The following is a 56022-nucleotide window of genomic DNA, read 5'->3' as shown; positions in this document are numbered from 1 at the left end:
GCCTCGAATCTGAAGGAACGGAACATGGCGCTGATCGAATGTTATGAATGCAAAAAGAGCATCAGCTCCGAAGCCTCGGCCTGCATTCATTGTGGAGCTCCGATGGCGGAGCAAACCGCTCACGCCCAAGCGCAGGCAGCCGCGGCCCCGGCTCAGCCTTCGACGATTTCTTTTGGCAGTCTGCCGCGTAACAAGGCTGTGCCCGAAGTCACTGCTCCAGCGCCTGAACCGCAACCTTTACCGAAAGTCATGCCGGCCGCCGCGCGGCGTCGGCGCCAGCAGCCAACCGAGCAACCGGCCACAGAGGCCAATGCTGACGGCAGTCGTCCGGTGGAAGGCTGGCTGAAGATCATGATCTTCCTGCTGCCGATGTTTTTCGTCTGGTTCCTGCTGCGCTACGGCCACTCGATGAAACAGCGCTTTTTTGGTTTCGGCTGGCTGGCGCTGCTGATTCTGGCGTCTTCGCTTTCACCGAAATAAGCGCAAAAAATCTCAGCCCTCGACCTGGTTCTGTGGCGTTCCCGCCGCCCAGGTCGCGATGTTGTACAGGGTGGTTGCGGCAATGGCGCCCAGTGCTTCGCGTGTCAGAAAGGCCTGATGCGCGGTGATGATCACGTTGGGAAAGGTCAGCAATCGCGCCAGCACATCGTCCTGCAAAGGCAGGTCGGAGCGATCCTCGAAAAACAGTTGTGCCTCTTCCTCATAGACATCCAGCCCCAGATAGCCGAGTTGGCCGTCCTTCAATGCATCGATCAGTGCCGGTGTGTCGACCAGCCCACCGCGGCCGGTATTGATAAGCATGGCGCCGGCCTGCATGTGTGCCAGTGAGTCGCGGTTGATCAGGTGTTTGCTCTGCTCGTTGAGCGGGCAGTGCAGGCTGATGATCCGCGACTGCGCGAGCAGTTCCGGCAGGCTCAGGTAACGCGCACCCAACGCCACAACATCGGGGTTGGGGAAGGGATCGTAAGCCAGTAGCTCACAACCGAAACCGTGCATGATTTTCGCGAATGTGGCGCCGATCTGGCCGGTGCCGACAATCCCCACGGTTTTGCCGACCAGATCGAAACCGGTCAGGCCATGCAGGCTGAAATCGCCTTCACGGGTGCGGTTATAGGCACGGTGCAGGCGACGGTTGAGGGCGAGGATCAGCGCCACGGCGTGTTCCGCCACCGCATGCGGCGAGTAGGCCGGCACGCGCACCACGGCCAGTCCGAGACGTTTCGCTGCGGCCAGGTCGACATGGTTGTAGCCCGCCGAGCGCAGGGCAACCAGACGCGTGCCGCCCGCAGCCAGGCGCTCCAGCACGGAAGCGCTGAGGTCATCATTGATGAACGCACAGACCACTTCATGTTGGTCGGCCAGCGCTGCCGTATCGAGGCTGAGCCGGGCCGCTTGAAAGTGCAGCTCGATACCTGCCGGGCAAGCGGCGGCGAGAAAGCTGTCGCGGTCATAGGTCTGGCTACTGAAAACGAGCGCGCGCATGAAATCCTCCTGGAACATCGACACGGATTGAATCACCCAAACCCACTTTAGCGCTGCCGGCGCTGACCGGCATTGCCGTGGATCAGGCGCTGATCTTCGCTTGCGCCGCGAGCCGGTTGATCGCGCGCTCCAGTTCTTCCAGCGCTGCCACGGCCTTGGGGTCGTCCTGCTTGAGCAGGGTTTCGCTGCGCTGGCAGGCCGCGCGCAATTGCGGTACGCCGCAATAACGGGTGGCACCGTGCAGGCGATGGACGCGTTCGATCAATGCATTCTGGTCGCGGTTTTCGCACGCCGTGCGGATGGCTTCGCGGTCGGCTTCCAGTGAGGCGAGCAACATGGCCAGCATGTCTGCGGCCAGATCAGCCTTGCCGGCGGCCAGGCGCAAACCTTCCTCGTGGTCGAGCACCGGCAGTTCATTATTGCCCGCCGCGCTGTCGCTGATCCGCTCCGGCCCTTGATTGCGCAAGGCCAGTCCGGTCCACTTCAGCACCACCTGCGCCAGTTGCCGCTCACTGATCGGTTTGGTCAGGTAGTCATCCATGCCGCTTTGCAGCAATGCGCGTTTTTCGTTGGCCATGGCGTGGGCGGTGAGGGCGACGATCGGCAGCGGCGTGCAATGCCGCTCGCTTTCCCACTGGCGAATGGTTTCGGTGCTCTGGCGGCCGTCCATGCCCGGCATCTGCACGTCCATCAACACCAGATCGAAGGACTCGCTTTGTACGGCTTTGACCGCCGCGTAGCCGCTTTCCACCGCGAGCACCTTGGCGCCCATGTCTTCGAGCAGGGTTTGCACCAGCAGCAGGTTGGCCGGGTTGTCGTCGACACAGAGCACTTTCGGCGCGCGGCTCGACAGCGGTTCCCCCGGCTCATTGCGCGGCTGGCGCGGGTTGACCAGATCGGCCAGCGCGCGGCGCAATTTGCGTGTGCAGGCCGGCTTGGCTTGCAACTGACTGTGCGGGTTCGGCACCGACAGATGGAACAGCGTCTGTTCGGTGGTCGGGCACAGCACCAGCACTTTGCAGCCCAGATGTTCGAGGTCCCAGATGTGCTGATTCAAACGCTCGGGCAGCATGTCGTTGCTGGTGATGCCGATGACCGCCAGATCAATCGCCTGATCGGTCTGGTGCGCGCCGGTGACGCCGTTGGTCAAGGTTTCCAGCGTATTGAACGGCGTGACATCGAGGCCGCAATCTTCCAGTTGATGTTGCAAGGCCTGACGCGCCAGTTCATGACTTTCCAGTACCGCCACACGGCGCCCGAGCAACGGCGCGGCTGGCAAGTCTTCGGCGTCATCGCGGGTTTTTGGCAGGCTCAGGCTGATCCAGAATTCCGAGCCTTCGCCCGGTGTGCTGTCGACGCCGATTTCGCCGCCCATCTGCTCAATCAGACGCTTGGAAATCACCAGCCCCAGGCCGGTGCCGCCCGGTTGCCGCGACAGCGAGTTGTCGGCCTGACTGAAGGCCTGGAACAACGCGCGCACGTCCTGATTCGACAGGCCGATGCCGGTGTCCTGAATGCTGATGCGCAACTGCACGCTGTCCTCGTGTTCATCTTCAAGCATCGCGCGGGCAACGATGGTGCCTTCGCGGGTGAACTTGATCGCGTTGCTGACCAGGTTAGTGAGGATCTGTTTGAGGCGTAGCGGGTCACCAACCAGTGACAGCGGTGTGTCGCGATAGACCAGGCTGACCAGCTCCAATTGCTTGGCGTGCGCGGCAGGGGCGAGGATGGTCAGGGTGTCCTGCAACAGGTCGCGCAGGTTGAACGGAATATGGTCGAGCACCAGTTTGCCGGCCTCGATTTTCGAGAAGTCGAGGATCTCGTTGATGATCCCCAGCAGGCTGTCGGCAGATTTTTCGATGGTGCCCAGATAATCGAGCTGGCGCGGGGTCAGTTCGCTTTTCTGCAACAGATGCGTGAAGCCGAGAATGCCGTTGAGCGGCGTGCGGATCTCGTGGCTCATGTTGGCGAGGAATTCGGATTTGATCCGGCTCGCCTCCAGCGCTTCTTTGCGCGCCAGGTCCAGTTCGATGTTCTGGATCTCGATGGTTTCCAGGTTCTGGCGCACGTCTTCGGTGGCCTGATCGACACTGTGTTGCAGTTCTTCGCGGGCGTTCTGCAGGGTGCCGGCCATGCGATTGATCCCGGAGGCCAGTTCATCCAGCTCTTGGCTGCCCAGTGGCGGCAAACGCGTTTCCAGATGGCCATCCTTGAGTTGCGCGACGGCTTGCTTGATCTGGCTCAGCGGACGGTTGATGGTGCGGCCCATGCGCAATGCCAGCAGTGCGGCCCCCGCCAGACCCGCGGCAATCAGCAGCAGACTGGCAAACAGGCTGCGATAACCGCGCAGCAACATGCCGTTATGCGACAGCTCCAATTCGACCCAGCCAAGCAGTCGCTCGGATTCTTCCGGGATCAGTTCGCCGGCGAGGTTGCGATGTTTGCCGAACACCGGCATCAGGTAACGCGTCGCGTCATTGCCACTGCGCCGTTGCAAATGCGCGCTGTCGCCGCTCGGTGCCTGATTGAGCATGGTCGGGCCGGCATGCGCCAGCGGTGAGCGGTCCGGGGCGAGGAAGGTCACCGCGCGCACGTCCGGCTGTTCAAGGGATTGCGTGGCGATGCGCTCCAGCAATTCGCTGTTGCCATGGCCCATGGCGGGTGCCACCAGCGGCGCCAGTTGCTCGGCAATCATTTCGCCGCGCTGCATCAATTGGGTCTGCAAGTCGGCCTGCTGCGTCCAGGTGAAATAACCACCCAGCACCAGCGCCATCAGGCTGGTCGGCAACAAGGTCAGCAATAACACGCGACCTTTGATTCCCAGTTTCTTGAGCACGCCTATCTCCTGCATCCCGCTGATCTGTTGACTCATGCGTGCATCCGGCACGCGACATTGGCGCAGTGTAGCGATTTGCTCGCGGGCAATCTCCGGAAAAATGCGCTCGCGTCGGGGCAGGGCGTCGCTGCTCGTTGGTCAGCTCGGTCAACCTTGAGTTGCCCGATGCTCGGCAATCTTGAATAATCAGTCTCAACTGAGAATTACTTGCAGATACTCATGACTCCTGTTTCCGCTGGCCAGCCACGCATTCTCTCCATCGAAGACGATCCGGTACTCGGCGCCTATGTTCACGAACATCTGGGCCGCAGCGGCTTTCAGGTGACGTGGTGCCAGAACGGCCAGGAGGGCCTGAGCATCGCCACGCGCCAGCCGTTCGACGTGGTGCTGATGGATATTCTCTTGCCGGGCCTGGACGGTTTGCAGGTGTTGACGCAGTTGCGCCAGAGCCATTCGACGCCGGTGCTGCTGATGTCGGCCCTCGGCGCCGAGGCGGACCGCATCAGCGGTTTCCGTCTCGGTGCCGACGATTATTTGCCCAAGCCGTTCAGCATGGCCGAGTTGCATGTGCGCATCGAAGCGATTCTGCGCCGGGTTGCGCTGGATCGGCGCCCGGCACCGTTGGCGACGCCAGTGGCGGTCGGTACGCTGCGATTCGATGACCAACAGTGCGATGTGTTTTTCCGCGAACAACCCGCCGGGCTGACCCGCAGCGAATTCCGTTTGCTCGAAACCCTCAATCGCAACGAAGAGGAAGTGCTGAGCAAAGCCTTCCTTTACCAGCACGTTTTGCAGCGCGGCTACGCGGCCCACGACCGCAGTCTCGACATGCACATCAGCCAGATCCGCCGCAAACTCAAAGCCATCGGTTACACCGAGCGTGAAGTGCGTACGGTCTGGGGCAAGGGTTACGTTCTGAGCGCCGCCGATGAAACGCTCTGAACTGCCGGGGCGGCATTCGCTGTTCTGGAAACTGGCGTTTCTGCTGGTCGCATTTTGTCTGCTGATGATCTGGCTGAGCTGGTCGTGGGGACGTTATATGGAGGAGCGCAACCAGTTCCTCTCCGACGACGCGCGCGGCACTCTGACGCGTTACGCCGCGCAAGCGGAACAGGCCTGGCAGCACGGCGGCCGCAGCGGGGTCGATGACTGGTTGCAGAGCATGGAGTTGCGCGAAGCCAGTTGGGTCGGTGTGATCGGTGGCAACTTACAGTCGTTGAGCAATGATCCGCTGAATGATCAGGAGATTCAGCACCTGACCTTCTTGCGCGGGCTCGACTGGCCGATCCACAAGAAAGGCCGGCCGTGGTTGCGCATTCCTTTTCCCAAAGAGCCGTCTGCCGGCAGCCTGGTGATCGAATTGCCCGAACGATTTGTTCCGGGCAAGTACCGGGTGTTCTGGCGCGTCATCACCAACGGCGTGATTCCGGGGTTGTTCACGTTATTGCTGTGTGTCGGTCTGTACCGCTTGCTGGTCGTGCCCCTGAACAACCTGCGCGAACAGGCCAACGCCTGGCGCGCCGATCAATTGAATGTGCGGCTGTCGAGCGGCATTACCCAACGGCCGGATGAACTCGGTGAACTGGCGCGGGCATTCGATTCGATGTCCGAGCGCCTGCAATCCACCGTCGCTCTGCAACAGCAATTGCTGCGCGATCTGTCCCACGAATTGCGCACGCCGCTGAGCCGGCTGCGCGTGGCCAGCGAAAGCGAGCAAGATTTGGTGCAGCTACGCGAACGTATCGGTCGCGAAGTCGACGGTATGCAAAGACTGGTCGAAGACACCCTGCAACTGGCCTGGCTCGATACCGAGCGCTCGCCATTGCCCGACGAGGCGATTCAGATTCAGGCCCTGTGGGAAATGCTCACCGATAACGCCTGTTATGAAAGCGGCTGGCCGAGTCTGCAATTGCAGTGCGCGGTCGAGTCCTCATGTTGGGTGCGTGGCAACTTGAATACCCTGGCGCAGGCGCTGGAGAACATTTTGCGCAACGCGATTCGGCATTCGCCTGCGGGCGGGATTGTGCGCCTCGATGGCCGGCGCGATGGCGATTACTGGCGCCTGTGGCTGGAGGATCAGGGCGGTGGCGTAGCGGAAGGGGATCTGGAGCGGATCTTTTCGCCGTTCACCCGCCTCGACGGCTCGCGGCCCGGTGATGGTGGATTTGGCTTAGGGCTGAGCATCGCGCGCAATGCCGTGCAGCGTCAGGGCGGCAGTATTTGGGCGGAGAACAGCGGGGCGGGGTTGCGGCTGAATTTGCGCTTGCTGGCGGATGACGGTGTTGCGCCGACTGACGCTATCGCTGGCAAGCCAGCTCCCACAGGGAGTGTGTTTCACGCGCAGATTGTTTGAGTAATACAAGACAGTCTCAGCACTGCTGACACTATTAATAGAGCGACACGGGTCACTGTGAGAGCTGGCTTGCCAGCGATGAGGCCATTCGCATCGCCGCAAACAAAGATGACCCAGCGTAAAAGTCTCACCAGCGGTGAGACTATTGCTGCTTATTCCCATAAACCATAAGCACCGCACTTTGCGTGATATGGCCTGCGCGGGTTTGCCGGTATGATAGGCGCCCCCGCACGTCTGGATTGCGAATACGCCATGACCCTGCAGTACCCAACCATCGCCGATTGCGTCGGCAACACGCCGCTGGTGCGTTTGCAGCGCCTGCCCGGTGCTACCAGCAACACCCTATTGCTCAAGCTCGAAGGGAATAACCCGGCGGGTTCGGTCAAGGACCGTCCGGCGTTGTCGATGATCACCCGCGCCGAGTTGCGCGGGCAGATCCACGCCGGCGATACGCTGATCGAAGCGACCTCGGGCAACACCGGGATCGCGCTGGCCATGGCCGCTGCGATCAAGGGTTACAAGATGATCCTGATCATGCCGGACAACTCCAGCGCCGAGCGTAAAGCGGCGATGACCGCGTACGGTGCCGAGCTGATCCTGGTCAGCCAGGAAGAAGGCATGGAAGGCGCCCGCGACCTCGCCCAGCGTATGGAAGCCGAAGGCCGTGGCAAGGTGCTCGATCAGTTCGCCAACGGTGACAACCCCGAGGCGCACTACACCACCACCGGCCCGGAAATCTGGCGTCAGACCCAGGGCACCATCACCCATTTCGTCAGTTCGATGGGCACCACCGGCACCATCATGGGCGTGTCGCGCTACTTGAAAGAGCAGAGCGACAGCGTGCAGATCGTCGGTCTGCAACCTATGGAAGGCTCGGCCATTCCCGGCATCCGCCGCTGGCCGCAGGAATACCTGCCGAAAATTTATCAGGCCGATCGCGTCGACCGTATCGTCGACATGGCGCAAAGCGAGGCCGAGGACGTGACCCGTCGTCTGGCCCGCGAAGAAGGTATCTTCTGCGGTGTGTCCTCGGGCGGTGCGGTGGCAGCGATGTTGCGCCTGTCCAAAGAAGTTGAAAACGCGGTGATCGTCGCGATCATCTGCGACCGTGGCGACCGTTACCTGTCGACCGGCATTTTCGACGCGCCTAACTGATGGCCAAGCACGAGAGAGGCCTGCGCTTCCAGCCCACGGGCGGGAGCAAGGCCGCGCAAATTCCGACCGGCAAAAAGCAGCGCTTGAGCATTGAGCGCCTGGCGAATGACGGTCGCGGTATCGCGTTTTTCGAAGGTAAAACCTGGTTCGTCCTCGGCGCCCTCGCCGGTGAAGAGGTCGAAGCGCGAGTACTCGGCGCCCACGGCAAAGTGGTCGAGGCGCGCACCGAACGCGTGTTCAAGGCCAGCGAACTGCGTCGCCCGGCACCGTGTCAGCACGCCGGTCGTTGCGGCGGTTGCAGCGTCCAGCATTTGCCCCACAGCGAACAGCTTGCCCTGAAACAGCGCATGCTCGCCGAGCAATTGTCGCGTGTCGCCGGTGTCGAACCCGAAGCGTGGGCAGCGCCGCTGACCGGTCCCGAATTCGGCTATCGCCGTCGTGCCCGCATCGCGGTGCGCTGGGACATGAAGGCGAAGAAACTCGAAGTCGGTTTCCGTGCCGCCGGCAGCCAGGACATCGTCGCGATCAACGAATGCCCGGTGCTGGTACAGCCCTTGCAACCGATCATGACCCGTTTGCCGGAGATGCTTCGTCGTTTGAGCAAACCGCAGGCGCTGGGGCATGTCGAGTTGTTCAGCGGCTCGTCTCTTGCGGTGTTGCTGCGGCACATGGCGCCGTTGTCCGAAGCGGATCTGACCATCCTCAAGGACTTCTGCCAGTTCCATGAAGCGCAGCTGTGGCTGCATGGCGAAGGCGAGCCGCAACCGGTCGATGCGACCCAGGCGCTGGGCTATCGCCTGGAGCAGTGGGATCTGAATTTGGCGTACCGGCCCGGCGACTTCATCCAGGTCAACGCCGGCGTCAACGAAGCCATGGTTGCGCAAGCGCTGGACTGGCTGAAACCCGGTAGCGACGAGCGCGTGCTGGATCTGTTCTGCGGCCTGGGCAACTTTGCCTTGCCGCTGGCCAAAACCGTGCGGGAAGTGGTGGCGGTCGAAGGCGTGCAGACCATGGTTGATCGCGCTGAAGCCAACGCCGCTAGTAACAATTTGCATAACACAAAGTTTTTTCAAGCCGATTTATCCCAGCCTTTGACCGATGCCCAGTGGATCGGAAACGGCTTTTCTGCGGTACTCTTGGACCCACCGCGTGACGGTGCTTTCGAGGTGGTTCGCAAGCTGGCGACCCTGGGTGCCAAACGGTTGGTGTATGTGTCGTGCAACCCTGCAACTCTGGCGCGCGATACGGTCGAATTGATCAAGCAGGGCTACCGGTTAAAACGTGCCGGGATTCTCGATATGTTTCCTCAGACGGCACATGTCGAGGCCATGGCGTTATTTGAAGCGAGCCAGGATGGCTCGTCTGAATCCGCCTGATCTGTCCGTGCAGCGCTCGCTTTAGCCCCGCGAGCGCAAACGGGCAACAAGGGTCAGCGATTTGACGCATTGAATCTGCGTCGTAGGGAAGGTAAAGCAAGATGGTACAGGTGAGAGCACACCAGCCGATCAACACTGACGGCAGTATCAATCTCGAGGCTTGGCTCGATCACGCGGTCAGTGTCGATCTGGCACTGGATCGCGAAGCCTTGAAAGAAGCCTGCGAGTTCGCTCGCGAGGCCGAACAACAGTCCAATGCCAGGAAGAATCTGTGGGCCGAAGGCTCCGGCAGCTTCAGTACGGGCCTGGAAATCGCCGAGATTCTCGCCGACCTCAAGCTCGATCAGGATTCGCTGGTCGCAGCGGTTTTGTATCGCGGCGTGCGCGAAGGCCAGATCGAACTCGCGGCCGTCGGCCAGCGCTTCGGTCCGGTGGTGGCCAAGCTGATCGACGGCGTGCAGCGCATGGCCGCCATCAGTGCCAGCCTCAGCCCGCGTCAGTCGATGGTCATGGGCACGCAAGGGCAGGTGGAAAACCTGCGCAAGATGCTCGTGGCGATGGTCGATGATGTTCGCGTTGCCCTGATCAAACTCGCCGAACGTACCTGCGCCATTCGTGCGGTGAAAACCGCCGACGACGAAAAGCGTAACCGCGTCGCTCGCGAAGTGTTCGATATCTATGCGCCGCTCGCGCACCGCCTCGGCATCGGTCATATCAAATGGGAACTGGAGGACTTGTCCTTCCGTTACCTCGAGCCGGATCAATACAAACAGATCGCCAAGTTGCTCCACGAGCGACGGCTTGATCGCGAGCGTTTCATCGCCGACGTGATGACCCAGCTCAAGGACGAATTGCAGGCCACCGGCGTCGACGCCGACATCAGCGGCCGAGCCAAACACATCTATTCGATCTGGCGCAAAATGCAGCGCAAGGGTCTGGAATTCAGCCAGATCTACGACGTGCGTGCGGTGCGCGTGCTGGTGCCGGAGATGCGCGACTGCTACACCGCGCTCGGCATCGTCCACACCTTGTGGCGGCACATCCCGAAAGAATTCGACGACTACATCGCCAACCCTAAAGAGAACGGCTACCGCTCGCTGCACACGGCGGTGATCGGCCCTGAGGGTAAAGTGCTCGAGGTGCAGATCCGTACGCACTCGATGCACGAAGAGGCCGAGCTCGGTGTCTGCGCGCACTGGCGCTACAAGGGCACCGACGTCAAATCCGGCTCGAACCACTACGAAGAGAAAATCTCCTGGCTGCGACAGGTCCTCGAGTGGCACGAAGAGCTGGGCGATATCGGTGGTCTGGCCGAACAGCTGCGCGTCGATATCGAGCCGGATCGGGTCTACATCTTCACCCCCGACGGCCACGCCATCGACTTGCCGAAAGGCGCGACGCCACTGGACTTCGCCTACCGCGTGCACACCGAGATCGGTCACAACTGCCGTGGCGCGAAGATCAACGGGCGCATCGTGCCGCTCAACTACAGCCTGCAGACCGGTGAGCAGGTCGAGATCATCACCAGCAAGCACGGTACGCCGAGCCGCGACTGGCTGAACTCCAACCTCGGTTACGTCACCACCTCGCGGGCGCGGGCGAAGATCGTTCACTGGTTCAAATTGCAGGCGCGCGACCAGAACGTCGCCGCCGGTAAAACCCTGATCGAGCGCGAACTGACGCGCCTCGGTCTGCCTGCGGTGGACTTCGACAAGCTGGCCGACAAGGCCAACATGAAAACCGCCGAAGACATGTTCGCCGCCCTCGGTGCCGGCGACCTGCGTCTGGCGCAACTGGTCAACCTCGCGCAGCAACTGGTCGAACCGGAACGCGGCAACGAGCAGCTGGAACTGATTCCGCGCAAAGCCACCGGTTACAAACCGGGCAAGCGCGGCGACATTCAGATCCAGGGCGTCGGCAACCTGATGACGCAGATGGCCGGCTGCTGCCAGCCGCTGCCGGGCGATGCGATCGTGGGTTACATCACTCAGGGGCGTGGCGTGAGCATTCACCGTCAGGACTGCGCCTCGGTGCTGCAACTGGGTGGGCGCGAGCCGGAGCGGATCATCCAGGTCAGTTGGGGCCCGGTGCCGGTGCTCACCTATCCGGTCGACATCGTCATCCGCGCCTACGACCGTTCCGGTCTGCTGCGTGACGTCTCGCAGGTGCTGCTCAACGAGCGCATCAACGTGTTGGCGGTCAACACCCGCTCGAACAAGGAAGACAACACCGCGCTGATGTCCCTGACGATCGAGATTCCGGGGCTGGATGCGCTGGGGCGCTTGCTCGGGCGGATTTCGCAGTTGCCGAACATCATCGAAACGCGGCGTAACCGCACGCCCTGAAGATGACCAATGTAGGAGTGAGCCTGCTCGCGATGAGGGAGTGTCAGTCAACATTAATGGTGGCTGATACACCGCGATCGCGAGCAGGCTCACTCCTACAGGATTTTGTGGTGAGACAGCTAAATGATTTACAGCCTTGAAGACCTGCTCCACCTGATGAACCGTCTGCGCGATCCACAGTACGGTTGCCCGTGGGACATCAAGCAAACCTACGCGACCATCGTTCCGCACACCCTCGAAGAAGCCTACGAAGTGGCCGACGCCATCGAACGCGGCGACTTCGATCACTTGCAGGGTGAGCTGGGCGATCTGCTGTTCCAGGTGGTGTATTACAGCCAGTTGGCCAAGGAAGAAGGACGCTTTGAATTCGCCGGGGTGATCGACAGCATTACCCGCAAGCTGATCCGTCGTCATCCCCACGTGTTTCCCACCGGCGATCTCTACGCGCCGCTGGATGTGCCGCGCTTGAGCGAAGAACAGGTCAAGCAGCGCTGGGAAGAGATCAAGGCTGAAGAGCGCGCGGAGAAATCTGCCGCGCCCGAGCAACTGTCACTGCTCGATGACGTGCCGGCGACGTTGCCGGCATTGTCGCGCTCGGCCAAGTTGCAGAAGCGCGCAGGCCAGGTCGGTTTCGACTGGCCGGATGCCTTGCCGGTGCTGGACAAGGTGCGCGAAGAACTCGATGAAGTCCTCGAAGCCATGTCCGAAAACGATCCCGTCGCCGTGGCTGACGAGATCGGCGATCTGCTGTTTTCCGTGGTCAACCTGGCCCGGCATCTGAAGGTCGACCCGGAAACTGCGCTGCGTGGCGCCAACGGCAAGTTCGAAAGACGTTTCCGATTTATCGAACAGGCATTGCGCGACACCCACCGTCCCATAGAAGATTGCACCCTCGAAGAGTTGGACGCCCTGTGGGGTGAAGCCAAACGTCAGGAAAAGAATTTGCCCGGCTGCGGCTGAGCCACTGCCCAAGTGAGTAAGCACCATGAGTATTTCCCTTCGCGACCAGTTGCTCAAAGCAGGCCTGGTCAACCAAAAGCAGGCCAAGCAGGTCAGCAAGGACAAGCAAAAGCAGCAACGTCTGGCGCACAAAGGTCAGATCGAACTGGATGACTCGCAGCAGCGTGCCGCCCAGGAAGCCATGGCCGAGAAGGTCAAACGCGATCAGGAGCTGAACCGCCAGCAGAAAGAGAAAGCCGAAGCCAAGGCGCGTGCAGCACAGGTCAAGCAACTGATCGAAGTCTCGCGTCTGCCAAAGCTGACCACCGAGGACTACTACAACTTCGTCGACGACAAGAAGGTCAAGCGCATCTCGGTCAACACGCTGATGCGCAACAAGCTCAGCAGCGGTTCGCTGGCGATCGTGCACCATGCCGGCGGCTACGAAGTGATCCCGCGTGAAGCGGCCCTGAAGATCCAGGAGCGCGATCCACAGCGCATCGTCCAGCTCAACGTGCAGACCGAAGAGGTCAGCACCGAGGACGATCCGTACGCGGCGTATCAGATCCCTGATGACCTGATGTGGTAAACCGATAAAGCTGTAACAACGACAAACCCCGCTCATGGCGGGGTTTGTCGTTTTCAATGCTGTGGTTGAATCAGGAGGAACGGGTTTCGCGTTGTTGCTCTTGCACTTCGAGTTCGGCCTTGTAGTTGTGGGCATCGATCTCGTTGTGGAACATGCCGACCAGCAAGTCTTGTTGATGCACGTCCCAGATGCGGATACCGGCGGCTACGCCTTCGTGGGACATGTGTGAATCGTCGCGTTCAGTTACTTTTACAGTCATCTGCTAGCTCCAAATCTCAAGTTATCTGCAGCAAGGCGTGTGCAGGACTCTTTTATATGATTTGTTAGCTTGCTAAGTAAACGCTTGATTTGCGCAAGGTGTTATTGCGTTTTTTGCAACAGTGCTGCAGCCCGCGTAATCCGCGACATTCGGTCGCAGGGGGCAAAGTTTCATGACAGAAGTTTCATTTTTAGACCCATGCGAACCCTTGTGTAGGAGCTGCCGAAGGCTGCGATTTTTTGATCTTGTCTTTTAAAAGTCAAAGTCAAAAGATCGCAGCCTTCGGCAGCTCCTACACAGGGGGTTTGTGTCGGCCATGAGTTTTGCGCAGGCAAAAAAAACGCCCCGAACCAGTCGGGGCGTTTTTGTGTGTGGCTCAAGCGGGGGGAATTACTTGCCTTCCCAGCGCTTCAGTACCAGCGTGGCGTTGGTGCCGCCGAAGCCGAAGCTGTTGCTCATCACAGTGTTGATGGTGGCGTTTTCGCGGGTCTTGGTCAGCACCGGCAGGTCGGCCACTTCTGGGTCCAGCTCGTCGATGTTGGCGGAGCCGGCAATGAAGTTGCCTTCCATCATGAGCATGCAGTAGATCGCTTCGTGAACGCCGGCGGCGCCCAGGGAGTGACCGGACAGGCTCTTGGTCGAACTGATCGCCGGTGCCTTGTCGCCGAACACTTCACGCACACCTTTCATTTCCGCGACGTCGCCGACCGGAGTCGAGGTGCCGTGGGTGTTCAGGTAGTCGATCGGGGTATCAACGGTGGACATCGCCATCTGCATGCAGCGGATCGCGCCTTCGCCACTTGGGGCAACCATGTCGTAGCCGTCGGAGGTCGCGCCGTAGCCAACGATTTCCGCGTAGATTTTTGCGCCACGGGCCAGAGCGTGTTCCAGTTCTTCAACCACGACCATACCGCCACCGCCGGCAATGACGAAACCGTCACGGTCAGCGTCGTAGGCACGGGAAGCTTGTTCCGGGGTGTCGTTACGCTTGCTGGACAGAGCGCCCATTGCGTCGAACAGGAACGACTGGCTCCAGTGCTCTTCTTCACCGCCACCGGCGAAGACGATGTCCTGCTTGCCCATCTGGATCTGTTCCATGGCGGTACCGATGCAGTGAGCACTGGTGGCGCAGGCAGATGCGATGGAGTAGTTCAGGCCTTTGATCTTGAATGGCGTGGCCAGGCAAGCGGAAACGGTGCTGCTCATGGTCCGCGTTACGCGGTACGGGCCAACACGTTTCACACCTTTCTCGCGCAGGATGTCCAGCGCTTCCATCTGGTTCAGCGTGGAAGCACCACCGGAACCAGCGATCAGGCCGGTACGCGGGTTGGACACTTGCTCTTCGGTCAGGCCGGAGTCAGTGATGGCGTCTTTCATGGCCAGGTAGGCGTACGCGGCTGCGTGGCCGACGAAGCGATAGATCTTGCGATCGATCAGTTCTTCAAGGTTGAGGTCGATGGAGCCGGAAACCTGGCTACGCAGACCCATTTCAGCATATTCCGGGTTGAACCGGATGCCAGGGCGGCTTGCACGCAGGTTAGCGGAGACGGTCTCTTTGTCATTGCCCAGGCACGAAACAATGCCCAGACCAGTGATAACGACGCGGCGCATGCGAATAACCCTTAGAAGTTGTCAGTGGAGGTGAACACGCCGACGCGAAGGCCTTCGGCGGTGTAGATTTCGCGACCGTCGACAGTCACCGAACCATCGGCGATGGCCAGGTTCAGCTTGCCCTTGAGGACGCGTTTGATATGAATGTTGTAGGTGACTTTCTTGGCGGTCGGCAGCACCTGACCGAAGAACTTCACTTCGCCTGAACCCAGCGCACGGCCGCGGCCCGGCAGGCCTTGCCAGCCCAGGAAGAAACCGACCAGTTGCCACATGGCATCCAGACCCAGGCAGCCCGGCATCACCGGATCGCCTTCGAAGTGGCACGCGAAGAACCACAGGTCAGGGTTGATATCCAGCTCGGCGACCAATTCACCTTTGCCGTACTTGCCGCCTTCTTCGCTGATCAGGGTGATGCGATCGACCATCAGCATGTTCGGGGCGGGCAGTTGCGCGTTACCTGGGCCGAACAGCTCACCGCGACTGCAGCGCAGCAGATCTTCCCGAGTAAAGGCGTTTTGTTTGGTCATGCGAGCTCCTCAATAATCCCATGCGGCAGGTGGGGCAAATCTTCCCGACCGTTCGAAGCGTTCATGCCTCGAACCGGCAGCCTACTCATAGACTATTGCGTTGTGGTGAAAGTCACAGCACCAAGGACATGAATGTACACTTGTGCACTGAAATTTTTATTCAAGCCCCTTTTGAGGCTCGTTCGGGTGCCTAAGACTGCCGCACTTTCGCTTTTCACGCCAGTCGCAGATGGTCGAAAGGCCCACACTACGACACCCAGCGCTGCAGAATCTGCTGCAGATCATTACGTTTGAACGGCTTCGCCAGATAATCGTTCATGCCCGCCGACAGGCAGGTTTCGCGGTCACCCTGCAAGGCGTTGGCGGTCAGCGCGATGATCGGCACTTCGCTGCGTCCGGGTAGCAGCCGGATCTGCCGGGTAGCCTCGTAGCCATCGATGATCGGCAAACGGCAATCCATCAGAATCACTTCAAAGTCGCTGCCCTCGGCACTGCGCACGGCCTGTGCGCCATCGGTGGCGACACTGACAGTAAAGCCCAGACTGCGCAGCATCGCTTCAATAACGGTCTGGTTCACTGGATTGTCTTCGACCAGCAAGACATTGCGTCCTTCACCATGCTCGTTGCCGTTCAGTGCACGTGGCGCAGCCAGGGGCGGCAGCGCCTGCTTATAGAGTGCCAGGGGAATTTCCAGGGTGAACACCGAACCGCGACCTTCCTCGCTCTGCGCGCGCAAGGTGCCGCCCATGCGTTCGGCCAATGTACGTGCGATCGGCAGACCGAGGCCGGTGCCGCCATAACGTCGTGAAATCGAACTGTCGGCCTGCTGGAAGGCGTTGAACATCAGCTCCAGACTTTCAGAAGAAATACCGATGCCGCTGTCACGCACCGAACAGGTGAACCAGAGCAATTCGTGATCCAGCGATTGCCACTGCGCCTCGATGCTGACCCGACCCTGTTCGGTGAACTTCAGTGCATTGCCGACGAGGTTGACCAGAATCTGTCGGATCCGCGTCGGATCGCCCTGCACCTGCAAACCGCGCATGTCGTCCGGGATCCGCAGATTCAGCGCCAGACCGCGTTGTACCGCGCTGTGCTGGAACGACTGCGCACAGGCGCTGATCAGTTCGGCGAGGTTGAACGGGATGTGCTCCAGTTCCAGCTCCGAGCGTTCGATGCGCGAGAAGTCGAGAATGTCGTTGATGACTTTCAAAAGGTGTTCGGTGGACTCCGAGGCGAGGGCGGCATATTCGACCTGCTCCTCGGTCATCTCAGTGGTTTCCAGCAGTTGCAGCATGCCCAGCACGCCATTCATGGGCGTGCGCAGTTCGTGGCTCATCATCGCCAGAAAGTCCGACTTGGCGTTGTTGGCCTTTTCCGCCTCTTCGCGGGTCTGAATCAGTTGCGCCATGGCTTGATGCTGCTCACGGCTGGCTTGTTCCAGCGCTTGGGCGAGGTTGTTGATGTGCTGCGACAGCGCGCCCAGTTCGGTGTCATCGACAATCGGCAGCGGCGTTTTGTAATCGCCGTCCTGAATCGCCTTGACCGCATCGCCGATGTCGCGAATCGGCTGCGACAGGCTGCCGGCCAGGCGTCGTGCCAATACAAAAGTGAAGAGCAGGGCGAACAGCGCGAGAATCCCGGCCTTGAACAGAATCTCCTGCTGGCGCTGGCTGAAGGCATCGTTGGACAAGCCGACGATCACTCGACCCAGATAGTCCTCGCTGGCCCCGCCGTTGCTGACCTTACCGTCCTGGAAGAAATCATTGTGCAGGGCGATGCGTTGCAGGCGCACCGGTGCCTGAAACACTTCAACCTGATGCGGGCGACTGTGCGCGGCGGCGGGCTGTTCGACGTACACCAGAATCCGGTTGGCGCTGTCCTGTATTTCGAGAAAACGCACGTTGGGCGTGGCCAGTGTCGCTTTGAGCAGGCTTTCCAGCACTTCGTTATTGCCGGAAATCACCCCGTATTCAGTGGCGGGTGCCAGTTGGTTGGCGATCAGTTGGCCGGTGTGGTTCAGCTCCTGGCGCAGATCCTGAATGCGCACAAAGGTAAAGAAGCTGATCAGCAACAAGGTCAACAACAGCGCCGGGCCCAGACTGATCAACTGGGTGCGGGTATTGATGTCCCAACGGCGACGAAAACTCATGGGCGGCGTTCTCCTTCAGCCAGCGCTTGGGCGACAGACGCTTCATTTAGCGGCTCGATCCCTAGGGAACGAGCGACCTGCGCATTACTTGAGACTTTAAAACGTGCGGGGTAGAGCGTTCGCGGCCAACTGGCCGGTGATTGGTCGAGCAAATGATCGAGTACGGCCAGCCAGTCGTTCTGATCGCTGTAGGTACTCGCCAGGCTGCCGGCGCGGACGAACGCCACGTTGGGACCGACCAGCGCGACTTGCCGTGAATAGCTGCTGAGCAGCAGGTTTTTTGCGGTTTTCGGGTTGTACAGGTCGGGGTCGTCGAGGCCGAGTAACACGTCGCTGTTCTTCAGTACGGTTTGCAGGGGGCGGCTGTCGTGGATGTTGTCCCAGCGCTGGCTGACGATTTGCAGGTTCAGTGGTTCGGCGGCGAGATTGAGTTCCTTGAGGAGGAATTCGCTGTGTTGATCGAAGAGCACGCCGATGCGCTGGGCCTGGGGCAGAATGCGTCGAATCAACTGCAACTGGCGGCTCAGTGGTGGATCACTCCACAGCAAACTCAGGTGCGCCGGTTGCGCGCTGCCGAGGCGCTGGCGCGCTTGCAGACGACTGATGCGCAGGACCAGCGTTGCCGGGCCTTGGGGGTCTTGCAGGCGCCAGTCGAGGCTCGGCAGGTCGAGCAGAATCAGACGCAGACTGGCGGGCAGTTTTCCCGGTGCCGGCAGACTGGCCAACGGCTGGAAACGTACGTTGTCAGTCGGGCGCAATTCGCTGAGTGCCTGGACGAATGCTTGCACGCCGGGACTTTCCTCGGCACCGGTCAACAGAATATCGGCGGCCTGCACCGCCACGCCATGCAGCCATGCGGTCAGAAACAGGCAGACCCCGGCCAGCCAGTGGCCAAGGGTTGGCAGCTTCCGTGACGGCCCGTAGCGCATCCTAGAACTCCAGCTCAGCGCTGAAATACATCACCCGACGCTCGTCGTAATTGTTGTCGACGAAGGTGGTCGGCTCATGGTCGAGGCGCTGTTGCAGCACGCCGGCCAGTTGCAGCTGGGCTTTGCCCAGCGGGATGCGTTTGGCGATGCGCGTGTCGACCCGCTCGAAACGGTAGCCATTGAGCGCGTTATCGCCGTAATAGAAGAGGGCGCTGTTCCAGCCATGGCCCCAATCGCGCAGCCAACCGGCCGAACCACTGTTACGCGAAGTGAATTGCTGATCCAGCGGATTGCTCGCTTCGGCATCGACGAAGGCGTAGGTGAACCGCAAGCGGTCGGCCAGGCTCACGCGCCAGTCGAGCTGGGTTTCGGTGCCACGAAACCGCGAGCTGTTGGCGTTGCTGGCGATGTATTGGTTGTTACGCAGCGGTTCACTGATCATTCCGGTGATCTCGTCGTAGAACAGCTTCACATCCAGGGCCAGGCCCAGCTCAGCGAAGTAGCCGTTGTAGCCCAGCTCCCGCGAGCGCATGTGCTCCTGATCGAGATCGCCCGGGCCGCGCGTCTTGACGAAGTACCGCGCCGACGACTGGCCGTAAGCCGAAGGCCGCAGGTTGCTGACCTGATAGCTCCAGTTGACGTTGTTCTCGAACATGTCCGGCGAGCGGATCGCTTCCGAGTAAACCGCGCGCAGGCCGTGGCGCGGGTTGATCAGGTAATTGACGGCAAATCGCGGGGTCAGCGAGCTGCCGATCAGTTGCGTGTCTTCAAACATCGCTCCGCCCTGCAACAGCCAGTGTTCCGTGGCGCGCCATTCCAGTTGGCCGAACGCGCGCCACGTGGTGTCGTCCAGTGTGCCGTTGAAGTAGGTTTCGGAGTCGGCGCGGTCGTAACGATAGTTCATGCCGCTAACCAGACGCAGGCTGTCGGACAGGCTGAGGGTGTCCTGCAATTCGAGGTCGTAACGCGATTCCCGCGCGCTCTGGTCGATGTCGCCGCACAGGGTTCGACTGGCGCCGTTACGCCATTGCTCAAGCACCTGATTGGCCAGGGCCATTTCCAGCGGGGTGCCGGGCGCAGCGCCGGGGCCGGTGAAACGGGTGATGTTGCGCGCCAGGCGTTCGGTGTAATTCGGGTTGAGTTGCCACAGTTGCGTCAGTTCGGGGCTGAACGACACCTCGGCATCGCAGGCGCGCCAGGTTTGCTGACGATCCCAGTGTTGCGCCGAGCCTTGTATATAGAGGCTGTGTTCGGGATTGATGTCGAGGTTCCAGCGCACCGAGCCGGCGTAATCCTTGGCGACCACGTCGGAGTTGTTCCCGGCGGCAGTAATCCCGGAAAACACCGGACGATAGGTGTAGGGCCGCTGGTTGCTGCCGTCCTTTGCATTAACCTGCCAGTCGAGGCTCTGGTTATCGCTGAGGGTGTGGCTGACCGCGAGACTGAAACGGTTCAAGCGGCGACTGTCACGATAATCGGCGCCGCTGCGATCGCTGTCGAAGCCGTCGTCTTCCTGCCCGGACAACGACAGGCGCAAGTCGCCGCCATTCCAGCCGGTGCCCTGGCTGGCGTAGAAATCGTTGATGCCGCGCTGACCACGGGTGTACTTCAGCCGCGTACCGTGGCTGTCCGCTGGGTTTCGCGTGATGATATTGACCACCGCCATCAGCGCGTTGGCACCGTAGCTGACAGTGTTCGGGCCGCGAAAAACTTCGATGCGCTCGATGTCTTCCATGGCCACCGGGATATCGCTCCAGTCCACCGTGGACAAACCGGCGCGGTACACCGAGCGACCGTCGATCAGCACCTGCATGCGCCGCGCTTCGCTGGCGTTGGTGCCGTGGTAATTGACCGCCGCCTGATTGCCGCTGATGTTGCCGACCATCATCCCCGGCACCAGTCGCAGCAGTTCACTGATATCGCGGGCACCGCTGGCGTGGATCAGTTCGTTGTCAATTACGGTCATGCTTCCCGGCACTTCCGCCGGTGTCTGCTTCAGGCGCGTGGCGGTCAGCACCTGGGGCAGTGCTTCGTTGTCCATGAACAGGTCGTCCGCCATTAATACCGGGCTGAACAGCAGCGCCAGTAACACGGACGAACGCGGGGACGCAGAGCCAAAAGACACGACACAACCTTGATAGCGATGAATTGGCGCGCATGTTAACCGAGGGCAGCGACATTTCCAGTCACGTTGCAGGCATTTTCCTAGGTTTTATTGGTCTTCTTCCTACAAGTGTCGGTAATTGACGCAGGGGCTGGCCGCGACCGGGTCGCCCCGTATAATGCCGGCATCGCCACTGGTATGGATTAACGGATTGCATATGACTGAACAGCGCCCGATTGCGGTCCTGGGAGGCGGAAGTTTTGGTACCGCCGTGGCCAATCTTTTGGCCGAGAATGGCCATCAAGTCCGGCAGTGGATGCGTGACCCCGAGCAGGCCGAGGCCATCCGGGTCAATCGCGAAAACCCACGTTACCTCAAAGGCATCAAGATTCTGCCAGGTGTGACCGCCGTCACCGACCTGCAGGAAACCCTCGACGCCTGCGATTTGTGTTTTGTCGCGCTGCCATCCAGCGCGCTGCGCACGGTACTCGCCGCCCACGCCGAGCGGTTGAGCGGCAAGATGCTGGTCAGCCTGACCAAGGGCATCGAAGCGCAGACCTTCAAGCTGATGAGCCAGATTCTCGAAGAGATCGCCCCGCAGGCGCGCATCGGCGTGCTGTCCGGGCCGAACCTGGCGCGCGAGATCGCCGAGCACGCACTGACCGCCACCGTGGTCGCCAGCGAAGACGAAGAACTGTGTAAAGCCGTGCAAGCCGCGCTGCACGGTCGTACCTTCCGCGTTTACGCCAGTGCTGACCGTTTCGGTGTCGAGTTGGGCGGAGCGTTGAAAAACGTTTACGCGATCATCGCCGGCATGGCGGTGGCGCTGGAAATGGGCGAGAACACCAAGAGCATGCTGATCACCCGGGCACTGGCGGAAATGACCCGTTTTGCCGTGAATCAGGGCGCTAATCCCATGACCTTCCTCGGTCTGGCCGGTGTCGGCGATCTGATCGTGACCTGTTCGTCGCCGAAGAGTCGCAACTATCAAGTCGGTTTTGCGCTGGGTCAGGGCTTGAGTCTCGACGAAGCGGTGTCACGTCTCGGTGAAGTCGCTGAAGGGGTCAACACCTTGAAGGTGCTCAAGGCCAAGTCTCAGGAAGTCGGCGTGTACATGCCGCTGGTCGCCGGGCTGCACGCAATCCTGTTCGAAGGACGCACGCTGGAACAGGTGATCGGTCTACTGATGCGAGCCGAACCGAAAACCGACGTCGATTTTATTTCCACCAGTGGTTTCAACTGATTCAGCACGGAGCAAGTCATGAACGATCCGAAAACCGAAGCCAAGTACGAATCCATCCTTCTGCGTGTGTTGTGGATGATCGTCTACGTGCTGGTCTGGCAAGTGGCGCAGTTCATCCTCGGCGCGGTGGTGCTGGTGCAATTGATCTATCGTTTGATCTATGGCGCCCCGAGCGCCAGCCTGATGAATTTCGGCGACAGCCTGAGCCAGTTTCTGGCGCAGATCGGCCGTTTCGGCAGTTTCCACAGCGACCAGAAACCGTGGCCGTTCGCCGACTGGCCAACCCCGCGTACTCCGGAAGGTGAAGCGCCGCACGCCGTCGCACCGGCACCGCATCCGGTTCGAGATGAGGAACCCAAGCTATGAAACTCTGGGTATTGCGTCACGGTGAGGCCGTGCGTTACGGCTCATGCCCTGACTCCGAACGGGAGCTGACCGAGCACGGTCGTAAAGAAGTCTTGAACAGCGCGGCCCATTTGATCGGCCAGCCGCTGACGGCGATCTACGCCAGCCCTTATCTGCGCGCGCAACAGACTGCGCAGATTGTCCGTGAGGCGCTGGGTTTCGAGCCGGAAATTCGCACGGTCGAGTGGCTGACGCCGGAGGTTGACCCGGACAAAGTCACCGATCAATTGGTCTCGGTGAGCAACGTCCTGCTGGTCAGCCACAACCCGTTGGTGGGCAATTTGCTCAGCTATTTGCAGCATGGCGCCGGGTATCCGCCGGAGAAGGTCAGTACCGCCGGGTTGGCTGAGCTTGAAAGCGCAGAGCTGCTGATCGGCTCCATGACCCTCAACAGCCTCAAACATCCCTGAAGTTGTAAACACCGACCCCTGTAGGAGTGAGCCTGCTCGCGATGAGGCCGTTTCATTCGGCATTAATGCTGACTGATACACCGCTATCGCGAGCAGGCTCACTCCTACAGGTACCGCGTACACCCTGAAATTATTTGTGTGAATTTTCCAACCAAGCACTTGCTTGGTTGACTACGCTTGCTCCAGACCCAAAAAACAGGAGCGAGTCGCATGTCTGCCGCCTTCCGTTTGCCGCTGGACGTGTTCTACGAACGTGAAGCCCGGCACCCGCGCCAGCGCTTCCTCGTGCAGCCCATTGGCGGCGGCCAGGTCGAGACGCTGAGCTGGGCGGATGTCGGCCATCAGGCCCGCTGCGCCGCGCATTGGTTGCGTGCGCGGGAATTGCCGCAGGGCAGCCATATCGCCCTGATCTCGAAAAACTGTGCGCACTGGATCATCGCCGATCTGGCGATCTGGATGGCCGGGCACGTTTCTGTTCCGCTGTATCCCAATCTCACCGCCGACTCCGTAGCGCAGGTGCTCAATCACTCGGAAAGCGTTCTCGCGTTCATTGGCAAACTCGACGACTGGCCGGGCATGTCCAAAGGCGTGCCGGCGGATCTGCCGACCATCAGCCTGCCGCTGCACCCGCCCGGGGATTTCAATTTCAGTTGGGCGGACTTGCAGCGCAGCTCGCCAATTCAGGACGATCCACGTCCGGCGGCCGAGCAATTGGCGACGATCATTTACACCTCCGGCACCACCGGCCTGCCCAAAGGCGTGATGCACAGTTTTGCCAATCTCGGTTTCGCCACGACACGCGGCACGCAACTGTTCGGGCTTAACGAGAACGATCGATTGCTCTCGTACTTGCCGCTGTGCCACGTCGCCGAGCGCATGTTCGTAGAACTGGCGTCGATCTACACCGGGCAGACGGTTTTCTTCGCCGAGAGCCTTGAGACCTTCATCACTGACCTGCAGCGAGCGCGGCCGACCGCGATGTTCGGCGTGCCACGCATCTGGACCAAATTCCAGATGGGCGTGTACAGCAAGATCCCGGCGAAACGTCTGGATTTTCTTCTCGGTCTGCCCTTCATTGGCAAGCGCGTTGGACACAAGGTACTGGCAGGCCTGGGGCTGGATGCTTTGCGCGTGGCGCTGTCCGGTGCCGCGCCGGTGCCGCAGACCTTGCTCGCCTGGTATCAGAAACTAGGCCTGGATGTGCTGGAGGTCTACGGCATGACCGAGAGTTGCGGCTACTCGCACATCTGCCTGCCGGGGCAATACAAGCAGGGCTGGATCGGCAAGCCGTGCCCGGATGTCGAAGTACGTATCGATGCGTCGGGCGAGGTGCAGGTGCGCAGTCAGGCGAACATGCTCGGCTATTTCAAGGAACCGCAGAAAACCTCTGAAACGTTGACCGAGGACGGTTTTCTGCGCACCGGTGACAAGGGCGAACAGGATGCTGAAGGGCGCCTGCGCCTGACTGGCCGACTCAAGGAGATCTTCAAGACCAGCAAGGGCAAATATGTTGCCCCGGCACCGATCGAAAATCGTCTGGCGGTGCATTCACGGATCGAACAGGTGTGCGTGGTCGGTGACGGTTTGAGTGCCCCGTTGGGTTTGTGCGTGTTGTCGACGGTCAATCAAGACGAGGGCCGGGCGAGCCTGCATTCGAGCCTTGAGAAACTGCTGGAAGAGGTCAACGCCGTACTCGACAAGCATGAACGCCTGCGTCGGTTGGTGGTGGTCAAGGACAGTTGGGCGGTGGAAAACGGCTTCCTGACGCCGACCCTGAAGATCAAACGCAACGTCATCGAAGACACCTATGGCGCGCGTTTCGAGGAATGGAGCGAGCGCAGCGAGGCGGTGCTGTGGCAGGATTGAGCGACCACTACAACAACAAAGGAAGTCTGCGATGAGCTTGTGGCGTACCACTCCGAACATCGAGCAGTTGAACGCAATCCAGAAGAACACGATCGGCGAAGTGCTGGACATCCGCTTCGAAGCGTTCGACGAAGAATCGCTGACCGCGAGCATGGTCATCGACCATCGTACCCATCAGCCCTACGGTTTGCTGCACGGCGGCGCCTCGGTGGTGCTGGCGGAAACCGTTGGTTCGATGGCCAGTTACCTTTGCATCGATGCCAGCAAGTTTTATTGCGTGGGGCTTGAGATCAACGCCAACCATTTGCGCGGTTTGCGCAGTGGACGGGTGACGGCGGTGGCGAAGCCGATTCATATCGGTCGCACCACCCATGTGTGGGACATTCGCTTGACCAGTGATGAAGGCAAGGCCAGTTGTGTGTCGCGGCTGACTATGGCTGTGGTGCCGCTGGGTGAGCAGCCGCCTGCGCGTTGATTACCGATTTGCCCATAGCTTTGACCTGACTGTCATCATTCCTGGCAGTTACGGTCATTGCTGTAAGGCGCGGTCTTACGGACAATCAACGCCACGTTTCCCGCTCATGGATTTACCCGCATGTCGCAACCGATCTTTTTCGCCCACGCCAACGGTTTCCCTTCGGGCACCTATGGCAAATTGTTCGCGGCGCTGGCGCCCGAGTACCGGGTCGCGCATCTGGAGCAGCATGCCCATGACCCGCGTTTTCCGGCGGATGACAACTGGTACAACCTCGTCGACGAGTTGATCCACCATTTGCAGCAGCAGGATCAGCCGGTGTGGGGCGTCGGCCATTCGTTCGGCGGCGTACTGCACTTGCACGCGGCGCTGCGTTGCCCTGAGCTGTATCGCGGCGTGGTGATGCTCGATTCGCCGGTGCTGACCCGCACCGATCAATGGGTGATTCGCGCGGCCAAGCGCTTTGGCTTCATCGACAGACTGACCCCGGCCGGCCGCACGTTGGGCCGGCGCGAGGAGTTCGCCGACCTCGACAGTGCGCGCAGCTATTTTGCTGGCAAGACACTGTTCCGTGGTTTCGATCCGGAATGCTTCGATGCCTACCTGCAACATGGTTTGCACCAGGTCGGTGACAAACTGCGCCTGCGCTTCGATCCGGCCACCGAGATCAGCATCTATCGCGGCGTGCCGCACACCAGCCCCGGACGCACCCGGCAATTACAGGTCCCGCTGGCGGTGGTGCGCGGGCACAAGAGCCGCGTGGTCATGCGTCATCACACCCGTTTCGTTTCGCGTCTGGCCCAGGGCGAGGCGCTGAGCATGCCTGGCGGCCACATGTTCCCGCTTGAGCGGCCACAGGACACCGCACGGTTGTTGAAGAATCTGTTTAGCCGTTGGGAAAACCGTCAGGACAAGGATTGCGCATGAGTCCGACCTTCGAAGAAGTGCGCCTGAGCCTGCCGCATATCGAGCTGGCCGCGCATTTGTTCGGCCCCGAGGACGGTCTGCCGGTGATTGCACTGCATGGCTGGCTCGACAATGCCAACAGCTTTGCCCGATTGGCGCCCAAACTCAAAGGCTTGCGCATCATTGCGTTGGACATGGCCGGGCACGGGCACTCCGGGCATCGGCCGAACGGCGCCGGCTATGCGCTGTGGGATTACGCCCATGACGTGCTGCAAGTCGCCGAACAACTGGGCTGGAAGCGTTTCGGCCTGCTCGGGCATTCGATGGGCGCTATCGTTTCCATGGTGCTGGCGGGTTCGCTGCCGGAACGCATCAGCCATCTGGCGCTGATCGACGGCGTCATTCCTCCTACAGACAAAGGCGAAAACGCCGCCGAGCGCATGGGCATGGCCCTGCAAGCGCAACTGGATCTGCGCGAGAAGCGCAAACCGGTTTACAACACCCTCGACCGTGCCATCGAAGCGCGCATGAAAGGTCTGGTGGCGGTCAGCCGTGAGGCGGCTGAATTGTTGGCCCAGCGCGGTCTGATGCCGGTGCCCGGCGGTTACACCTGGCGCACCGACAATCGCCTGACCCTGCCATCGCCGCTGCGTCTGACCCAGGAACAGGCAATGGCTTTCGCGCTGCGGGTCAGTTGTCCGGCGCAGCTGGTGGTCGCGGCTGACGGCATGCTCGCCAAACATCCGGAGCTGCTGGAGCGTCTACCCTTTAGCCGGGAACAGTTGGCGGGCGGGCACCATTTGCACCTGAACGATGAGGCCGGGGCGATCCTTGTCGCAGACTGTTTCAATCGGTTCTTCGCCATTCCTTGACTTGCTGCGGGCAACTGTCGAGGCTGGGCGGGTTGAAATGGGAGACAACCACGATGGATTTCTACACCGCTGCGACCTCGAATCATCCAGCATTGCCGATCCGATGAGCCTGACTATGCGGTCACTCAGTCTGTTGGCACTGTGCTGTTTCAGTACCGTTTCGTTCGCCGCCGATGTGCCGGGCAGTCAGGATCTGCAGATCGTGCCGCGTCTGGCTGATGCACAGATCGTCGACTACCGCCCGCCTGTGGCGCTTGAGCGGATCTATCCGCTGGGCTCGATCCGCAAGATCAGCGGGCAGCTGCGTTTCGACGGCCAGGTCACCGCCCGTGGCCAGACCACTTCGGTGACCTACGAGTTGCCCCCCGAACACTCCGCCACCGAAGCCTTTACTGCCGCTCGTGAAGCCCTGCAAAAGCTGGACGCCGAATTGCTGTTCTGGTGTCAGGCGCGTGATTGCGGTGAAAGCAGCCTGTGGGCCAACGAGGTGTTCGGCAACGCCAAGTTGTACGGTGCTGACGAACAGCAGGCGTATCTGTTGTTGAGGCTGGCCGCACCGCGTGACAACACGCTGGTGGCGCTTTACAGCATCACGCGCGGCAACCGCAAAGCCTATCTGCATGTCGAACAGTTCGAGGCGGCTGCACCGTTGGGTGAGCTGCTGCCGACCTCGGCGACCCTGTTACGGCAGTTGAAAAGCACCGGTGAACTGGATTTCCCTGATCGCGTGAATGATCCGGACGATACATGGCTACGCCTGATTTCCCGTGGCCTTAATCTCGATACGACGTTGCGTGTAACGGTGTCCGGGCCAAAAGCCGAGGCCTGGCGGCAGGCCCTGATCAATCAGGGCGTGCGGGCGGCACGCATGGAGACCGGCAGTGTCGAAGGCTCTGGCCTGCGCATCGATCTGTTGCGTTAAGCTGTTTCGGGCGAGCACGAACTGCGTGTTCGCCTACTCTTTGCCTGACTGACTTTTTCGAGACCTTACATGCTCAATAACGATCGCCTGCTGGTGCAGATCCTGCTGCTGGTGTTGTTTGGTGCCAGCCTGTGGGTGATGGCGCCGTTCTGGTCGGCCCTGTTCTGGGGCGCGGTGCTGGCGTTTGCCAGTTGGCCGCTGATGCGCCTGTTGACCCGCTGGCTCAATGGCCGGGAATCGCTGGCTGCGGCGATTCTGACGTTGGGCTGGATGTTGCTCGTGGCAGCGCCGCTGGTGTGGCTGGGGTTCAACCTGGCGGATCATGTGCGCGATGCCACGGCATTTATCAAGGATGTGCAGGTCGACGGTCTACCGGAGGCACCGGTGTGGCTGGGGACTCTGCCGTTTGTGGGCGAGCGTCTGGTCGGGCTTTGGAACAGCATTGATCAGCAGGGCGCCGCACTGATGGTGTCGATCAAGCCGTATCTGGGGCAGGTCGGTAACTGGCTGCTGGCGCGCAGTGCGCAGATTGGCGGCGGGATTCTCGAGCTGACGTTGAGCATTGTCTTTGTGTTCTTTTTCTATCGTGACGGGCCACGGTTGGCGGCTTTTGTGCACAGTTTGCTGGAGCGCTTGATCGGTGATCGCGCGGGCTATTACATCGAGCTGGTCGCCGGGACTGTGCAGCGCGTGGTCAACGGGGTGATCGGGACGGCAGCGGCGCAGGCGGTTCTGGCGTTGATCGGGTTTTTGATTGCCGGGGTGCCGGGGGCGTTGGTGCTCGGGATTGTCACCTTCCTGTTGAGTCTGATTCCGATGGGGCCGCCGTTGGTGTGGGTGCCGGCGACGGCTTGGCTGGCGTGGAAGGGTGAGTACGGGATGGCGGTGTTTCTCGGGATCTGGGGGACGTTTGTCATCAGTGGGGTGGATAACGTTCTCAAGCCGTATCTGATCAGTCGCGGGGGGAATTTGCCGTTGGTGATTGTGTTGCTTGGGGTGTTTGGCGGGTTGATTGCGTTTGGGTTTATCGGGTTGTTTATCGGGCCTACGTTGTTGGCGGTGGCTTATAGTTTGTTGACGGATTGGAGTAAGAGTCAGTCTCGGGTTGAAGAGCGGCGCTAGCAGTTTGGGTTTTGGGTTTGGGTGAATATCCGTTGCTGCGGTAACGGCTGCTTAGGGTTCCGCCCTTACGGCGGGTCACCTTTTCCAGACGCCGAAAAGGTAACCCAAAAGGCTTGCTCCTACGTGCGGCCCGCTCGCTGGGGCTCGGGGTTCCTTCGCTGCGGGATCGATCCGGGCGCAGCGCCTACGGTTTGCTTCGCTGCACCTCCTCTCGCTGTGTTTGGCTGCGCCAAACGGTCGCTGCGCTCCCACGCCCGGATCAATCCCTCCACTCAGCCTTCCGACGTCGCCTTACAGATCAAGAGCTGCAGCCGAGCTAACGCTCATCCTGTTGAGTGGTGAAGAGCATGCGGTCGGCTTTTGTTCGGTGTTGGATTCGCCCCTCACCCCAGCCCTCTCCCGAGGGAGAGGGAGCCGATTTTCGGGCTTTTCAAAATCTGAGTTCAACGCGGTAGCGCACGTCGGTGTAGCTCGTCCAAACACCTCAGATCAGTCCCCTCTCCCTCGGGGAGAGGGTTAGGGTGAGGGGCTTTTGATCTGTTTCAGAATCTGAGTTCGACTCGGTATTTCACGTCGGCGTAACTCGTCCAAACACCTCGATCAGTCCCCTCTCCCTACGGGCGGTCCGACGTTTCGGGAGGGCTAGGGTGAGGGGCTTTTGATTTTCCGCGGCAAATAATGTCGTCGACTCAAGTCGCCACATTCAAATACTTGCCAACCGACGCCGTTTTCTCCAGCGAATACTGCTTGCTCAAATTGGCAATCATGCGATTCAGGGCTTCTGTCGTGCTCTGGGTCGAGGCGGTCTGCTCTTCCTCTGGTCGTTCTCTCCCAGCCTGTAACGCCGCTTTCAGCTCGTCGCTGCTTACACCGCCGCTGCTGTCGCTATCGAGCACCTTGAGCAGCGCGGCACTGGTGTCAGTGCTGGTGGTTGAAGTCGCGCTGTCGCTGGCTTGCAGTGCGCTGCCGAGTTCTGTCGCGGTCACGCTGCCGTCGCCATCCGCATCAAGTTGGCTGAACAGTTCGTCGCTGTTGATGTGTGGCGGCGGTGGAGGTGGCGGGGTCAGGCTGGCGGTGAGTTCGTCCTGGCTGACGGTGCCGTCCTTGTTCTTGTCGAGGGCGGAGAAGATTTCGTTGCTGTCGGCAGTGCTGCCGGCACTGGTGAGGCCGCTGCTCAGTTCGTCGCTGCTGATGGCGCCGTCACCGTCGCTGTCGAGGGCGCTGATCAGGGCGTCGGCGAGGTCGGTGTCTGGGGCTTGATCGTGTGGCGGTGGCGGAGGGGGCGCCATGGCGGTCATTTCTTCGGCGCTGAGGCTGCCGCTGGCGTCGCTGTCCAGATCGCCGAACTGTTTGCTCAGGTTGACCAGCAGGCCGTCGTCGGATTTCTGTGACAGGGCGCTTTTCAGTTCGTCCTGATCCACCGCGCCGTCGCCGTTGCTGTCGAGTTTGGCGAACAGTTCTTTTTGCAGTTGCTGGCTGCGGGCGTTTTGCGTGGAGGTACTGCTGGTGCTGGTATAGCTCGTGTAGTTGCTGACGCTACCGATCATCGGGCTCACTCCCTGGAATGGAAAACCGGTGGGTGTACCGGCTTATGCAGCGTCGGGGCGCAAGTTGTCGGGAGTATGTGGGATTTGTACCGGTGGGTACACAGACTGAAATTTCACCTCCACCCCCCTGTAGGAGTGAGCCTGCTCGCGATAGCGGTGTGTCAGTCAAAGCAACTCTCACAGATAAACCGCTATCGCGAGCAGGCTCACTCCTACAAGGGGATGTGTGTTTCTCAGGTGCGCGGCAGGCGAATGATGGCGGTGAGGCCGCCGCCCGGTGTTTCGTCAAGATTGAGTTGGCCACCCAAACGCTGTGCCGCTTCGCGGGCAATCGTCATACCCAGCCCGACGCCGCCGGAGTTGCGATTGCGCGAGCCTTCCAAGCGATAAAACGGTTCAAACACCGCTTCACGCTTGTCCTCGGCAATCCCCGGACCGTGATCGATTACGCGGATCAGCAGTTGCTCGCGTTGATCCTGCAATTCGATGCGTGCCTGGCCGGCATAACGCAGCGCATTGTCCATGAGGTTGTTGAGGCACGAACGCAGCGCCATCGGCTGTACCGGCAACGGTGCGCAATGGCCGCTGACCTGTACGTCGGCGCCTTGATCCTGCGCGTTTTCGCACAGTGATTCGACCAGCGCCTGCACGTCCATCAACTGCAACGCTTCGCTGGTGCGCTGTTCGTGCAGGTAGGTGAGGGTGGCGTCGAGCATGCCGATCATGTCGTCGAGGTCCTGACGCATCTGGCCTTGCAGCTTTTCATCGCTGATGTTTTCCAGGCGCAGTTTCAGGCGTGACAACGGTGTGCGCAGATCATGGGAAACCGCGCCCAGCATCCGCGCGCGCTGCTGCACCTGTTCGCGAATGCGTTGCTGCATCAGGTTGAAGGTGTAGGCGGCTTGTCGCGATTCCCGCGGGCCGGACTCGTCGAGCGGCGGACTGTCGAGGTCTTCGCTGAGGCGTTCGGCGGCGTCGCTCAGGCGCTGGATCGGGCGACTGAGCAGTTTGGCGCCGTACCAGGCCGCGATCATCAGCGTGATGAATTGAAAGGTCAGCGGCACCACCGGGCCACCGAACCACGGACGCGGTGGCCGTGGCGGGTAGCGCGGATCATGTGCCATCGGTTGCCCTTCGGCGCCTTGAGAGAACTCCGGTGGCGGCGGGGGCGGCGGTGGCCCGTAGTGGTGGAACCAGGCGAACGCCAGCAGGTGCGCCAGGACAATCGCCACGAACAGCACGCCAAACAGGCGCCCGAACAGCGTGTCGAAGCGCGCCCGCATCAGCCGATGTCCCGCGCGTCGAACAGGTAACCCTCACCGCGCACGGTTTTGATCAACTGCGGGGCTTTCGGGTCGTCGCCGAGTTTCTGCCGCAGACGCGAGACCAGCAGGTCGATGCTGCGGTCGAAGGCTTCGATCGAGCGGCCACGGGCAGCATCGAGCAGTTGCTCGCGGCTGAGTACCCGACGCGGACGTTCGATAAACACCCACAGCAGGCGGAATTCGGCGTTGGACAGCGGCACCACCAGACCATCGTCGGCGATCAACTGGCGCAGGACGCTGTTCAGACGCCAGTTGTCGAAACGAATGTTCGCCCGCTGTTCGGTTCGATCGTCGCGCACCCGGCGCAGAATGGTCTGAATGCGCGCGACCAGTTCGCGTGGCTCGAACGGTTTGGCCATATAGTCGTCGGCGCCCAGTTCCAGGCCGATGATGCGGTCGGTCGGTTCGCAACGGGCGGTGAGCATCAGGATCGGGATGTCCGATTCGGCGCGCAGCCAGCGGCACAGCGACAAGCCGTCTTCGCCGGGCAGCATCAGGTCCAGCACGACAACATCGAAATGCTCGGCGAGCAGCGCCTGACGCATCGCCGCGCCGTCGGTGACGCCGCTGGCGTGGATATTGAAGCGGGCGAGGTAGTCAATCATCAGCTCGCGGATCGGCACGTCATCGTCGACGATCAGCGCGCGAATGCTCCAGCGTTTGTCGTCTTTAGGCTCGTCCGTCGCGGTCATTTGGGTGTTGTGCATGAGGCTGTTCATCTGCCAGTAGGCCGCCAACCACAAAAAATGGGCTGCGAGGTGGTGGTTTCAGCATAGGCGTCCGGCGGTGAGGCGGGAAGTGCTGATGTAAGGACGTGTTGCGGCTGGCGAGGCTAGCGTGGGCGCTTGTTGCTGGCGTGTCGGCTGTGTATCGGAGTCGACACAATAGCAGCGAGCGCTATGCTGATCACGGCCGAGGCGACGATTTACCGATCATCGGGTGCCGCGCCGCCGCCGGTTCCGCTACAATGCGCGCCGATTTCGACCTGCCTGAGAGCCCATTCATGTCCGCCTGCCAGACTCCTATCATCGTCGCCCTGGATTTCCCTACCCGTGACGCCGCACTGAAGCTGGCCGACCAGTTGGACCCGAAACTGTGCCGGGTCAAAGTGGGCAAGGAACTGTTCACCAGTTGCGCCGCAGAAATTGTCGGCACCCTGCGTGACAAGGGTTTCGAAGTATTTCTCGACCTGAAATTCCACGACATTCCCAACACCACCGCGATGGCCGTGAAAGCCGCTGCCGAGATGGGCGTGTGGATGGTCAACGTGCATTGCTCCGGTGGCATGCGCATGATGGCCGCTTGCCGTGAAGAGCTGGATAAACGCAGCGGCCCGCAGCCGTTGCTGATTGGCGTGACTGTGCTGACCTCGATGGAGCGTGAAGACCTGGCCGGTATCGGTCTGGATATCGAGCCACAAGAGCAAGTGCTGCGTCTGGCCGCGCTGGCCGAAAAGGCTGGCATGGACGGTCTGGTGTGCTCGGCGCTGGAAGCCTCGGCACTGAAAACTGCGCACCCTTCGCTGCAACTGGTGACCCCGGGAATTCGTCCGGCGGGCAGCGCGCAGGACGATCAGCGCCGCATTCTGACTCCGCGTCAGGCGCTGGATGCCGGTTCCGATTATCTGGTGATTGGCCGTCCGATCAGCCAGGCGGCGGATCCGGCCAAGGCATTGGCTTCGGTCGTAGCCGAAATCGCCTGATCAGGCACCGCATAACCCCGTAGGAGTGAGCCTGCTCGCGATAGCGGTGTGTCAAACAAAGTTAATGTTGACTGACACACCGCTATCGCGAGCAGGCTCACTCCTACATTTGTTTTGAAGTGGTTTTAGATTTTCAACACCAACTTGCCGAAGTTCTCACCGCTGAACAATTTCATCAGCGTTTCCGGAAAGGTCTCCAGCCCTTCGACGATATCTTCCTTGCTCTTGAGCTGCCCCTTGGCCATCCAGCCGGCCATTTCCTGCGCAGCGCTGGCGTATTGCGCCGCGTAATCCATCACCACAAAACCTTCCATCCGCGCACGGTTGACCAGCAGCGACAGGTAGTTGGCCGGCCCCTTGACCGCTTCCTTGTTGTTGTACTGGCTGATCGCGCCGCAGATAACCACCCGCGCCTTCATGTTCAAACGGCTCAACACCGCATCGAGGATGTCGCCGCCAACGTTATCGAAATACACATCGACGCCTTTCGGGCATTCGCGTTTAAGCCCTGCCACGACATCTTCGGACTTGTAGTCGATGGCACCGTCAAAACCCAACTCATCAATAAGGAATTTGCACTTGTCGGCGCCGCCGGCAATGCCAACCACGCGGCAGCCTTTGAGCTTGGCAATCTGCCCGGCGATGCTGCCCACTGCACCCGCTGCACCGGACAACACCACGGTGTCGCCGGCCTTCGGTGCGCCGACATCCAGCAGGGCGAAGTAGGCGGTCATGCCGGTCATGCCCAGCGCTGACAGGTACACCGGCAGCGGCGCCAGTTTCGGATCGACTTTGTAGAAACCTCTTGGCTCGCCGAGGAAATAATCCTGCACGCCAATGGCGCCGTTGACGTAGTCCCCGACCGCAAAGCCAGGGTTGTTCGAAGCAATGACTTTGCCTACGCCCAGCGCGCGCATGACTTCACCGATACCGACCGGCGGGATGTAGGACTTGCCCTCGTTCATCCAGCCACGCATCGCCGGATCGAGGGACAGGTATTCGTTCTTGACCAGAATCTGGCCCGCCGCCGGTTCGCCGACCGGTACTTCCTGATAGGTGAAGGTCTCGCGGGTAGCCGCACCCACCGGGCGTTTGGCGAGCAGGAACTGACGATTGGTGTGGTTGGTCATGGCAGGCACTCGAACGGAATGAAGCCTTGTTGATAGACCCTCGACGGTATTGGCGCAAGGTTGGCTGATGCGGCGAATGCACGCCGATCCAGTGCAGTGATGATCACCTGGCCGGTTTTATCACTGCGACGCATGGGCACATAAACAGCCATTGGATAGTGCTGACGCTCGGCAGACCTCAATAGCTATGCTGCCACTCCACACATCCCCTGCATCTATCCCTTCGAGGACATAACAATGAGCATGACGTTTTCCGGTCAGGTTGCTGTAGTCACTGGCGCGGCCAACGGCATTGGCCGTGCGACCGCCCAGGCGTTCGCCGCCGAAGGCCTGAAAGTGGTGGTCGCCGATCTGGACGCGGCAGGGGGCGAGGGCACAGTGGCGCTGATTCGTACAGCCGGCGGCGAAGCGACTTTCGTGCGCTGCAACGTGACCGTCGAAAGCGAAGTGAAGAATCTGATGGACGAGGTCATCAACACTTACGGCCGTCTCGACTACGCCTTCAACAATGCCGGCATCGAAATCGAAAAAGGCAAACTGGCCGACGGCTCGATGGATGAGTTCGACGCGATCATGGGCGTCAACGTCAAAGGCGTCTGGCTGTGCATGAAGTATCAGCTGCCGCTGTTGCTGGCGCAGGGCGGCGGGGCGATCGTCAACACCGCCTCGGTAGCGGGACTGGGCGCGGCGCCGAAGATGAGCATCTACGCGGCGTCGAAGCACGCGGTGATCGGTCTGACCAAATCGGCGGCCATCGAATACGCGAAGAAGAAAATCCGTGTCAACGCTGTGTGTCCGGCGGTGATCGATACCGACATGTTCCGCCGTGCTTACGAGGCCGACCCGAAGAAGGGTGAGTTCGCCAACGCCATGCACCCGGTCGGGCGCATCGGCAAAGTCGAGGAAATCGCCAGTGCCGTGTTGTACCTGTGCAGCGACGGTGCGGCATTCACCACCGGCCACTCGCTGGCAGTGGATGGCGGCGTCACCGCTTTCTGAATCACGCCCAAGAACAACAGCCCGCATTCGTTGCTGGCTTTTTTGTGGGCAGCGGTCAGTTCCGTGAAGCCTCTTAAACAATGTGTATCAAACGGTTAGAACGGTCGCTTTTGGCGGCGTTGTCGCACAGCCTGTCCGGCGCGGCTGTGATTTACTGCCGCCAGCAAAACGGACAGGAGTTTGCTTGCTCATGGAATTGAGAATTGATCGACAGGCAATGGTGCCGGTCGTGCAGCAGATTGTTGACGGACTGACCGAGTGGATCCTGCAAAGTGGCGTACCGCCGGCCACCCGTTTGCCGTCCGTGCGGCAAATCGCCCGGGGCAATCTGCTCAGCCAGTCGTGTGTGGTCGAGGCGTGTGAGCGGCTGGTATCGCAGGGTGTTCTGAGTTCATGCCAGGGCACCGGGTTCATTGTCGCCGCCTCGCCCTCGGTAACAGGCGCAGAAGATGAGCTGGCACCATTCGAGGGCCGGTTCGCCTGGTGCGATGCCGTGTGCGAGGCCGCGGGAGGCTTGAAACTTGGCGCGGGCGGACTGCCGCATAGCTGGCGTGAACCTGACGACCTCAGTTATGCCCTGCGCGAGGTGGCTCGCACCGACATGGCCAGCCTGTTCAACTACAGCACGCCCTTGGGGCTTCCAGCGTTGCGCGAGCAAATCGCCAAGCGCCTGAAACTGTTCGGAATCGAGGCTCGCAGTGCGCAGTTGCTGAGTACCTGCGGCGCCAGCCATGCGCTTGATCTGATCGTGCGAACGTTGTTCAAGGCCGGAGACTGCGTGGTGGTCGAGACGCCCGGTTACGCGCCGTTGTTCGATCTCCTGCGGATGCACGGCGTGCGCATGCTCGAGGTGCGTCGTACCCCGAACGGGCCGGATATCGAAGCGCTGGAAGCGTTGCTGCAACAGTTTCGCCCCGGCGCGTTATTCATCAACAGCCATCATCACAACCCCACAGGCAGTTGCCTGTCGCCGAGCGTAGCGCAACGCATCCTGCAACTGAGCAAGACCTACGATTTGCGCGTGATCGAAGACGATGTCTACGCAGACTTGCACACCGGCAACGGCACGCGCCTGGCGGCTCTGGATGATGAGGGGCGAGTCATTTACGTGGGCAGTTTTTCCAAGACGCTGAGCAGCTCGTTGCGGGTCGGTTTCGTTTTTGCCGACAGCGACATGGTCAGACGGCTGGCGCAGGTCAAGATGATCAGCGGTCTGGGGGCGTCAAGGTTTACCGAAGCCGTGCTGGCCAGCCTGATGGTCAGCGGCGCTTACCGCAAACTGGTGCAGCGCCAGCGTCAACGCCTGAATGCCGATCGCGCGGCTGCATTGCAGGCGCTGGAGGACGCCGACTGGGAGGTTTTCGGCAAGCCTGCGGGTGGCTTGTTCATCTGGGCGCGCTCGCGCATGACCGATCAGATTCGGCTGCGTCGGCAGGCTCAACGTTGCGGCGTGTTGCTGTCAGCGCCTGATGCATTCAGTCCCCATGGCGAGTCGGGCGATTGGCTGCGCATCAACGTCGCCTACGCTTGTGATCCACGCGCCCGGCAGTTTTTTCGCTACACCGGTTCGGATCGACCTCAAGTGTTCTGAAAACGACGCAGGCGTAGCTTTTTGCCATTATTCCGACGCCAGAGACTTGTGCTGCTTCATGGCCGTTGCGACTCTTCGCTCTACTGACAATGGCAGGGGACTACGCGCAATGATTTCGGCCATGCAAGGACGTTTTGCCAACCTCGGTATGGCGAAAAAACTGGGTATCGGGTTTGTGCTGGTTTTGCTTCTGACGGCGCTGGTGGCGGCCATCGGCGTCTGGTCCCTGCAAACCATCAGTCAGCGTTTCGACGGGCTGAAACAGATGTCTTCGCTCAACAGTGGCTTGCTCAAGGTGCGCCTGCTCGAGCAGGAATATGCCTTGCGGGGCGATCCGAAGACGGCCGATGCTCTGCGTAAGGGCGTCGACGAACTGGTTGCTCTGGCTGATCAGCTCAAAGCGCAGTCGGCGGCGAATGTGCCGGTCATGAATGATGTGCAGCAGTCGCTGGGCGCTTATCGTAAGGCGTTCGACGAGTTTGTGTCGTTGACCCAGGCCAAGGACCTGGCGCTGGAAATGGCCAGTTGGTCGGTGTCCAGTGTGGCCAATAACCTTGACGTATTGCAGGCCGGACTTGCCGACGACGGTGCTTATACCTTGAAGGACACCGAGGGTAAGGATGGCGCACAGTTCATCGAGCAGGCCAGTCAGGTCAGCCAGGTTTCGCGGTTGATGCTGCAAGCGATGAACGAAGCGCGGATTCGTCTCGATCAAAGCCGCAAGGGCGATGCCGACAGTGCTGGCAAGGGCAATATCGAACAGGCCGCACAAGCGCAGGCGCAGGCCGAAGAATTGAAAACCACGGTCAAGGACGAGGGCTATCTGACCGTGCTCAATGAAGTGTCCGGGCACATCGCCGGTTTCAACGACAAACTGGCCGAGTACACCGGGTTGCTCGCGCAGGAAAAAACCGTCTACGAGCAATTGCACCAGCGTGCCAACGAAGTGGTCGAGCGGGTGAATCAGGCGTATGTCGCTGAAGACGGCGCGATGCAGGCAGAACTGAAGAAAAACTCGCTGCTGATCATCGGCTCATCGGCGCTGGCATTGCTCGTGGGATTACTCGCTGCGTGGCTGATCACCCGACTTATCGTCGCGCCATTGCGCAGTGTGATTCAGGTCGCGCAGCAGATTGCCGCCGGTGACTTGAGTGCGACCGTGGCAGTGACCCGTCGCGACGAAATCGGCCAGTTGATGCTGGCGATGCAACAGATGGGCGCGGGTCTGAGCACCATCGTCAGTGGTTTGCAGGCGGGGATCGAGCAACTGGCCAGTTCGGCGCAATCGTTGTCGGCAGTCACTGAGCAGACCAACCTTGAGGTCAGCAGCCAGAAGGAAGAAACCGAGCAGGTTGCCACGGCGATGAACCAGATGACCGCCACCGTTCACGACGTTGCACGCAACGCCGAAGAAGCGGCGCTGGCCGCGCAGACGGCGGAAGACAAGGTCGAGAGCGGGCAGCAGGTGGTGCGCCAGAGCATGGCGCGCATTGAGCAATTGGCTGACTCGGCGACGTCGGCCAGTTCGAGCATCGAAAGCCTTAGTGCGGAAATCCAGAATATCGGTACGGTGCTCGGGGTGATCAAGAGTGTTGCCGAACAGACCAATCTATTGGCGCTGAATGCGGCGATCGAGGCTGCGCGGGCTGGGGAGCAGGGCAGGGGCTTTGCGGTGGTGGCTGATGAGGTGCGCGCGCTGGCTCGGCGCACGCAGCAATCGACTGAGGAGATTGAACGGCTGGTCAGTGCTTTGCGCTTGGCGGCGCATTCCTCGGTGCAGCAGATTCAGAGCAGCGGCGAGCTGGTGAAGCTGGCGGTCAGTGATGCGTTGCAGACTGAGAGTGCGCTGGGGAGTATTGCGGCGGCGGTGTCGTTGATTCAGCAGATGAATCAGCAGATTGCGGCGGCGGCCGAGGAGCAGAGTTCGGTGGCGGAGGAGATCAATCGCAGTGTGACGAGTATTCGTGCGAGTGCGGATCAGTCGTCGATTGCGATGCGTGGGAATGCGGCTTCGAGTGTTGAGCTGGCGCAGTTGGGGAGTGAGTTGCGCGGGATGGTTGGGCATTTTCGGCTTTGACGCTTTGACGCTTTGACGCTTTGACGCTTTGACGCTTTGACGCTTTGACGCTTGGCGGCCTTTGGGCCGACCATGCTCTTGGGGTTTTGGGTGTATATCCGTTGCTTCGGGTGTTGCTGATTAGGGTTCCGCCCTTACGTCGGGTCACTTTTTCCAGACGCCGAAAAAGTAACCAAAAAGGCTTGCTCCTACGTGCGGCCCGCTCGCTGGGGCTCGGGGTTCCTTCGCTGCGGGATCGATCCGGGCGCAGCGCCTACGGTTTGCTTCGCTGCACCTCCTCTCGCTGTGTTTGGCTGCGCCAAACGGTCGCTGCGCTCCCGCGCCCGGATCAATCCCTCCACTCAGCCTTCCGACGTCGCCCTGCAGATCAAGAGCTGCAGCCGAGCTAACGCTCATCCTGTTGAGTGGTGAGAAGCTGATGCGGTTGCGAGGTGGGCGTTGCTTTTGCTTTTCTGTGGGAGCGAGCTTGCTCGCGAAGGCGGCCTGACAGCCGACCAACCTCTATCGGATGTACTCAGCCCCAATGTAGGAGTGAGCCTGCTCGCGATGGCGGCCTGACAGCCGACCAACCTCTGTCAGATGTACTCAGCCCCCCTTGTAGGAGTAAGCCTGCTCGCGATGGCGGCCTGACAGCCGACCAACCTCTGTCAGATGTACTCAGCCCCCTTGTGGGAGCGAGCCTGCTCGCGAAAGCGGCCTCACATTCACCGGTTTTCTATCAGGTTCACTCCCGCGAGCCCACAAAAAAGCCACCTTTCGGTGGCTTCTCTTCCAGCATCTGCAATCAGTCGTAAATCACTTTCTTCTTCCAGTCCGCGTCTGCCTCTACATCTTTGAGGCCGGCGGTCAGTTGGTTTTCTTCACCTTCAACCGGTGCAATCTTGTCCATGACCTGGGCGTTCGCGCGGGCCAGGAGTTTTTCCAGGTATTGCAGTTGTTCTGCGTACATCTGCGGATCCTGCTGTTTGCGCAGGTATTGCACGCCGCGTTCGAAGGCGAGGCGGGCCTGGCCGGGCTGGTTTTGTTGCAGGGACTGTTGGCCGAGGTTGTTGAAGAATTCGATGTGCAGCAACACCAGAATGTGGCGGACTTCGCGGATCCAGTGCTTGGCTTCATTCGGTGGCAGGAAACCATCGTGAGCGGCGCGGGTGATCTGGCCGTGGAGGGCTTCGAGCAGGAAGCGCACGTCTTTGGCTTTGGCTTCGGTCAGGATCGGTGCCGGTGGGTTGTTGACCGGGATCGATTCGCCTTGGGCGACCAGGGCGCTCAGTTCGGTGATGCGTGCTTTGGTGGTGGCGCTGGTTTTTTCCAGGTTCAGCAGGCGCTGGCAGACGTTCAGTTCCAGGCGGGTCAGCAGCAGCTTGAGCGCCGGGGTCATGAACTGGCCGGGGAAGGTTTCGGTCAGTTCGCCGCAACGGCGCAGGCGGTCGTTGAGTTCGACCTTGGTGCGGGCCTTCTCCAGTTTGTTGTTTTCCACCACATGGTTCATGTAGCCAATGGCGATCAGAATTGCGATCCCGGCTACAACTAGCAGGGTGATCATGAGTGGTGTCACCGGTAAGACCTCTTTATAGGGTTCGCATGCGAGTGTAGTGGCTGGGCATTTAGTCGCCTAGCGCCGCTCGACGAGTTGGATCGGCAGGTTCAATCTGTATCGGCCGCACGCTGCTTATATGAATGCTGGCGCTGCGAGTGCAGATTGCCATCACTGTGGGTGGACTATAGCGTCTTGGCGAGTGGCGGAATATAGGCGTCAATCGTCGGGCGACGGAAAAGCCTGATTGCCGCCGTAAAGGTCGTCGAAGTCATTGATTTAAATAAATTTATATCAGGGGGTTGACGACCTCTCAATCCATCCATAGAATGCGCGCCACTTGCAGCGTAAAGCACACAGCGAAGCGCAGCAGGGAGTGAATGTTGTAGTGTGTCCCCTTCGTCTAGTGGCCTAGGACACCGCCCTTTCACGGCGGTAACAGGGGTTCGAGTCCCCTAGGGGACGCCAATGCGGGAATAGCTCAGTTGGTAGAGCACGACCTTGCCAAGGTCGGGGTCGCGAGTTCGAGTCTCGTTTCCCGCTCCAATTTTAAACAGTAGCGCTTTCGGGCGATGCTGAGTGAAACCAGAACCAAGTCTTCGGATACGGATCTGGACACCGAAACACACACCATGTGTTCCGGGTAGCGTGTCCCCTTCGTCTAGTGGCCTAGGACACCGCCCTTTCACGGCGGTAACAGGGGTTCGAGTCCCCTAGGGGACGCCATTGCGGGAATAGCTCAGTTGGTAGAGCACGACCTTGCCAAGGTCGGGGTCGCGAGTTCGAGTCTCGTTTCCCGCTCCAAATTCACAAAAACGCCGCTCAATAGAGCGGCGTTTTTGTATGCGCGATTTGTGGCTGTGTCATCAGCCATAAAGAAAAAGGCCCGCTGAAGCGATTCGGCGGGCCTTTTTGCGTTGTGCGTCTGCTTACCAGGACAGCATCAGTCGGCCAGCAAACAGAATAAGCACCACGCCCATGGTGCGCTCGAACCAGTGGCCCATGCGCATGAACAGCAGGCGAACCCGATTGCTTGAGAAGAACAGCGCGACCACGACAAACCACAGCGCATTCACAAAGCACATCCACAGCCCGTAAAAGGCCTGGATCTGCAGGGGCGTGCTGGCGCTGATGATCGTGGTGAAGATGGCCAGGAAAAACAGCGTGGCCTTGGGGTTGGTTGCATTGGTCAGAAAACCGGTGCTGAAAGCTTTGAACAGAGTTTGTTCGACCACGGGCTCGTCCGCGGTTTTTTCACCTTCAACGGCCGATTTGGGTTTGCTGCGCAGCAGGCTGACGCCCAGATACAGGATGTAGGCACCGCCAATCACCTTGGCGACAGTCAGCAGCCACGGGGTGGTGTGCATCAATGCCCCGACACCCAACAACGTGTAGAGCACGTGCACGGAAATCCCCGCGCCGATACCCAGCGCCGTGCAGATCCCTACCAATCGGCCGAACCGTACGCTTTGGCGAATGGTGACTGCGAAGTCCGGGCCGGGAGCAACCACGGCCAGAAAGTGAATGGTAGCCAGCGCCAGAAACTCGCCCAGATAATTCGAATACATCTCAGCTCCAGTAGGTCAGGGGTGAAGCATTGCCGCGATAGCCGACAAAAAAGGAAAGGCTCAAGCGCGGATCGGCCACGCCCGGGGTCACCGAATGCATGCGTCGCGAATTGAACATGATGAAATCGCCGGGTTGCGGTCGGACTTCGAGCGCAGGTGGGCCGAGCAGCGCTGGTTCAATGCCATAACTGTCGCCACGCATCTCGTCGAATTGATCCGGGGTGATGTCGTCGTCCCATATCTGCAACGCACCGCCCTCGGTCGGCATATTCAGATAGACGTTGCAGGCGAACTGCGCTTCCAGACTGCGGGCCTGGAAGCTGTCCGGAGCATCCTTGGCGAAGATGTCGTGATGGGCGAGGAAGCACACCCCGGGTTTCACCACGCGCGAAAGGCCGACATACATTTTTCGGCCGTAGAGGTTTTCCAGGTGTGCGCCGGCCGGCCAGGATTCGTCGAGCATGCAGCGCAAGGTGTCGATCGGTGAGGAGTAGGGCGCGCAGCGATTGCGCAGTTCAGCGATGTTGCTGGTGGCGCGTTCGAAGTAGTCCTCAATCAGCAGTGGCTGATTTTCCGCCTCGTAAAATGCCATGCCGATGCGGCCGATACTCGGTGCGTTGATGTAACCCTCAAAGCCAGGAGCGAGAATCTTGTCGCCAATCTGAATGGCCAGCGGCTCAGGCAAAAAGCTTTTGACGCGGATGGCGAGGACTTCTTCGTTGGCCAGTTTTTTTATGCACGTCTCATCGAGACGCTCGACGTCTAGCATCATTTTTTAGGTCCATCTATCGATAGTCAACGGAACCTGCGAATGCGGTTCCCCGGCGTCGGACGCTGCGTGAAGCAGCGCCCGAAATGCTCAATCCACGTTGTAGTGGACAGATAACGTGCCTTTCTTCTGCGAAAGGGACGCGATCGTGACTGTGCCCAGATCCTTCAGGCTGCGTACGTGGGTGCCACCGCAGCCATAGGCGGGCAGTTCACCAAAACCGATTTCCCGCGCACCTTCGCGTAGCGAGGTCAGGCGAGGCAGGTCGTGCTCGATCCACTGGTCGATCCCGTGTTGAACGGTCTCTGCATCGACTTCCTGCGCGGTGTCGCCGGGTTTGAATTGCACTCGGCCTTCATCCGGCCAGTGATGGGCTTTGATCGGCATCCAGCCCAGCGCCTGGACGAAATGCCCGATCAGGTGCCCGGCCGAATGCATGCGTGTATTGAAGTGGCGGCGCTGTTCGTCGATGCGGATGCAGGTCATGCCCAGTTCCACCGGCCGGTCGACAAAATGAATGATCCGGTCCGGCTCCTGCACCACACGCAGTACCTGGCTTTCACCGATCCAACCGGTATCACACGGCTGTCCGCCGCCTTGCGGATGAAACAGTGTGGCGCGCAAGACCACGGCGATTTCGTTCTCTTGGGGCGTGCAGTCGAGGACTTCCACATTGGCCTTGAGGTCATCACTATGGAAAAAGAGGCGAAGTGTCATATTCCATGCCCTTATTAAAGTTTCTTTTTTTATTATATGAATCGTGCAATAACGTGATAATCCGTTCAAACATCAAAGGACTTGTGCGCTGTGAGCATCAATCTGCCGCTACCGCTGCTTGGTGAAATGGCGATTTTCGTCAAGGTCGTCGAGACCGGTAGCTTCTCTGAAGCGGCTCGGCAGTTGGGGTCATCGCCGTCAGCGGTGAGTCGTAGTATTTCGCGGCTGGAAAAAGCCTTGGCCACGCGCCTGCTGCAGCGCACTACACGCAAACTGCGCTTGAGTGACGGTGGCGAAGAGGTGTTCAAACGCTGCCAGGAGATGGTCAGCGCGGCCAAGTCGGTGATGGAAATCAGCGGCCAGTTCACCCATGAAGCGGAAGGACTGGTGCGCGTCAGCGTGCCGAAAGCGGTGGGGCGCTTCGTGATTCATCCGCACATGCCCGAGTTCCTGCGGCGTTATCCCAAGGTCGATGTCGAGTTGTTGCTGGAGGATCGCCAGGTCGATTTGATCGACGACCATGTCGATCTGGCCATTCGTATTACGGATCGACCACCGGCCGGGCTGGTCGGCCGGCAGTTACTGACCATCGACCATTTGCTCTGTGCCACGCCGCAGTACCTGGCCGAGCACGGCGTACCGACTCACCCGCATGATCTGCTCAATCACAGTTGTATTTATCTGGGGGAAACCCCGAGTGATGCGCGCTGGAAGTTCAAGAAGGGCAGTAAGGCGGTGACGGTAGGTGTCCGCGGTCGGTATGCCGCCAATCACACCGGTGTGCGGCTGGGCGCGGTGTTGCAGCACATCGGCATCGGCAGCCTGCCGTATTTCACCGCCCGTTACGCGCTTGAGCAAAAGTTGGTGGTGCAGGTGTTGCCGGACTGGACGTTCCTCGCGTCCTATCACGGCGGATTGTGGTTGCTGCACTCGCCCACACGCTATCTGCCACCCAAGTTGCGGGTGTTCATCGACTATCTGGTGGAGTGCCTGCAGAAAGAGCCGACCTTGAGCAAGCCGGGCAAATCAGTGGGGGAAAGCAACGCGGCGATGGCGTATGAATTGCCCGAAAGCGAAGGGTTGTTGTAGCGCAAAGCAAAAGATCGCAGCCTTCGGCAGCTCCTACAGAGGATTGCGTGAGTCCACTGTAGGAGCTGCCGAAGGCTGCGATCTTTTGATCTTCAACCCATTGTTAAATCAGTGCTTGCTGTCCTGAGCGGACATCGCCAGCAGTTGTTTTTCCTGGTTCCAGTCGAACGGTTCATCGTTCTGTTCAGCTTCGTAGCGACGTTCTTCCAGTGCCTGATACAGGTCGATCTCTTCATCGGACAAGTAGTGCAGGCAGTCGCCGGCGAAGAACCACAACAGATCGCGCGGGATCAGGTGGGCGATTTGTGGATAACGGCTAATCACTTGAGTCAGGATGTCCTGGCCCAGGTACTGGCTTTCGATCGGATCGATCGGCAGCGATGCCAGCAGTTCGTCGAAGCGCTCCAGGAACAAGGCATGGCTTTCTTCGGGAACCTGTTCGGCCTCACCTACGGCGACCAGGATACTGCGCAGGTGGTCGAGCAAAACAAGATGATCGGCAACGACGTTGGACACGAGATAAGTCCTCAAGAGCAAAACGGGCGCGGGAGTATAAAGCTCCCGCGCCCTCTTGGACATGGTTGTCAGGATCAGCGGACTTTGCCCTCTGCCAGTTTCAATTCCTCTTTGTCGAAGTCATCGACGTCAATCACCTTGCGTCGTGCGGCTTCGGCATCGCGCAGGCTCTGTGCTTCTCCTGGTTGCAACACCCCGGCCTCCAGCGCCGCATCGATGGCGTGCTCACCCGCGACCGGTTTGACCTGACCGCTTTTCAGCGACGTGTGCAGTTTTTTGTGCAGTGGCTGCGCGGCATTCAGTAAATCACTGGCGTGTTGCAGCGCGCCGACTGCATCGTCTGCCGATTGCGGGCGATAGCAACCGGCAAGCAACTCTTCCAGCGCCGGATCACCTTTGGCGCGACCAATCACGCCTGCCACTTCGGCACCGAGTTTGTCCGACGGGCCTTTGTGACGACGACCGAACGGGAACACGATGGCTCGCAAGAGACAACCGAACACCTTGTTCGGGAAGTTGCGCAGCAATTCATCCAGCGCCCGCTCCGATTGGCCGAGGCTTTCTTCCATCGCCCAACGGAACAGTGGTTCCATGTACGCTGGCGAATCCAGATCGTGATAACGCTTGAGCGCGGCGGAGGCCAGATACAGGTTGCTCAACACATCACCCAGACGTGCCGACAGACGCTCGCGACGTTTCAGTTCGCCGCCCAGCAGCATCATGCTGAAGTCGGCGAGCATGGCGAACGCCGCGGCCTGGCGGTTGAGTGCGCGGAAGTAGCCTTGGCTGATCTTGTCGCCCGGCGCATGCTCGAAGTGGCCGAAACCGAGGTTCAGCACCAGCGTACTGGCCGCATTGCTTACGGCGAAACCGATGTGTTTGAGCAGCAGACCATCGAACTCTTTCAGCGCCTGATCCTTGTCCTCACGACCAGCGAGGGCCATCTCCTTCAGCACGAATGGATGGCAACGAATCGCGCCCTGACCGAAGATCATCAGGTTGCGCGACAGGATGTTTGCACCTTCCACGGTGATGAAGATCGGCGCGCCGTTCCAGCTACGCCCGAGGTAGTTGTTCGGGCCCATGATGATCGCCTTGCCACCATGCACATCCATGGCGTGGCTGATGCACTCGCGGCCGCGTTCGGTGAGGTGATACTTGAGAATCGCCGAGAGCACCGACGGTTTCTCGCCCAGATCCACTGCGTTGGCAGTGAGCATCCGCGCCGCGTCCATCATCCAGGCGTTGCCGCCGATGCGCGCCATGGCTTCCTGAATACCTTCGAAAGCCGACAGCGGTACATTGAATTGCTCACGAATCTGCGCGTACTGGCCAGTGACCAGGCTGGTGAATTTGGCCGCGCCAGTGCCGACTGCCGGCAACGAGATCGAACGGCCGACCGACAGGCAGTTCATCAGCATCATCCAGCCCTTGCCGAGCATCTCCTGACCGCCGATGAGGAAGTCCAGCGGGATAAACACGTCTTTGCCCGAGTTCGGGCCGTTCATGAACGCCGCGCCGAGTGGCAGGTGACGACGACCGATTTCCACGCCGGGGGTGTCGGTCGGAATCAACGCGAGGCTGATGCCAAGGTCTTCCTTGTCGCCCAGCAGATGCTCCGGGTCGTAGGCCTTGAAAGCGAGGCCGAGGAGGGTCGCGACCGGACCGAGGGTGATGTAGCGCTTTTCCCAGTTCAAGCGTAGGCCGATGACTTCCTGACCTTCCCATTGGCCTTTGCAGATGATCCCGGTGTCGGGCATCGCACCGGCATCGGACCCGGCGAGCGGACCGGTGAGGGCGAAGCACGGGATGTCATCGCCACGGGCCAGCCGTGGCAGGTAGTGATTGCGTTGTTCGTCGGTGCCGTAATGCAGCAGCAGTTCGGCCGGGCCGAGGGAGTTCGGCACCATCACGGTGGAGGCGAGGTCACCGCTACGGGTAGCGAGTTTCATCGCTACCTGTGAGTGGGCGTAAGCCGAGAAACCTTTGCCGCCAAATTCTTTCGGGATGATCAGGGCGAAGAAACCGTGTTCCTTGATATGCGCCCAGGCTTCGGGTGGCAGGTCCATCGACTGGCCGATCTGCCAGTCAGTGACCATCGCGCAGAGTTCCTCGGTTGGGCCGTCAATGAACGCCTGTTCCTCTTCGCTCAGTTGCGCCTTGGGGTAGGCCAGCAATTTGTCCCAGTCCGGACGTCCGCTGAACAGCTCGCCATCCCACCACACGGTACCGGCATCGATCGCGTCGCGTTCGGTCTGCGACATCGGCGGCAGGGTTTTCTGGAACCAGTTGAACAGCGGCGCGGTGAAGTGCTTACGGCGCAGGTCGGGCAGCAGCAACGGTGCAGCGACCACCGCCAGCAAGACCCAGAACACCAGCAACAACCAGCCCGGTGCGTGACTGAATATCCCCATCGCCAAAAGGTAGACCGCAACGATGCCCAACGCGGGCAGAGGCGAAATACGTCGGTGGGCGAGATACGCCACGCCAACGATCAAAACCAGTATCCACAACAACAGCATATTCAGTCCTCCGTGAACCAAGGCAAATCGACCCTCCAGAGCTTAGACGGCATCTGTAAAACCGGGTGGTCAGACCAAGGTGATTGAAATCGTGGGAAACCCCGGATGGTTTTCGTAGGTTCGGTGGGCAACACGTGTGGGAAATCGTTCGCTGATCCCGCGTCTTTGCGTCCAAGTTTGGCCGAAACGTCGTTATCTCTGTGCTGACGCTGTCGCTAGACTCGGGGCTCACCCAGGAGATTGTCGTCATGCACGAGTATCTGAGCCCCGGCCGCTTCATCGATAGTGACCACCCGGCGGTGGTGGAGTTCGCCGAACAGCATCGGGGTGCCAGCCGCGATCCGCTCGAGCGGGCGATCAATCTTTATTACGCGGTGCGTGAGGCGGTGCGCTACAACCCCTACACCTTCAGTCGCGATCCGCAGACCTTGCGTGGCAGCTATGCGCTGACGACGGGGGAGAGTTATTGCGTGCCCAAAGCCACGCTGCTTGCCGGTTGTGCGCGGCATTGCGGGATCCCGGCGCGTATCGGTCTGGCCGACGTAAAAAATCACTTATCGACGCCACGTCTGCTTGAGTTGCTGAAAAGCGACATGTTCGCCATGCACGGGTACACCGAATTGTTCCTCAATGGACGCTGGGTCAAAGCCACACCGGCGTTCAATCAGAAGCTTTGCGAATTGTTCAACGTTGCGCCGTTGGAGTTCGACGGTATCAATGACAGCGTTTTCCACCCGTTCAATCGCGACGGCGCGCAGTTGATGGAGTATCTGGTCGATCACGGTCAATTCGCCGATGTGCCGGAAACGTTCTTCTTCGAGCATCTGCAAAAGTGCTATCCGCATCTGTTCACTGATCAGCAACCACAGTTGCTGGGCGATATGCAGAGTGATTTGAGCCGTACCTGATCCGGCGTATGCTGCCTGCCCACTCATTTGAAAAGAGGCGGTCATGCTGAAGATCTGGGGAAGGAAAAACTCATCGAATGTCAGGAAGCCATTGTGGGCGGCTGAAGAGCTTGGCCTGGCTTACGAGGCGATCGATGCCGGTGGCGCATTTGGAGTAGTCGACACACCCGAGTATCGGGCGATGAACCCGAATGGCCGGGTGCCGGTGATCGAGGACGACGGTTTTGTGTTGTGGGAATCCAACGCCATCGTCCGCTATCTGCTGGCCAGACATGCGCCGGACAGTCACTGGTATCCGGCGGATCCGCAAGCGCGAGCCATCGCTGACAAATGGATGGACTGGACCACTTCAAGTTTTGCCGGTCCCTTCCGCACGGTGTTCTGGGGCGTCTTGCGCACGCCGGCGGACAAGCAGGACTGGGCTGCGATCAACGCCGCGATCAAGGAATGCAATGAGTTGCTGAGCATGGCCGATCATGCCTTGGCCAGTCAGCCTTATCTCTCTGGACAAGACATCGGCATGGGCGATATCCCGCTCGGCAGTTTCATTTATGCCTGGTTCGAGATGCCCATCGAACGCGCGCCACAAGCGCATTTGCAAGCCTGGTACGAGCGCTTGAAGCAGCGTCCGGCTTACCAGAAAGCGGTCATGACCGCGTTGACTTAATACTTACTATCGACACACTTGACTGTACTTGTGCGGCGGCGGCAAGCACCATTGCGCTCTGGTGCTGCGGTTGTTTCCCTCGCCGCCCGCCCTTATTTAGCCCTTTCTTCCCTTCTTGGTGCGTAAATCCGATATGAGTTCCGCTCTGTCCATCCGGCAGCTAACCAAAACCTACGGCAACGGGTTCCAGGCCTTGAGTGGTATCGATCTGGACGTCGCCGAAGGTGATTTTTTCGCCTTGCTCGGCCCTAACGGTGCCGGCAAATCCACGACCATCGGCATTCTCTCGACCCTGGTGAACAAGACCAGCGGCACGGTGAGTATCTTCGGCCATGACCTGGACAAGAACCCGGCAGCGCTCAAGCGCTCGATTGGCGTGGTGCCCCAGGAATTCAACTTCAACCAGTTTGAAAAGACCTTCGACATCGTCGTGACCCAGGCCGGTTACTACGGCATTCCGGCGAAGATCGCCAAGGAACGCGCCGAGCAGTACCTGACCCAACTTGGCCTGTGGGACAAGCGCGATGTGCCGTCGCGTTCGCTGTCCGGCGGCATGAAGCGGCGTTTGATGATCGCCCGAGCACTGGTGCACGAACCGCGTTTGCTGATCCTCGATGAACCGACCGCAGGCGTCGACATTGAGCTGCGTCGATCAATGTGGACGTTCCTCACCGAACTGAACCAGAAAGGCATCACCATCATCCTCACCACGCACTATCTGGAAGAGGCTGAGCAGTTGTGCCGCAACATCGGCATCATCGACCACGGCACCATCGTCGAGAACACCAGCATGAAACAATTGCTGGGGCAGCTGCACGTGGAAACCTTCTTGCTGGACCTGAAAAACGACTTGAGCGTCGCGCCGCAACTGCTCGGTTATCCAGCCCGGTTGATTGACAGCCATACCCTGGAAGTCCAGGTCGACAAATCCATGGGCATCACGGCGTTGTTCACCCAGTTGGCGCAGCAGAACATCGAAGTATTGAGCCTGCGCAACAAAACCAATCGCCTTGAGGAGCTGTTCGTGTCCCTGGTGGAAAAAAATCTGTCGAAGGTGGCGGTATGAGTTCCGAATTCCGTCCTAACCTCGTCGCGCTGCAGACTATTGTTTACCGCGAGGTCAAACGCTTCACGCGGATCTGGCCGCAGACCCTGCTGCCGCCGGCGATCACCATGGTTCTGTACTTTGTGATCTTCGGTAATCTGATCGGTCGGCAGATCGGCGACATGGGTGGCTTCACCTACATGGAGTACATCGTGCCGGGGCTGATCATGATGTCGGTGATCACCAACTCCTACGGCAACGTGGTCTCGAGTTTCTTCGGCAGCAAGTTCCAGCGCTCCATCGAAGAGCTGATGGTGTCGCCGGTGTCGCCGCACACGATTCTGATCGGCTTCACCATTGGCGGCGTGTTGCGTGGTCTGATGGTTGGCGTGATCGTGACCATTCTGTCGCTGTTCTTCACGCATTTGCAGGTGCATCACCTCGGCGTGACCATCCTCGTGGTGGTGCTGACGGCGACGATCTTCTCGCTGCTCGGCTTCATCAATGCGGTGTTTGCGCGCAACTTCGATGATATTTCGATCATCCCGACGTTTGTGCTGACGCCGCTGACGTACCTGGGCGGGGTGTTCTACTCGATTACGCTGCTGCCGCCGTTCTGGCAGACCGTGTCGCTGGCCAACCCGGTGTTGCACATGGTCAACGCCTTCCGTTACGGCATTCTGGGTGTTTCGGATATCCGCATCGGCATTGCGATCACCTTTATGCTGGTGGCGACGGTGGTGCTGTATCTCGGTTGTGCTCGGTTGCTGGTGAGTGGGCGCGGGATGCGTACCTGACTCCAGACCGAGTCGTGGCCATCGCGAGCAGGCTCACTCCTACAGGGGAACGCATTCCAATGTAGGAGTGAGCCTGCTCGCGATGGGGCCAATCCAGACGCCACAAATCAGAACGGCCTCCCACTGCGGAGGCCGTTTTGCGTTCAGCGCATGCGACTCTTCTTGCGCCGCGCCCATTGCCGCGCCACCCACCAGCGCCAATACATCATCACAATGCAGTAGGCGAGGGCGCCGAGTACCAGTCCCACCACCACCGAGCCGAGCAGAAACGGCTGCCACAACGTCGACAACTCGCCGCTGATCCACTCCCAGGTCAACTCGTCCGGCAGATGCCGGGCAGGCACGTCCATCAAAAACGCCCCGGCCTGATACGTGCAGAAGAACACCGCCGGCATGGTGATCGGATTGGTCAGCCACACCAGACTGACCGCAATCGGCATGTTTCCCCGCACGGTGATCGCCAGCGCGGCCGCGACCAGCATCTGCGCCGGAATCGGCAGGAATGCGGCAAACAAACCGACCGCCATCGCCCGCGCGACCGAGTGACGATTGAGGTGCCAGAGGTTCGGGTCATGCAGCAACTTGCCGAGAAAGCGTAAGGATTTGTGTTCCCTGATGCTCGTCGGGTCGGGCATGTAACGTTTGAATAAGCGCCGGGGCATAAGGCTTCTCGGTCGGTTAAGGCGGCAAGTATGTCTGGATTCTACGAAGCGCCCATTCAGACTTTGTGACAATTGTTGACGACGCGTGTAACCGACAACCGCTATGCCTAAGTTCGGGACTCTCAAGGACGGGCTTATGCGCACAGGGATGATGGCGCTCGCAGTCGGTCTGCTGGTCGCGGTTTTTATGCCGGCATTACCGCCGGTCTGGTTGATGCTGTTGTTGCCGGTCGTGGCGTTGATGCTGCTGCCGTTTCGCAGCTATCCGCTGGCGTTTTTGCTGTTTGGCTTCACGTGGGCCAGCGTCGGTGCGCAATGGGCGTTGAATGATCGTTTGCCGGCCGGGCTGGATGGCGAAACCCGGTGGGTTGAAGGGCGGGTCGTCGGTTTGCCGCAGAACAGCGACGGCGTGGTGCGCTTCGAATTGGCTGATGCGCACTCGCGTCATGAAAAACTGCCATCGCTGATGCGGCTTGCCTGGTACGCCGGGCCACCGGTCAACAGCGGCGAGCGTTGGCGCTTGGCGGTCAAGCTCAAGCGTCCCGGTGGATTGCGCAATCCCGAGGCCTTCGATTACGAGGCCTGGCTGCTGGCGCAACGCATTGGTGCCACCGGCACGATCAAGGACGGCCAGCGCTTGAGCGAAGCGCGCTGGGCCTGGCGTGACAGTATTCGTCAGCGTTTGCTGAGCGTGGATGCGCAGGGGCGAAATGGCGCATTGGCGGCGTTGGTGCTGGGTGACGGCTCGGGGCTCAGTCGCGAGGACTGGCAGACTCTGCAGGACACCGGCACCGTGCACTTGCTGGTGATTTCCGGTCAGCACATCGGTTTGCTGGCGGCGCTGATGTATGGGCTGGTCGCCGGCATGGCGCGATATGGCCTGTGGCCGCTGCGCTGGCCGTGGCTGCCGTGGGCCTGTGGTCTGGGGTTCGCGGCAGCGCTCGGTTATGGCCTGCTTGCCGGGTTCGACGTGCCGGTGCAGCGCGCGTGTGTAATGGTCGGGCTGGTGCTGCTGTGGCGCCTGCGCTTTCGTCATCTTGGCGCAGGGTGGCCGTTGTTGCTGGCGTTCAACGCTGTGCTGTTGCTGGACCCGCTCGCCAGTTTGCGCCCGGGTCTGTGGCTCTCGTTTGCGGCGGTGGCGGTGTTGATCTTTACCTTTGGCGGCCGCTTGGGTGCGTGGCGCTGGTGGCAGACCTGGACGCGGGCGCAGTGGTTGATCGCGATTGGCTTATGTCCGGTGTTGCTGGCTTTGAATCTGCCGATCAGCCTCAGCGGGCCGCTGGCCAATTTGCTTGCGGTGCCTTGGGTCAGTCTTGCGGTGTTACCGCCGGCGCTGCTTGGAACCGTGTTGCTGCCTGTTCCTTTTGTCGGCGCCGGCCTGCTGTGGCTGGCCGGCGGTTTGATCGATGGGTTGTTTCACGCGCTGGCGACGATTGCCGGGCATTGGCCGGCGTGGATCGCACCCTCGATACCCGCTTGGGTCTGGGCCATCGGCAGCCTCGGCTCCGGGTTATTACTGTTGCCGCGCGGCGTGCCGCTGCGTCCACTGGGCTGGCCGTTGTTGTTGCTGCTGGTCGTGCCGCCACGCGATCAGATAGATGAAGGATTGGCCGATATCTGGCAGCTCGATGTCGGCCAAGGCTTGGCCATCCTGATCCGGACCCGCCATCACGCGTTGCTCTACGATGCGGGGCCGCGCTTTGGTGAGTTCGATCTCGGCGAGCGTGTGGTGCTGCCTTCATTGCGCAAACTCAGCGTGGAAAAACTCGATTTGATGCTGCTCAGCCATGCCGATGCCGATCACGCCGGCGGCGCTTTGGCGATCAGCCGTGGTTTGACCGTCGATCAGGTAATCAGCGGTGACCCGGCGGGGCTGCCCGCGCAATTGAACGCCGAAGCCTGCGCCAGTGGCCGGCAATGGCAGTGGGACGGCGTGCGTTTTCAACTCTGGCAATGGGCGGACGCCCACGACAGCAATCAGCGTTCCTGTGTGTTGCAGATCGAGGCCAATGGCGAGCGCTTGCTGCTGACCGGCGACATCGACAGCCATGCCGAACGCGTGTTGCTCGACGGTCCACTGGCCGTGCCGACGCAATGGCTGCAATCGCCCCATCATGGCAGTCGCAGTTCATCGTCAATGGCGCTGCTCAACGTTTTGAAACCCGAGTCCGTGCTGATCTCTCGAGGTCATGGCAACTCTTTTGGCCATCCGCACCCGACCGTGCTGGCGCGTTATCGCAAACTGGGCCTGAATATTTACGACAGCGCCGAGCAGGGCGCCATTCATCTGCAACTGGGCACCTTCCGGGCGCCACGCACGATGCGTCATCAGCGGCGTTTCTGGCGTGATCCGCCCGCACTGGCCCGCTGATCGGGACGTAGGTAAATGGGGCGTCACGGTCGTCGGGGTGGCGGGTCTTAATCGTGGATCGGTATGGTAAAGTGGCGCACTTTTTCGAGGGGACTGTCACTGTGTGGGAATTGGTCAAATCCGGCGGCTGGATGATGTTGCCGATCATTCTGAGCTCCATCGCGGCCATGGCGATCGTCGCCGAGCGCCTGTGGACCCTGCGCGCCAGTCGCGTTACCCCCGAGCATCTGCTGGGCCAGGTCTGGGTCTGGATCAAGGACAAGCAACTCAATAAAGAAAAACTCAAGGAATTGCGCGCCAATTCGCCGTTGGGGGAAATCCTCGCGGCGGGCCTGGCCAACTCCAAACATGGTCGCGAGATCATGAAAGAGTGCATCGAAGAGGCCGCCGCCCGGGTCATTCACGAACTCGAGCGCTACATCAATGCGCTCGGCACCATCGCCGCCATGGCGCCATTACTGGGTCTGCTTGGCACCGTGCTGGGCATGATCGATATCTTCAGCGCGTTCACCGGCTCCGGCATGACCACCAATGCCTCGGTGTTGGCGGGCGGTATCTCCAAGGCGTTGATCACCACTGCTGCGGGCCTGATGGTCGGTATTCCGGCGGTGTTCTTCCACCGGTTCCTGCAACGCCGCATCGATGAATTGGTGGTGGGCATGGAGCAGGAGGCGATCAAACTGGTTGAAGTGGTGCAGGGCGACCGTGACGTTGACCTGGCCGAGGGCCGCGCGTGAAGTTCCGTCGCAAACCCCGGGAAACCGTGGACATCAACCTCGCGTCGCTGATCGATGTGGTGTTCATTCTGCTGCTGTTTTTCGTCGTGACCACCACGTTCACTCGCGAAACCCAGTTGCGTGTTGACCTGCCGGAAGCGGTCAGCGGCTCCCCGGCCGAAGACCAGCAAGTCAAGCAGATCGACGTGGCCATCAGCGCCGAAGGCGTGTTTTCGGTGAACAACAAGATTCTGCCGAAGAACGACCTGGCGACCCTGATGGAAGCCATGCAGAAAGAGTCCAACGGCGACACCAACATGCCGTTGTCGATCAGTGCCGATGGCAAGACTCAGCATCAATCCGTGATCACCGCCATGGATGCGGCCGGCAAGCTCGGTTTCAGCCATCTGCGCATGACCACGGTCGAGGCGGCGCCCAAATCCTGATGAGCCTGTCCGATCGCTTGCTCGCCGCGTGGTATCAGGGGCACCCGGCCCTGACGCTGCTGCGGCCGCTGGAAATGCTCTATCGCCGCGTGGTGGTGGGTAAGCGCCAGCGCTTTCTTGCCGGTGAAGGTCAGATCTACCAGCCATCGGTGCCGTTGATCGTGGTCGGCAACATCACCGTCGGTGGCACCGGCAAGACGCCGATGATTCTCTGGTTGATCGAACATTGCCGGCGCAGCGGTTTGCGCGTCGGCGTGGTCAGTCGTGGTTACGGCGCCAAACCGCCGCAACTGCCGTGGCGCGTTGCGGCCGAGCAAACCGCTGACATCGCCGGTGACGAACCGTTGCTGATCGTCCAGCGCACCGGCGTGCCGCTGATGATCGATCCGGATCGCAGCGCAGCGGTCAAAGCCTTGCTCGCCAGCGAACCGCTGGACCTGATTCTG

General features: G+C 60.2%; 50 protein-coding genes, 4 tRNA genes and 1 pseudogene (1 of these 55 running past the window's edge). 35 read left to right on the top strand and 20 right to left on the bottom strand.

What is annotated here, in order from left to right:
* Positions 1-24 precede the first annotated feature (24 nt).
* The gene (locus H8F23_RS09345; RefSeq protein ID WP_194934141.1) at positions 25-480 is read left to right on the top strand and encodes a hypothetical protein; all 456 of its coding nucleotides are present in this window, start codon (positions 25-27) and stop codon (positions 478-480) included.
* Between the two features lie 12 nt (positions 481-492).
* On the opposite strand, the gene H8F23_RS09340 is transcribed toward H8F23_RS09345, so the two are convergent.
* Complete coding sequence (locus tag H8F23_RS09340) at positions 493-1482, bottom strand: 2-hydroxyacid dehydrogenase (protein WP_194934139.1); 990 nt, start codon at positions 1480-1482, stop codon at positions 493-495.
* A gap of 82 nt (positions 1483-1564) precedes the next feature.
* Positions 1565-4318 (bottom strand): response regulator, encoded by a 2754-nt coding sequence (locus H8F23_RS09335; RefSeq protein WP_194934174.1) that lies wholly within the window; start codon positions 4316-4318, stop codon positions 1565-1567.
* A 219-nt stretch (positions 4319-4537) separates the two neighbouring features.
* Between H8F23_RS09335 and H8F23_RS09330 the strand changes: the two genes are divergently transcribed.
* The 7 genes from H8F23_RS09330 to H8F23_RS09300 all read left to right on the top strand — a co-directional run bounded on the left by H8F23_RS09330 (position 4538) and on the right by H8F23_RS09300 (position 13075).
* Positions 4538-5260: a response regulator transcription factor gene (locus H8F23_RS09330; RefSeq protein ID WP_194934137.1), complete on the top strand. Its 723-nt coding sequence runs from the start codon at positions 4538-4540 to the stop codon at positions 5258-5260.
* Positions 5247-6671, top strand: a complete 1425-nt coding sequence (locus H8F23_RS09325; protein WP_194934135.1) for a sensor histidine kinase — start codon at positions 5247-5249, stop codon at positions 6669-6671. Before H8F23_RS09330 ends, H8F23_RS09325 begins: the two co-directional genes overlap by 14 nt.
* A 252-nt stretch (positions 6672-6923) precedes the next feature.
* Positions 6924-7826: a cysteine synthase CysM gene (gene cysM, locus H8F23_RS09320; RefSeq protein ID WP_026000780.1), complete on the top strand. Its 903-nt coding sequence runs from the start codon at positions 6924-6926 to the stop codon at positions 7824-7826.
* The gene (rlmD, locus tag H8F23_RS09315; RefSeq protein ID WP_194934133.1) at positions 7826-9202 is read left to right on the top strand and encodes a 23S rRNA (uracil(1939)-C(5))-methyltransferase RlmD; all 1377 of its coding nucleotides are present in this window, start codon (positions 7826-7828) and stop codon (positions 9200-9202) included. The genes cysM and rlmD overlap by 1 nt, the downstream gene beginning before the upstream one ends.
* A gap of 101 nt (positions 9203-9303) precedes the next feature.
* Positions 9304-11547: a GTP diphosphokinase gene (relA, locus tag H8F23_RS09310; RefSeq protein ID WP_077574114.1), complete on the top strand. Its 2244-nt coding sequence runs from the start codon at positions 9304-9306 to the stop codon at positions 11545-11547.
* Between the two features lie 126 nt (positions 11548-11673).
* Positions 11674-12507, top strand: coding sequence for a nucleoside triphosphate pyrophosphohydrolase (gene mazG, locus H8F23_RS09305; protein WP_007917475.1), 834 nt, complete (start codon positions 11674-11676; stop codon positions 12505-12507).
* A gap of 25 nt (positions 12508-12532) precedes the next feature.
* Entirely contained in the window at positions 12533-13075 is a 543-nt protein-coding gene (locus H8F23_RS09300; RefSeq protein ID WP_016987455.1) for a DUF2058 domain-containing protein, read from the top strand.
* 70 nt (positions 13076-13145) lie between these two features.
* Here the strand turns inward: H8F23_RS09300 and H8F23_RS09295 are convergent, their stop codons facing one another.
* The 6 genes from H8F23_RS09295 to H8F23_RS09270 all read right to left on the bottom strand — a co-directional run bounded on the left by H8F23_RS09295 (position 13146) and on the right by H8F23_RS09270 (position 20678).
* Complete coding sequence (locus tag H8F23_RS09295; RefSeq protein WP_077574113.1) at positions 13146-13334, bottom strand: hypothetical protein; 189 nt, start codon at positions 13332-13334, stop codon at positions 13146-13148.
* Positions 13335-13724: 390 nt separating this feature from the next.
* Positions 13725-14945 (bottom strand): beta-ketoacyl-ACP synthase I, encoded by a 1221-nt coding sequence (fabB, locus tag H8F23_RS09290; protein ID WP_007968959.1) that lies wholly within the window; start codon positions 14943-14945, stop codon positions 13725-13727.
* Between the two features lie 11 nt (positions 14946-14956).
* Entirely contained in the window at positions 14957-15472 is a 516-nt protein-coding gene (gene fabA / locus H8F23_RS09285) for a 3-hydroxyacyl-[acyl-carrier-protein] dehydratase FabA (protein ID WP_003227150.1), read from the bottom strand.
* Positions 15473-15719: 247 nt separating this feature from the next.
* The gene (locus tag H8F23_RS09280; protein ID WP_194934131.1) at positions 15720-17624 is read right to left on the bottom strand and encodes an ATP-binding protein; all 1905 of its coding nucleotides are present in this window, start codon (positions 17622-17624) and stop codon (positions 15720-15722) included.
* Positions 17621-18553, bottom strand: a complete 933-nt coding sequence (locus H8F23_RS09275; RefSeq protein WP_194934129.1) for an ABC transporter substrate-binding protein — start codon at positions 18551-18553, stop codon at positions 17621-17623. Before H8F23_RS09275 ends, H8F23_RS09280 begins: the two co-directional genes overlap by 4 nt.
* 1 nt (position 18554) lies before the next feature.
* Positions 18555-20678 carry a TonB-dependent receptor plug domain-containing protein gene (locus H8F23_RS09270; protein WP_194934127.1) on the bottom strand — a complete coding sequence of 708 codons (2124 nt, stop codon included), beginning with the start codon at positions 20676-20678 and terminating at the stop codon, positions 18555-18557.
* Between the two features lie 196 nt (positions 20679-20874).
* Here H8F23_RS09270 and H8F23_RS09265 point away from each other — a divergent pair, with 196 nt between their 5' ends.
* The 9 genes from H8F23_RS09265 (at position 20875) to H8F23_RS09225 (ending at position 28878) form a co-directional block, all read left to right on the top strand.
* Positions 20875-21900, top strand: a complete 1026-nt coding sequence (locus H8F23_RS09265; protein WP_090285290.1) for an NAD(P)H-dependent glycerol-3-phosphate dehydrogenase — start codon at positions 20875-20877, stop codon at positions 21898-21900.
* 18 nt (positions 21901-21918) lie between these two features.
* On the top strand, positions 21919-22266 hold the full coding sequence (locus H8F23_RS09260) for a DUF4389 domain-containing protein (protein ID WP_008087808.1): 348 nt from the start codon (positions 21919-21921) through the stop codon (positions 22264-22266).
* The gene (gene sixA / locus H8F23_RS09255; protein WP_194934126.1) at positions 22263-22715 is read left to right on the top strand and encodes a phosphohistidine phosphatase SixA; all 453 of its coding nucleotides are present in this window, start codon (positions 22263-22265) and stop codon (positions 22713-22715) included. Before H8F23_RS09260 ends, sixA begins: the two co-directional genes overlap by 4 nt.
* A 210-nt stretch (positions 22716-22925) precedes the next feature.
* Complete coding sequence (locus H8F23_RS09250) at positions 22926-24581, top strand: AMP-binding protein (RefSeq protein WP_194934125.1); 1656 nt, start codon at positions 22926-22928, stop codon at positions 24579-24581.
* 31 nt (positions 24582-24612) lie between these two features.
* Positions 24613-25056, top strand: coding sequence for a hotdog fold thioesterase (locus H8F23_RS09245; protein WP_042560476.1), 444 nt, complete (start codon positions 24613-24615; stop codon positions 25054-25056).
* Between the two features lie 120 nt (positions 25057-25176).
* Positions 25177-25983, top strand: a complete 807-nt coding sequence (locus H8F23_RS09240) for an alpha/beta fold hydrolase (protein ID WP_194934123.1) — start codon at positions 25177-25179, stop codon at positions 25981-25983.
* Positions 25980-26834 carry an alpha/beta hydrolase gene (locus H8F23_RS09235; RefSeq protein ID WP_194934122.1) on the top strand — a complete coding sequence of 285 codons (855 nt, stop codon included), beginning with the start codon at positions 25980-25982 and terminating at the stop codon, positions 26832-26834. The genes H8F23_RS09240 and H8F23_RS09235 overlap by 4 nt, the downstream gene beginning before the upstream one ends.
* 115 nt (positions 26835-26949) lie before the next feature.
* Positions 26950-27756 (top strand): DUF4892 domain-containing protein, encoded by an 807-nt coding sequence (locus tag H8F23_RS09230; protein ID WP_194934121.1) that lies wholly within the window; start codon positions 26950-26952, stop codon positions 27754-27756.
* Between the two features lie 69 nt (positions 27757-27825).
* Positions 27826-28878 (top strand): AI-2E family transporter, encoded by a 1053-nt coding sequence (locus tag H8F23_RS09225; RefSeq protein WP_194934120.1) that lies wholly within the window; start codon positions 27826-27828, stop codon positions 28876-28878.
* Between the two features lie 689 nt (positions 28879-29567).
* Here the strand turns inward: H8F23_RS09225 and xopAW are convergent.
* The 3 genes from xopAW to H8F23_RS09210 all read right to left on the bottom strand — a co-directional run bounded on the left by xopAW (position 29568) and on the right by H8F23_RS09210 (position 32457).
* Positions 29568-30425, bottom strand: coding sequence for a XopAW family type III secretion system calcium-binding effector (gene xopAW, locus H8F23_RS09220; protein ID WP_194934118.1), 858 nt, complete (start codon positions 30423-30425; stop codon positions 29568-29570).
* 233 nt (positions 30426-30658) lie between these two features.
* Positions 30659-31708 carry a sensor histidine kinase gene (locus tag H8F23_RS09215; protein ID WP_194934116.1) on the bottom strand — a complete coding sequence of 350 codons (1050 nt, stop codon included), beginning with the start codon at positions 31706-31708 and terminating at the stop codon, positions 30659-30661.
* Positions 31708-32457, bottom strand: coding sequence for a response regulator (locus tag H8F23_RS09210; protein ID WP_016983639.1), 750 nt, complete (start codon positions 32455-32457; stop codon positions 31708-31710). Before H8F23_RS09210 ends, H8F23_RS09215 begins: the two co-directional genes overlap by 1 nt.
* 296 nt (positions 32458-32753) lie before the next feature.
* On the opposite strand from H8F23_RS09210, the gene pyrF reads away from it, so the two are divergent.
* Complete coding sequence (pyrF, locus tag H8F23_RS09205; protein ID WP_176471268.1) at positions 32754-33452, top strand: orotidine-5'-phosphate decarboxylase; 699 nt, start codon at positions 32754-32756, stop codon at positions 33450-33452.
* 125 nt (positions 33453-33577) lie between these two features.
* On the opposite strand, the gene H8F23_RS09200 is transcribed toward pyrF, so the two are convergent.
* Together H8F23_RS09200 and H8F23_RS09195 are read right to left on the bottom strand one after the other, a co-directional pair.
* Positions 33578-34582, bottom strand: a complete 1005-nt coding sequence (locus H8F23_RS09200) for an NADP-dependent oxidoreductase (protein WP_194934115.1) — start codon at positions 34580-34582, stop codon at positions 33578-33580.
* On the bottom strand, positions 34579-34716 hold the full coding sequence (locus tag H8F23_RS09195; RefSeq protein ID WP_194934114.1) for a hypothetical protein: 138 nt from the start codon (positions 34714-34716) through the stop codon (positions 34579-34581). Before H8F23_RS09195 ends, H8F23_RS09200 begins: the two co-directional genes overlap by 4 nt.
* 103 nt (positions 34717-34819) lie before the next feature.
* Between H8F23_RS09195 and H8F23_RS09190 the strand changes: the two genes are divergently transcribed.
* The 4 genes and pseudogenes from H8F23_RS09190 (at position 34820) to H8F23_RS29270 (ending at position 39249) form a co-directional block, all read left to right on the top strand.
* Positions 34820-35581 carry an SDR family oxidoreductase gene (locus H8F23_RS09190; RefSeq protein WP_016983635.1) on the top strand — a complete coding sequence of 254 codons (762 nt, stop codon included), beginning with the start codon at positions 34820-34822 and terminating at the stop codon, positions 35579-35581.
* 190 nt (positions 35582-35771) lie between these two features.
* Complete coding sequence (locus H8F23_RS09185) at positions 35772-37172, top strand: aminotransferase-like domain-containing protein (RefSeq protein WP_194934112.1); 1401 nt, start codon at positions 35772-35774, stop codon at positions 37170-37172.
* Positions 37066-38388: pseudogene (locus H8F23_RS29275) on the top strand (HAMP domain-containing protein); the annotation flags it as partial. The gene H8F23_RS09185 and the pseudogene H8F23_RS29275, both read left to right, overlap by 107 nt.
* Positions 38368-39249, top strand: a complete 882-nt coding sequence (locus H8F23_RS29270; protein WP_407692555.1) for a methyl-accepting chemotaxis protein — start codon at positions 38368-38370, stop codon at positions 39247-39249. The pseudogene H8F23_RS29275 and the gene H8F23_RS29270, both read left to right, overlap by 21 nt.
* Before the next feature lie 784 nt (positions 39250-40033).
* Here H8F23_RS29270 and H8F23_RS09175 read toward each other — a convergent pair.
* Entirely contained in the window at positions 40034-40792 is a 759-nt protein-coding gene (locus H8F23_RS09175) for a hypothetical protein (protein WP_176471267.1), read from the bottom strand.
* 383 nt (positions 40793-41175) lie between these two features.
* Here H8F23_RS09175 and H8F23_RS09170 point away from each other — a divergent pair.
* The 4 genes from H8F23_RS09170 to H8F23_RS09155 all read left to right on the top strand — a co-directional run bounded on the left by H8F23_RS09170 (position 41176) and on the right by H8F23_RS09155 (position 41587).
* Positions 41176-41251, top strand: a tRNA-Glu gene (locus H8F23_RS09170).
* Positions 41252-41253: 2 nt separating this feature from the next.
* Positions 41254-41329, top strand: a tRNA-Gly gene (locus H8F23_RS09165).
* A gap of 104 nt (positions 41330-41433) precedes the next feature.
* Positions 41434-41509 (top strand) — tRNA-Glu (locus H8F23_RS09160).
* A 2-nt stretch (positions 41510-41511) separates the two neighbouring features.
* Positions 41512-41587: transfer RNA gene (locus H8F23_RS09155), tRNA-Gly, on the top strand.
* Positions 41588-41712: 125 nt separating this feature from the next.
* Here H8F23_RS09155 and H8F23_RS09150 read toward each other — a convergent pair.
* The 3 genes from H8F23_RS09150 to H8F23_RS09140 all read right to left on the bottom strand — a co-directional run bounded on the left by H8F23_RS09150 (position 41713) and on the right by H8F23_RS09140 (position 43837).
* Entirely contained in the window at positions 41713-42351 is a 639-nt protein-coding gene (locus H8F23_RS09150; protein ID WP_194934109.1) for a LysE family translocator, read from the bottom strand.
* A 1-nt stretch (position 42352) separates the two neighbouring features.
* Positions 42353-43123: a 2OG-Fe(II) oxygenase gene (locus H8F23_RS09145; protein ID WP_194934107.1), complete on the bottom strand. Its 771-nt coding sequence runs from the start codon at positions 43121-43123 to the stop codon at positions 42353-42355.
* 87 nt (positions 43124-43210) lie between these two features.
* Positions 43211-43837 (bottom strand): alanyl-tRNA editing protein, encoded by a 627-nt coding sequence (locus H8F23_RS09140; protein ID WP_194934105.1) that lies wholly within the window; start codon positions 43835-43837, stop codon positions 43211-43213.
* A gap of 90 nt (positions 43838-43927) precedes the next feature.
* Here H8F23_RS09140 and H8F23_RS09135 point away from each other — a divergent pair, with 90 nt between their 5' ends.
* The gene (locus H8F23_RS09135) at positions 43928-44926 is read left to right on the top strand and encodes a LysR family transcriptional regulator (RefSeq protein ID WP_093435485.1); all 999 of its coding nucleotides are present in this window, start codon (positions 43928-43930) and stop codon (positions 44924-44926) included.
* 108 nt (positions 44927-45034) lie between these two features.
* Here the strand turns inward: H8F23_RS09135 and H8F23_RS09130 are convergent, their stop codons facing one another.
* Both H8F23_RS09130 and H8F23_RS09125 read right to left on the bottom strand, forming a co-directional pair.
* Positions 45035-45442 carry a PA2817 family protein gene (locus H8F23_RS09130; protein WP_039760212.1) on the bottom strand — a complete coding sequence of 136 codons (408 nt, stop codon included), beginning with the start codon at positions 45440-45442 and terminating at the stop codon, positions 45035-45037.
* A gap of 74 nt (positions 45443-45516) precedes the next feature.
* Complete coding sequence (locus H8F23_RS09125) at positions 45517-47964, bottom strand: acyl-CoA dehydrogenase (protein ID WP_194934104.1); 2448 nt, start codon at positions 47962-47964, stop codon at positions 45517-45519.
* Positions 47965-48212: 248 nt separating this feature from the next.
* On the opposite strand from H8F23_RS09125, the gene H8F23_RS09120 reads away from it, so the two are divergent.
* The 4 genes from H8F23_RS09120 to H8F23_RS09105 all read left to right on the top strand — a co-directional run bounded on the left by H8F23_RS09120 (position 48213) and on the right by H8F23_RS09105 (position 51381).
* Positions 48213-48872: a transglutaminase-like domain-containing protein gene (locus H8F23_RS09120; protein WP_194934102.1), complete on the top strand. Its 660-nt coding sequence runs from the start codon at positions 48213-48215 to the stop codon at positions 48870-48872.
* Positions 48873-48915: 43 nt separating this feature from the next.
* A complete protein-coding gene (locus H8F23_RS09115) occupies positions 48916-49539 on the top strand; it encodes a glutathione S-transferase family protein (RefSeq protein ID WP_093435475.1) in 624 nt (207 codons plus the stop codon).
* Between the two features lie 133 nt (positions 49540-49672).
* Positions 49673-50605 (top strand): ABC transporter ATP-binding protein, encoded by a 933-nt coding sequence (locus tag H8F23_RS09110; protein WP_194934101.1) that lies wholly within the window; start codon positions 49673-49675, stop codon positions 50603-50605.
* The gene (locus H8F23_RS09105) at positions 50602-51381 is read left to right on the top strand and encodes an ABC transporter permease (RefSeq protein ID WP_007908200.1); all 780 of its coding nucleotides are present in this window, start codon (positions 50602-50604) and stop codon (positions 51379-51381) included. The genes H8F23_RS09110 and H8F23_RS09105 overlap by 4 nt, the downstream gene beginning before the upstream one ends.
* Before the next feature lie 143 nt (positions 51382-51524).
* On the opposite strand, the gene H8F23_RS09100 is transcribed toward H8F23_RS09105, so the two are convergent.
* Entirely contained in the window at positions 51525-52043 is a 519-nt protein-coding gene (locus tag H8F23_RS09100; RefSeq protein WP_122842567.1) for a DUF2062 domain-containing protein, read from the bottom strand.
* 136 nt (positions 52044-52179) lie between these two features.
* Between H8F23_RS09100 and H8F23_RS09095 the strand changes: the two genes are divergently transcribed.
* The 4 genes from H8F23_RS09095 to lpxK form a co-directional block, all read left to right on the top strand.
* On the top strand, positions 52180-54414 hold the full coding sequence (locus H8F23_RS09095) for a DNA internalization-related competence protein ComEC/Rec2 (protein WP_194934100.1): 2235 nt from the start codon (positions 52180-52182) through the stop codon (positions 54412-54414).
* A gap of 101 nt (positions 54415-54515) precedes the next feature.
* On the top strand, positions 54516-55151 hold the full coding sequence (locus H8F23_RS09090) for a MotA/TolQ/ExbB proton channel family protein (RefSeq protein WP_042560451.1): 636 nt from the start codon (positions 54516-54518) through the stop codon (positions 55149-55151).
* Complete coding sequence (locus H8F23_RS09085) at positions 55148-55576, top strand: ExbD/TolR family protein (protein WP_093435463.1); 429 nt, start codon at positions 55148-55150, stop codon at positions 55574-55576. Before H8F23_RS09090 ends, H8F23_RS09085 begins: the two co-directional genes overlap by 4 nt.
* Positions 55576-56022: the start of a tetraacyldisaccharide 4'-kinase gene (lpxK, locus tag H8F23_RS09080; RefSeq protein ID WP_194934098.1), read on the top strand. Its footprint extends 564 nt past the window's final position; only the first 447 of its 1011 coding nucleotides appear in the window; its start codon is at positions 55576-55578; its stop codon lies off the right edge, out of view. The genes H8F23_RS09085 and lpxK overlap by 1 nt, the downstream gene beginning before the upstream one ends.

It is taken from the genome of Pseudomonas neuropathica (genome assembly GCF_015461835.1).
GTDB lineage: Bacteria > Pseudomonadota > Gammaproteobacteria > Pseudomonadales > Pseudomonadaceae > Aquipseudomonas > Aquipseudomonas neuropathica.
This window is presented reverse-complemented; position numbering and strand designations above follow the sequence as displayed.

What these genes read in the sequence shown, in the direction of transcription:
- H8F23_RS09345 (WP_194934141.1), top strand. Translation starts at nt 25, where the DNA reads ATGGCGCTGATCGAATGTTATGAATGCAAAAAGAGCATCAGCTCCGAA.
- H8F23_RS09340 (WP_194934139.1), bottom strand. Translation starts at nt 1,482, where the DNA reads ATGCGCGCGCTCGTTTTCAGTAGCCAGACCTATGACCGCGACAGCTTT.
- H8F23_RS09330 (WP_194934137.1), top strand. Translation starts at nt 4,538, where the DNA reads ATGACTCCTGTTTCCGCTGGCCAGCCACGCATTCTCTCCATCGAAGAC.
- H8F23_RS09325 (WP_194934135.1), top strand. Translation starts at nt 5,247, where the DNA reads ATGAAACGCTCTGAACTGCCGGGGCGGCATTCGCTGTTCTGGAAACTG.
- cysM (WP_026000780.1), top strand. Translation starts at nt 6,924, where the DNA reads ATGACCCTGCAGTACCCAACCATCGCCGATTGCGTCGGCAACACGCCG.
- rlmD (WP_194934133.1), top strand. Translation starts at nt 7,826, where the DNA reads ATGGCCAAGCACGAGAGAGGCCTGCGCTTCCAGCCCACGGGCGGGAGC.
- relA (WP_077574114.1), top strand. Translation starts at nt 9,304, where the DNA reads ATGGTACAGGTGAGAGCACACCAGCCGATCAACACTGACGGCAGTATC.
- H8F23_RS09300 (WP_016987455.1), top strand. Translation starts at nt 12,533, where the DNA reads ATGAGTATTTCCCTTCGCGACCAGTTGCTCAAAGCAGGCCTGGTCAAC.
- H8F23_RS09295 (WP_077574113.1), bottom strand. Translation starts at nt 13,334, where the DNA reads ATGACTGTAAAAGTAACTGAACGCGACGATTCACACATGTCCCACGAA.
- fabB (WP_007968959.1), bottom strand. Translation starts at nt 14,945, where the DNA reads ATGCGCCGCGTCGTTATCACTGGTCTGGGCATTGTTTCGTGCCTGGGC.
- fabA (WP_003227150.1), bottom strand. Translation starts at nt 15,472, where the DNA reads ATGACCAAACAAAACGCCTTTACTCGGGAAGATCTGCTGCGCTGCAGT.
- H8F23_RS09280 (WP_194934131.1), bottom strand. Translation starts at nt 17,624, where the DNA reads ATGAGTTTTCGTCGCCGTTGGGACATCAATACCCGCACCCAGTTGATC.
- H8F23_RS09275 (WP_194934129.1), bottom strand. Translation starts at nt 18,553, where the DNA reads ATGCGCTACGGGCCGTCACGGAAGCTGCCAACCCTTGGCCACTGGCTG.
- H8F23_RS09265 (WP_090285290.1), top strand. Translation starts at nt 20,875, where the DNA reads ATGACTGAACAGCGCCCGATTGCGGTCCTGGGAGGCGGAAGTTTTGGT.
- H8F23_RS09260 (WP_008087808.1), top strand. Translation starts at nt 21,919, where the DNA reads ATGAACGATCCGAAAACCGAAGCCAAGTACGAATCCATCCTTCTGCGT.
- sixA (WP_194934126.1), top strand. Translation starts at nt 22,263, where the DNA reads ATGAAACTCTGGGTATTGCGTCACGGTGAGGCCGTGCGTTACGGCTCA.
- H8F23_RS09250 (WP_194934125.1), top strand. Translation starts at nt 22,926, where the DNA reads ATGTCTGCCGCCTTCCGTTTGCCGCTGGACGTGTTCTACGAACGTGAA.
- H8F23_RS09245 (WP_042560476.1), top strand. Translation starts at nt 24,613, where the DNA reads ATGAGCTTGTGGCGTACCACTCCGAACATCGAGCAGTTGAACGCAATC.
- H8F23_RS09240 (WP_194934123.1), top strand. Translation starts at nt 25,177, where the DNA reads ATGTCGCAACCGATCTTTTTCGCCCACGCCAACGGTTTCCCTTCGGGC.
- H8F23_RS09235 (WP_194934122.1), top strand. Translation starts at nt 25,980, where the DNA reads ATGAGTCCGACCTTCGAAGAAGTGCGCCTGAGCCTGCCGCATATCGAG.
- H8F23_RS09230 (WP_194934121.1), top strand. Translation starts at nt 26,950, where the DNA reads ATGCGGTCACTCAGTCTGTTGGCACTGTGCTGTTTCAGTACCGTTTCG.
- H8F23_RS09225 (WP_194934120.1), top strand. Translation starts at nt 27,826, where the DNA reads ATGCTCAATAACGATCGCCTGCTGGTGCAGATCCTGCTGCTGGTGTTG.
- xopAW (WP_194934118.1), bottom strand. Translation starts at nt 30,425, where the DNA reads ATGATCGGTAGCGTCAGCAACTACACGAGCTATACCAGCACCAGCAGT.
- H8F23_RS09215 (WP_194934116.1), bottom strand. Translation starts at nt 31,708, where the DNA reads ATGCGGGCGCGCTTCGACACGCTGTTCGGGCGCCTGTTTGGCGTGCTG.
- H8F23_RS09210 (WP_016983639.1), bottom strand. Translation starts at nt 32,457, where the DNA reads ATGCACAACACCCAAATGACCGCGACGGACGAGCCTAAAGACGACAAA.
- pyrF (WP_176471268.1), top strand. Translation starts at nt 32,754, where the DNA reads ATGTCCGCCTGCCAGACTCCTATCATCGTCGCCCTGGATTTCCCTACC.
- H8F23_RS09200 (WP_194934115.1), bottom strand. Translation starts at nt 34,582, where the DNA reads ATGACCAACCACACCAATCGTCAGTTCCTGCTCGCCAAACGCCCGGTG.
- H8F23_RS09195 (WP_194934114.1), bottom strand. Translation starts at nt 34,716, where the DNA reads ATGCGTCGCAGTGATAAAACCGGCCAGGTGATCATCACTGCACTGGAT.
- H8F23_RS09190 (WP_016983635.1), top strand. Translation starts at nt 34,820, where the DNA reads ATGAGCATGACGTTTTCCGGTCAGGTTGCTGTAGTCACTGGCGCGGCC.
- H8F23_RS09185 (WP_194934112.1), top strand. Translation starts at nt 35,772, where the DNA reads ATGGAATTGAGAATTGATCGACAGGCAATGGTGCCGGTCGTGCAGCAG.
- H8F23_RS29270 (WP_407692555.1), top strand. Translation starts at nt 38,368, where the DNA reads ATGCTGGCGATGCAACAGATGGGCGCGGGTCTGAGCACCATCGTCAGT.
- H8F23_RS09175 (WP_176471267.1), bottom strand. Translation starts at nt 40,792, where the DNA reads ATGATCACCCTGCTAGTTGTAGCCGGGATCGCAATTCTGATCGCCATT.
- H8F23_RS09150 (WP_194934109.1), bottom strand. Translation starts at nt 42,351, where the DNA reads ATGTATTCGAATTATCTGGGCGAGTTTCTGGCGCTGGCTACCATTCAC.
- H8F23_RS09145 (WP_194934107.1), bottom strand. Translation starts at nt 43,123, where the DNA reads ATGATGCTAGACGTCGAGCGTCTCGATGAGACGTGCATAAAAAAACTG.
- H8F23_RS09140 (WP_194934105.1), bottom strand. Translation starts at nt 43,837, where the DNA reads ATGACACTTCGCCTCTTTTTCCATAGTGATGACCTCAAGGCCAATGTG.
- H8F23_RS09125 (WP_194934104.1), bottom strand. Translation starts at nt 47,964, where the DNA reads ATGCTGTTGTTGTGGATACTGGTTTTGATCGTTGGCGTGGCGTATCTC.
- H8F23_RS09120 (WP_194934102.1), top strand. Translation starts at nt 48,213, where the DNA reads ATGCACGAGTATCTGAGCCCCGGCCGCTTCATCGATAGTGACCACCCG.
- H8F23_RS09115 (WP_093435475.1), top strand. Translation starts at nt 48,916, where the DNA reads ATGCTGAAGATCTGGGGAAGGAAAAACTCATCGAATGTCAGGAAGCCA.
- H8F23_RS09110 (WP_194934101.1), top strand. Translation starts at nt 49,673, where the DNA reads ATGAGTTCCGCTCTGTCCATCCGGCAGCTAACCAAAACCTACGGCAAC.
- H8F23_RS09105 (WP_007908200.1), top strand. Translation starts at nt 50,602, where the DNA reads ATGAGTTCCGAATTCCGTCCTAACCTCGTCGCGCTGCAGACTATTGTT.
- H8F23_RS09100 (WP_122842567.1), bottom strand. Translation starts at nt 52,043, where the DNA reads ATGCCCCGGCGCTTATTCAAACGTTACATGCCCGACCCGACGAGCATC.
- H8F23_RS09095 (WP_194934100.1), top strand. Translation starts at nt 52,180, where the DNA reads ATGCGCACAGGGATGATGGCGCTCGCAGTCGGTCTGCTGGTCGCGGTT.